We start from the raw sequence: 56,563 nt of genomic DNA on the forward strand, positions 1-56,563 counted from the left end.
CGGCGTGATCGATCCGTTCGGCGGCATCCAGACCTTGTGGCCGTTGTTCGGCATCTCCAACCAGATGCTGGCCGGGATCGCGTTGATGCTGGGTACGGTGGTGTTGTTCAAGATGAAGCGCGACCGCTACGCCTGGGTCACCATCGTGCCGGCGCTGTGGCTGTTGTTGTGCACCACGTACGCCGGGCTGATCAAGATCTTCGACAGCAACCCGGCGCAGGGCTTCCTGGCGCAGGCGCACAAGTTCCAGGCGGCCATCGCCAGCAACACCATCACCGCGCCGGCCAAGACAGTGCCGCAGATGCAGCAGATCGTCACCAATGCCTACGTCAACACCGGGCTGACCGTGCTGTTCCTGTTCGTGGTCGGCTCGATCCTGATCTATTCGATCAAGACGATCGTGGCAGCACGCCGCAACCCGCAGCGCACCGACCGCGAAACCCCGTACGTGGCGTTGCAGCCGCATCAGATGGCAGACCTGTAATGGGCACGCAACTCGTCCTGGCCAGTCACTATCAGGCGCATCGCCGCATCTGGCGGCGTCTGATCCAGACCGCGCGGCTGTGCTGCGGCATCCCCGACTACGACAACTACGTGCGCCACATGCTGGAAAAGCATCCCGATAAACCGGTGATGGACTACCCCGCCTTCTTCCGCGAGCGCCAGGATGCGCGCTATGGCGGCAAGAGCGGGTTTCGCTGCTGTTGATCGGTGACGGTTGACTGCCTGGCCGGTCGTCGGCCGATCAAGAGGTAGAACCGCAACAGGGCGCGATGCGAATCGCGCCCTGTTGCGTTGGCTCGACCGCAACTCGATAAAACGAATCACGTAATGGCGCATTCGCTCGTCGCAGCGCCTGTCGATGTGATGGCCAATCGATCCGCAGCAAAAACCCAATCGACGCGTGCAGGAACCTGTTCGCGGCAGCGAGCTGCTTTCACCAGGCGTCAGTCAACTGTCTAGTGCGGTGTCCTCGCCACTTGCGGGACCGTTGGCGGCATGGATGCCGCCAACGACTCCCATGGACGGGTTCACGGCGTATCCCGCAAGCGGCGAGGAAACCGCGCACTCGACGACCCAGCTTTTGAATGCGTCAAGATTGGGCGATGACGCGAATCGCGATCACTCGTACGGATCGCAACGTCCAATCCATCAATTGCAGGACACTACCCGCGCGTTGGCTGCGGGCCCTCTCACGTTGGTCGTTACGCATGTTTCGAAAAGACAACCGAACACCTTGCGGCGCGGTGTCCTCGCCGCTTGCGGGACGGGGCCACTGCGTACCCATGACACCGCCCCCCCCTCACCAAGCTGCCGCCTTACCCAGCCCGCTTTTGCGCCAACCGCGCGAACAGCGCAGGCAAATCGCGCATGTCGTCGAACACTTCAAGCACACCAATGCGGCGCAGGGTGTCGCCATGCCCCGGTGGAATGTGGCTTGCACCGGTAAACCCCAGCACCTGCATGCCGGCCGTCACGGCCGCGGTTGCACCGGTGGGGCTGTCTTCGATGACCACACAACGCTGCGGCGCGACTCCGGCGGTGCGTGCCGCCAGCAGATACACATCCGGTGCCGGCTTGGGCCGCTCCACCATGTCGGCACTGAAAATACGTCCCGCCGCACGCGCGGTGAGCCCGGCCCGTTCCACCGAGGCAATCACATTGTGGCGCCGGCTATTGGAGGCCACCGCCAACGGCAATGGAATCTGCTCCAACGCCTCGCGTACGCCTGCGATCGGCTGCACCTGCGATTGGATCAAGGCCTCGCTACGCGCCTGGATCTGCGCGAGCAGGGTCTCTGGCAACTGCAATGCAAAGCGCTCTTCCACCCGCCGCAGCACCTCGCGCGTGGTCTGCCCGAAGGTGGTTTCCAGCAGCTGTTCCAGCGGCTCGCTTGGCACGAAAGACGCCAGCGCCTCACGCATTACCCGGTCGGCCAGTATCTCGCTGTCGACAAGAACGCCATCACAGTCACTGATCAGTAGCTCGTACGCCATCGCACCCATCTGCTCACAAAGCGCCATTATGCCGGCCCGGGTGTGACCGTCGGCTGTGGGGCAGCAGGCTGTGGCGATGGACACTTCGCCGCTTGCAGCATGCGCACCATCAGGACAGGCGGCCCCGAGCATGCGGCCCGCCGTACCGTCATGTCACAAAAAGCCATGTCACGAAATCTTACCGCAAGCGATTTTTCCAGCTGCTAGGATCTGCCCCGCTGCGGCGGGACTTGCTGCAGCGTCATCAGGAATGCGATCAGGAGAAGGAGATTTCGATGCAACCGCGATTCCCCGCCCTGCTCGTTCTTGCGACCTCGTTTTTCGCGGTCTCATGCACCGCCTCGCCCGGTGCCAAGGAGCAAACCACCATGTCAGCTACGCTGCAGGACCACACCGTCGCCTTCCGCGACCCCGCCCTGACCGACATCGCCCAGGCCATTGCGCACGGTGATGTGGCCCGGATCAAGGCACTCGCCCCCACTGTCGATCTCGCCGCGCATGGCGATCAAAACGTCACCTTGCTCGAATGGGCAATCTGGAACGAACAACCGCGCGCGCTGGCCGCATTGCTCGATGCAGGCGCAGACCCGTCGCTCCCCGGCATGGACCAGGAGACGGTCGTGCACATGGCCGCCATGGCGCAAGACCCGCAGTATCTGCAGATCCTGTTGCAGCACAAGGCGCCGATCGATGTCGTCAGCGCGCGAGCGGGCTGGACGCCGCTGTTTCGCGCGGTGCAAAGCAAGCGCGATGCGCAGATCGATTTGCTGATCGAGGCCGGTGCAGATGTACAGCGCGTCGACCACACCGGCAACAGCCTGCTGCACCTTGCAGCGCAAAGTGGCGCAGCCAGCCCTGCAGTGCTCGCCCTGCTCAAGGCCGGTGTCGATCCCACCGTGCGTAATGCCCAGCAGAAGACCTTCCAGGCGTATTTCTTCACCACGCCGGACCGCCTGCTCAACCCCAGCGGCCAGCAGGTCAGGTCGGACGTACGCGCGTGGTTGAACGCCCACAACATTCCCGTGGAAAGCAGCCGCTAAGCGCGCTTTTCGCATGACGAACGCAAGGAGCCGCGCATGAGCCCGTCAGAATCCTCTTCTTCCACCCCGTTCGCAGAATCGATGCGCGGGCAACAACCGCATCCGGAAGACCGCCAGCTTCCAGCGATGCTGCAAGACCTTTACGCCACCGCCGCCCAACGACGCGAAGGCGGCGCCGAAACCTTTGCCGCCCTGCCCAATGGCTGGTCGCGCATGGACGACCGCGCGCTGCAGCAGGCAGGTATCGACCCTGCCCTGCTGCACGACGCCAAAAGCGGCTTCGATGCCGCGTTCTATCGCAATGATCAGGGGCAGGTGGTGCTGGGCTTCTGCGGCACCGACGAAGGCAAGGACTGGAAGCACAACATCGGCCAGGGCCTGGGCTTGGACGATGCGCAATACGCTTCGGCGATCCAGCTCGGTAGCCAGGCCAAACAGGCGTTCGGCGACCAGGTGGTGATCAGCGGGCATTCGCTGGGCGGCGGTCTGGCCGCGGCATCGGCAATGGTCAACGACATTCCGGCGGTGACCTATAACGCCGCCGGCGTCAACGACCGCACGCTGGAGCGCCAAGGTCTGGATGCATCGGCGGCCAAGGATTACGCCAACAGCGAATTGATCCGCGGCTACCACGTCAAGAACGAAATCCTGACCCATCTGCAGGAAGACAGCATCCCGCTCAAATGGGCCATGCCCAATGCGGCCGGTCATCAGATCGAACTGCCCGAACCGGACCCGTTGTCCTTCGGCCAGCGTCTGGTGCCGGGCATGATGCTCAAGCATCGGCTGGATCTGCACGGCATCGATTCGGTGATGAAGGCGCAGGACATGCAGTTGCAGGACCAGGCGCGCGGCACCGCATTGCAGCCCGGCAGCCAGCTATTCAACGACGCGGTGGTGCAGTTGGATGGGCAACGCGACCGCCTGGGGCTGCGCGACGACACCGCGTTTCTCAATACCGCTGCCAGCGTGGCCGCGCGTGCAGGCAACGATGGCTTGCAACGTATCGATCACCTGGTGCCCAACCGTGACGGCGACAGCCTGATCGCGGTGCAGGGGCGCATGGACGACCCGGCCCATCTGCGCAGCCATGTGCAGACGGCATCGGCAGCCAACGAGCCGGCGCAGACCAATGTCAGCCAGCTGCACCAGCACAATCAGCAACACACCCAGCAGCCGCCGCAGCAGCAGGAAGAGCAGCGCCGGGTGATTCAGCAGTAAGGCGCCAGTGGCCCGCGCAATGTCGCGGGCCACTCTTCGCCTGCACGCGGCTGGCAGCAGCGCGTCAAGGTCTTGCGCGGGATCGCTGTCGGCTTCGCGCAGTGCAGCGTGTCTTTGAGACTAGCGCGCGTATTCGAACCGCGGCGCGACATGGCCGCACCCGTGTCATCGGAGTCGTCAGCCAATCGCGCACGGTGCGCAGAAGCGGCATGCCAGGCGCGGCACATGGCGCAACGCCGAGCATCGCCCAGCCCAGCCGCACTGGCGATTGCACAGCGGTGTGATACCTCGCTCGGTCGCTTCATCGTGGCGTTGCAGATTGCGGCGCGAGTTATCCAGCGCCTGCCATCGCCCGCAAGGTAATGCCGACCAGATAGGCTAGATAGGTGCCGGTGGCGTAGCCCATCGTGCCCAGCAGCACACCGACCGGCGCCAGAGCCGGGTGAAATGCCGCGGCAACCACCGGCGCGGAGGCCGGGCCGCCGATATTGGATTGCGAGCCGATCGCAAAATAAAAGAACGGCACCCGCAACAACCGGCCAAGCCCCCATAACACGGCAATGTGCACGGCAATCCAGATCAGGCCGAGCAGGAACAACCATGGCCGGTCCAGCAGCGCCAGCAGATCCATCTGCATGCCGATGCATGCGATCAGGAAATACAGCAGCAAGGTGCCGATCCTGGACGCGCCCGCGCCCTCCAGCGTGCGCGCACGGGTAAAGCTCAGCAGCAGGCCCAGGCTGGTCGCCAGCACCACCACCCACACGAACGGCGTGTCCAGGCTGAACTGGCTGGCCCAATCCAACTGCGCCTTGCACCACGCGGCAAGGGGATTGGCCAGGGCATGCGCAAGGCCGACACCGCCGAATGCCACCGCCACGATCACCATCAAGTCGGCCAAGCTGGGAATGCGCGCATGCTCGGCCTGGAAGCGCGCCATGCGCTCCTGCAAGGCATCCAGCGCCCGGGTGTCGGCGCCGCTGCGTGCATCGATCTTGCGCGCGCGGCCGGCCAGGAAGATCAGCGCCGCCATCCACACATAGCCCACGCCGACATCGACCACCGCGAACTGCCCGAACGTGGTTGCGTCCACATCGAACACTTCGCGCATCGCCAGCATGTTGGCGCCACCGCCGATCCAGCTGCCCGCCAGCGCTGCCATGCCGGCCCAGGTATCGCCGGCCACGGTGGCCGGATGCAGCCAGCGCATCACCCAGAACGCCACCACCGCACCCAGCATGATGCTCAGCGATGCGCCCAGATACATCGCCACCAGCTTGGGGCCGAGCCGCAGGATCGCGCGCAGATCGATGCTCAAGGTCAGCAGGATCAATGCCGCAGGCAGCAACACGTCACGGGCGATCGGGTTGTACAACCGGGTGTTGGCACCATCGATCAAACCGACCGTGTTGTAGATGCCAGGCAGCAGATAACACAGCAACAAGACCGGCACCACCGCGTAGAAACGCCGCCAGAACCCCTGCTCCCGTGCAGACGTCCAGAACACCGCGCCCAGGGTGGCGGCGATCAGGCCGAACACGACGATATCGTTTCGAATCAGCGCAGCACCGGCAGCATTCACGACAGGCGGACATCCAGAGAAGTAGCCGCCAGAGCGCGGACCGGCCCCAGGTGGCCGATACCTCGAATCTAGCCGACCCGGACGTCTGCGCAAACCCCGCACAGCTGCGGACAGCCGCCACCGTGGGCAATGGTTTACTGCAGCAAACGACTGCGTTGCGTACGGCCTCAGCCGTAACGCCGCACCACCCGATCGCCGCCGCCGGTGTTGACCACCACGCCGCTGGGCTGACCGGTGGTCAGGCAGTGCAGTTTTGCCATCCATTCGGCAAAGTCCAGGGCGCCCTGCTCGCGCAAATACCGCAGCGGCGACCAGTGCGGGCGGGTTACCCACCAGCCGCCCTGTGCGGGGTGGATGCGTACGACATAACGAGACTCGTCCATCAGGCCTCCGGCCAGTGCGTCTAGCGGTCGAGCAAAGGCGCATGGGGCGTAGGGCCGCGATGCGCGAGGAATGGGAACGCCTTCTCCCGTCCGGTATGCCGGCGTGCCCTTACTCAAGGGGCCGCGGGAGAGTAGCCAATGGCCCCGCGTCCGGCATAGCCAGGATGTTCTTTTATGCATGCCAATGCCGTCGGGCTGACACTGGCAGGTCGGTAGGAAAATTCTTACGTGACACACATCACGTCCAGCGCTACATTCGGTCAGGACTGGTGAACGCCGCGTCATCAGCAACCGTCAGACGAGCGTGGACGGTGCGCAGTGGGTGATCAGTCGCTCTTGAAGACTGCCTCTGGGGAGGGGTTGCATGCATCTGCTTAGGAAATTCCAGTTTTCGGTCAAGACCGCCATGGTCATTGGCTATGTGTTGGTGATCAGGGAAGCGGTCGTGCTGTGGTCGTAAGGCTGTTGCACGGTTGAGCGTGTCGGCCAGGCATGTCGGTTGGCGGGCTGCAAAAAAGAGGTAACGCGCCTGGACCGGTGTCGGTGATCGGCACCGGTCACGTCAGCGTGCGTGCAGTGACGGTGCCTGCCGCTGACGGTGCGGCCGGCGCCGATCGTGTCAGGACCCAGGCTGCCAGAGATTTGCGTGCGTACCCGTCACGGCGTCTCAGTCCGCATCGACCCAGCCGCGCTGCTGCGCGGCGGCCAGATCCGTCGGCGTGTCGATATCCAATGCCAACGCCGGGGCGCTTACGCACCCCAGGCTCTGCATGTCCAGGCTGGCGAACAGGCCCCGCAAGCCGCTATCGGCCTGCAATGGCACATCCGCCCAGGCCGCATGCGTGACCACCGCGGGAATGCCGCGCACGCCGCTGTAGCCACTGGTTGCACACCCGGAGACGGCGCGATCGGCTTCTTCCAGCAGGGAGCGCAGATGCGGGGCATCCAGCGCAGGCTGATCGCACCCCAGGATCAGGCTGCGTCGCAATGCCGGGTCGCCCTGCACATGCCGGCGCAACGCGGCCAGGCTGGAGCCCATGCCCTCGGACCAATCGGGGTGCCGCAGTATTTCGACATCCAGATCCTGCAATACCTCGCTCAACGTATCAGCATCGGCACCCAGCACGACCACGCAGCGGCGTGGCGCAGTCAGTAACGCAATGCGAGCGGCGCGATGCAGCAACGGCTCGCCATCGCGCATCAGCAATTGCTTCGAGCGGCCAAGCCGGCGCCCTGCCCCGGCGCCCAGCACCAGTGCGGCGTGATCGCCACTCATGCGCCGTACGCTGCTGGCGTGGCGGCAGCAGCGTGCGGCGCTGGTTGCCAGACGGCGGGAGCGTGGCGCTTTCCGACGTTGTCACCACGTGCGGAATGGTGGGTGGCGAAGAAGCTAACGCGAACAGCATCACGCGATACGTCGACGTGGCGATCCGGAACAAGGGTCATGGCGACGTGCTGCTTGAATGGAAGACAGCTGCAGCCTAGAGCGCCGGCTGTGCGTGCAAGGTGACTACCCTTTGCGTGCGCTGTGGATGCATTGGCGAAGGCCTGCCCATGGCGATGCAGATGACAGCGTGCTGTCGGAGGCCTGCCACGATAGTGCTCGAAAGCAGCTGTGTGCGACCCGACCGGCTGCGATGCGCCTTGATGACTCACGCACGCGGCAGGAGCAGCCAGCGACTTATCGGCTTGCGGTCACGGCCTGTAGATCTACCACCGCTTGCGTGGCTTCGGCGATGATGCCGAGCGCGATGGTGTGCGGTGACGAGCGCCCCATGCGCCAGCCCGCCGGCAAACGCAGACGTGCGAGTGCGGCATCGCCATACCCAAGCGCCCGCAAGGCCTGTAAGCGACCTTCGCGCTTCTGCCGGCTGCCGAGGATGCCGATGCAGGCAACAGGGGACGCCAAGCCGCGCTGCGCAACCTGCATGTCGATCTCGGCATCGTGGGCCAGGCTATACAGCGCGGTGTCGGCATCCAGATGCAGGTCCTGCAGCGCATCGCCCAACGCACGTCGGTCGTAGTGCTCGGGCGCCAAGCCCGGCGGCGGTTCGCCCGGACCATGCGGCCGCAACACGCGCACGTCGATGCCCATCTGGCTGGCCAACGACACCAGCGCCAGCAGCGATGGGTCAGCGCCGACCAGCACCAGCCGCAACGGCGGACGATGGCTGCGCACGAATTCGCCCGCGCGCGCGTCCTGTGCATTTGCCAGGTAACGCACCGTGCCGGACGCACGATCCAAGGCCACATGAAATGCACGCCGATGCTGGCGCGCGTTACGCCAACGTGCGAGGTGCTCGCCCAGATCCGGCACCGGCCACACCAGCACGCCGATGCGCCCGCCGCAGCTGAGCTGGATGTCCAGCACCTGGCTGCCTTCGCCATAATCCAGCCAGCGCGGCTGACCATCGCGCAGCGCTGCCATGGCTTCATGTGCCACCGCCGCCTCGACGCAGCCGCCTGAGACATAGCCTGCCACGTTCCCATCGGCGCTGATGGCCATCTCGCTTCCCAACGGCCGTGGGGAGGAGCCTTGCACATCGATCAAGGTTGCCATCGCCACGCGCTGCCCTGCACGCTGCCATGCGCTCAACGTTGGCAACAAATCGTCGAGCAACGCGTAGCCCGGCCATGCCGGCCACGCCGGCGGCGCATGCGCGATCGGGGCAACCACCGCGCTCACGCGCGCAGCATCTCGGGCAGGTGCGGCAGCAATTTGTCCAGGGTCACCGGATAGTCGCGCACACGCACGCCGGTTGCGTTGTACACCGCATTTGCGATTGCTGCTGCCACGCCGCAGATGCCCAACTCACCCACGCCTTTGGCCTTCATCGGCGACGATAGCGGGTCGCTTTCTTCCAGGAACACCACGTCCTGATGCGGGATGTCCGCATGCACCGGCACTTCATAGCCGGCCAGGTCGTGGTTGACGAAAAAGCCCAGGCGTTTGTCCACTGCCAGCTCTTCCATCAGTGCCGCGCCGGCGCCCATGGTCATGCCGCCGATGACCTGGCTGCGTGCGGATTTGGGATTGAGGATGCGTCCTGCGGCGCATACGGCAAGCATGCGCCGGATGCGCACTTCGGCGGTGGCCACATCCACGCCTACCTCGATGAAATGCGCACCGAACGTGGAGAGTTGATGCGTCTTGCTGAGGTCGCCGAACTCGATCTTGTCTTCCACCACCAGCGCGCCACTGGCCACGGCATCGCCGAGCGCAATGCGCTTGCCACCGGCGCGCACATAGCCATCGGCAAATTTGGCCGCGGCCGGATCCAGGCCCAATTGCCTGGCCACCGCTTCACGCAACTTGACTGCGGCCGCATAGACGCCTGCGGTGGAACTGTTCGCGCCCCATTGCCCGCCGGAGCCTGCAGAGGCCGGAAAGCTCGAATCGCCCAGGCGCACATCCACCCAGTTAAGCGGGACCCCAAGCATTTCCGCAGCGGTCTGCGCAATGATGGTATAGGAGCCGGTCCCGATATCGGTCATATCGGTTTCCACCACCAAGCGCCCGCCCTGCTCCAGCCGCATACGCGCGCCGGAGGTCGTGACCGGCGCGTTGCGAAATGCCGCCGCCACGCCCATGCCGACCAGCCAACGACCGTCGCGCGTGCTGCCCGGCCTGGCCTTGCGCTTGGACCACTCGAATCGCTTTGCGCCATCTTCCAGGCACTTGACCAGCTGACGCTGCGAGAACGGGCGTTGCGGATTTTCCGGGTCCACCTGGGTGTCGTTGACGATGCGGAACTTGACCGGATCCATGTCGAGCTTTTCGGCCATCTCGTCCATGGCGATTTCCAACGCCATCAACCCCGGCGCCTCGCCCGGCGCGCGCATGGCGTTGCCTTCGGGTAGATCGAGCACGGCCAGACGGGTCGTAATCAGGCGGTTAGCACCAGCGTAGAGCAATTGCGTCTGTGCAGCGGCGTTTTCCGGGCTGCCGTCGGGCAAGTCACCCGACCAGCTTTCATGCGCAATCGCCGTGAGCTTGCCGTCACGCCCGGCCCCAAGCCGGATGCGTTGCACCGTGGCCGGGCGGTGGGTGGTGTTATTGGCGATCAGCGGCCGCGGCAACATCACCTTGACCGGACGTCCGACCTGACGCGCGGCCAGCGATGCCAGGACTACATCGGCACGCAGGAACAGCTTGCCGCCGAAACCGCCGCCGACGTACGGCGACATGATCCGTACGTTTTCGCGCGGGAGGCCCAGCGTCCTGGCCAGATCGCCGGCACCCCAATTGATCATCTGATTGGATGTCCACACGCTGAGCTTGTCGCCATCCCACATGGCAATCGATGCGTGCGGCTCCATCATCGCGTGCGAATGATCCGGTGTGGTGTATTGGGCATCCAGTTGCACCGGCGCTGTAGCGAAGGCAGCGTCGAAGTTGCCGACATTGCTGTTGGGCGCGTCGCCCTTCTTGGTCACCTTGGCGCCGGCACGGGCCTTTTCCAGATCGTAGGCGCCAACGTGCCGGCCGTAATCGACCTTGATCAACTGGCCGGCCGCACGCGCCTGCTCGAAGGTTTCCGCCACCACCACGGCAATGGCCTGGTGGTAATGCGCGATCTCGGGGCCGCCCAACAGCTTGGCGGTGTTGAACTTGCCCTTTTGCAACTTGCCTGCGTTCTGCGCGGTCACGATGCCCAGCACGCCCGGCGCCTTGCGCGCCGCGCTCAGATCGATGCTGCGAATGGTGCCCTTGGCGATGCCTGCGCCCACCACATGCCCGTAAGCGGGCTGGCCCGGCAAGTCGTGATGTTCGTAGGCATACGGTGCCTGCCCGGTGGTCTTGAGTGGCCCGTCGATACGGTCGACGGGCTTGCCGACGACAGTGAGCTGATCGATGGGATTGGTGCCGGCGGGAGTGTCGAATTTCATATCAGGCCCTCGTGTCGGCCAGGATCGCGGTCAAGGTGCGCTCGACCAGCGGCACCTTGAATGCGTTGTGTTCGGTGGGCTGTGCGCCGTCGAGCAACACGGACGCAATGGCGCGGGCACCCTCTTTCGCTCTGGCTTCGGCAGCTTCGCTGCGCCATGGCTTGTGCGCGACGCCGCCGACTGCGACGCGCGTACTGCCGTCGCGCTGAACGACGGCGGCCACCGACACCAGGGCGAACGCATACGAGGCACGGTCGCGCACCTTGCGGTACACGTGCGTGCCACCGAGCGGCTTGGGCAAGGTGACGGCGGTGATCAATTCGCCGCGCTCCAGCACGGTTTCCAGGTGCGGCGTCGTTCCCGGTGCACGATAGAACTCGGACAGGGCCACGGTGCGCGTCTGCCCATCCGGGCGCACCGTTTCCACCACGGCATCGAGCAGGCGCATGGCAATGGCCATATCGCTGGGATGGGTGGCAATGCACGCCTCGCTGGCACCGATAACTGCCAGTTGACGGTTATAGCCACCGATGGCCGCACAGCCACTGCCAGGCAGTCGCTTGTTGCACGGCTGATTGGTGTCGTAGAAATAGGGACACCGCGTCCGTTGCAGCAGGTTGCCTGCCGTGGTGGCGCGATTGCGCAGTTGTCCCGAGGCACCGGCCAGCAATGCGCGCGACAACACAGCGTAATCGCGGCGCACGCGCTGGTCGGCCGCCAGATCGGTGTTGCGCACCAGTGCGCCGATGCGCAGGCCGCCCTCAGGCGTGGCCTCGATGGTATCCAGGCTCAGGCCGTTGACATCGATCAGGTGCGACGGCGTTTCGATCTGCAGCTTCATCAGATCGAGCAGGTTGGTCCCGCCTGCGATGAACTTGGCACCGGGCTGGCGCGCGGCCTTGGCTGCCGCATCTGCTGGCGAGGTGGCCCGCTCGTAGCTAAAGGCCTTCATGCGCGGCCTCCGGCAACGTCGTTGATGGCTTCAACGATGTTGGAATACGCACCGCAGCGGCAAATATTGCCGCTCATGCGCTCCTGCAATTCGGGTGTGGTGAGCTTGGTCTTTCCGGTGAGGTCTTCGGTGACATGGCTGGGGATCCCGCGCCTCACCTCGTCCAGCACCGCCACTGCCGAACAGATCTGCCCGGGCGTGCAATACCCGCATTGGTAGCCATCGTGCTTGACGAACGCCGCCTGCATGGGATGCAGCTTGTCCGGCGTGCCCAACCCTTCGATCGTGGTGACCTTGGCGCCCTCGTGCATCACTGCCAGCGACAGGCATGCGTTCATGCGTTGCCCGTCGACGATGACCGTACAGGCGCCGCACTGGCCGTGATCGCAGCCCTTCTTGGTGCCGGTGAGATGCAGATGTTCGCGCAGCGCATCCAGCAAGGTGGTGCGGTTATCCAGCGTCAGAGCGACCGGCTTGCCGTTCACCTCGAAAGCGACCTGGCTGGATGCATTGGCAGGCTCGGTTGCCGGCCGCTGCGAGATCGCAGTGGCGGCGGTGGCGGCCATCGACTGGGTTGCGGCAACGCTGGCTGCCGATGCCGTTCCTGCGATCAATACCTCGCGACGGGTCATCTTGATGTCTCTCATGGCTGGCATCTCCAACAATGCTGGCTTTTACAGTTCTCAATCAATGTGCAGCGCTGCCGGTCACAAGCGCGTGAGTGCGCGGTGGCGCCTGCGGGCGTGAAGCGGTGTATTGCCCGATTCTAGTAGCCGCCTTTGCCCGCATTAGCGCTGGGTGCTGCATGCGCCTATGAAAGACGCTCATCACTGCGAGTAACCAGGCCCATGCGCCGATGACGTTGGAGACGGACGGGCCGGCCGAACAGTTCTTGGAATGTGCACGTGCAGCACGTTGGTTGGCCGCCGTGGGCTGCGAACGAACGAAACTCGAGAAGTATTGGTTGCGCTCGCCAGCAGCGTCATGCAGGCGGCGGCCCTTGCACACGTCGAACTACGGAATTCACGCGCCGGCGCTGCGGACGCATCGCCGGCGCTCGGTACCGCGGGCTGGATCAGAACTCCAGCGCGATCTTGCCGAGATGCCCACCGGCCTTCTGCAGCGCGAACGCTTCACCGATCTCATCCAGCGCAAAGCTGCGATCGATCACCGGCCGCAGCGGCAAGCTGTCGAGTGCGCGCACCAGGTCCTGTTGATGCCTGCGGCTGCCAACGACCAACCCCTGCAGGCGTTGCTGGCGCCCCATCATTTCGGCAGTCGGAACCGGCCCAGCGGCACCGGTCAACACACCGATCAAGGCGATATGCCCACCTACGCGCGCTGCACGGATCGATTGCGTCAGCGTGCCCGGGCCACCGACCTCGACCACATGGTCCACCCCACGCCCTTCGGTGATGTCCAGGACCTGCGCCGCCCATTCGGGATGCTGCCGATAGTTGATGAGGTGGTCGGCGCCGAGCGCTCGCACCTTCTCCAGTTTCTCGTCGGATGAGGAAGTGGCGATCACGCGCGCACCCATCGCCTTGGCAAATTGCAGCGCGAAAATCGACACGCCGCCGGTGCCTAGTACCAATACGCTGTCGCCGGCCTTGAGCCCGCCATTGACCGCAAGCGCGCGCCACGCGGTAACGCCGGCAGTGGTCAGCGTCGCAGCCTCGGCATGGCTGTAACCGCGGGGCGCATGGGTGAATGCCTGCGCGTCGGCGACGACCGCCGAGCGCGCATAGCCATCGACGCCATCGCCTGGGGTGGTGGCAAAACCGGCATGCAAGGGCTCGCCGTCCAGCCACTGCGGGAAGAAGGTGGACACCACATGATCGCCCACTGCGAACTCGTCGACCTCCGGCCCCACTGCTTCCACCACGCCGGCGCCATCGGACATCGGAATACGCCCGTCTGCGGTCGGCATCTGCCCGAGCACAACGCCCAGATCATGAAAATTGAGCGAACTGGCATGCAGGCGGACGCGGATCTGACCGCGTGCAGGCTGCCCCGGATCGGGCAGTGCAACCGACTGCAGCGATGCGATGGCGGCGGGATGGCGAAGACGAATGGCGTGCATGGGGAACTCCTGAGCGTGATTCAGTACCCGGGATAGCATGCTGCCCGTTACGCAAACGCAGTCGAGCTGGCTCTGATATCTGTCGCGGTGCGTGGTGAAGCGCTGCAGCGAGCGCTGCTGCAGCGGCCAACGCGCATAACGATGCGGGCAAGCGGGCTGTTGCATACAACGTGAGGCAGCAATCACAGATCTGTCATTGCACGTGTTGCCGCACCTAGGCACGCGCGCCACGACGCGTAGGCTCGCACGGCGGTTGCATCGCCCTGGTATCCAGACAGGTAGCCACAGTGACGTCAACAAGCAAGCGGCGGCGGCAACGTGCTCAGCGCATCGCGCTGCATTTCGTGCTGACTGTGTCCTGGATGTTGTTGCTGGGCTCGGAATATTGGTCCATCCACGAAGAACGCGCGACCGCGCTGCGTAGCGCACAGGCGCAGTCGTTGAATCTGGCCAATTCGCTGGCGCAGCATGCCAGCGACACCCTGTCCATTGCCGACGCAGTGCTGTCCGGGCTGGTGTCGCGGGTCGAACACGACCAGGGCTCCAGCGCGGCGCGTTCTGCGATGCATGAGTTTCTGGTGCGCGAAGCGCGCCGCTCCGATCGCCTGCATGGCATCTTCATCTATGCCGCGGACGGCAGTTGGGTGAGCTCGTCGCTGGACAGCACCCCCAGGACCCACAACAACGCCGACCGCGCCTATTTCAAATACCACCGCGACCATCGCGACGCCTTGTCGCTGGTCGGCCCGCCCGTGCAAAGCCGCTCGGACGGCTCCTGGGTGCTGACCTTGAGCCGCCGTCTCAACGCCCCCGGCGGCGAGTTCGCCGGCGTGGTGCTGGTCACCCTGCAGCTGAAGTATTTCCACAGCTACTACAGCACCTTCGAAGTTGGCCCGCACGGCACCATCGGCATGACCAACGACGATGGCATCGTGATGGTGCGCCGGCCAGACAAACAGGGCGTGATCGGCACCTCGATCGCGGGGACGTCGATCTACGTGACCATGCGCGCGCGCAAGCACGGCACCGCCACCTATCGCTCGCCGATCGACGGCGTGGAGCGCATCTCCAGCTTTGCACCGGCGCGCCCCTATCCGCTGACCGTGCTGACCGGCGTTTCGGTCGACGATGCGTTGGCGAACTGGCGGGAAGCCGCGCGCCAGCGCATCGTGGTGGCCGCGCTGGGTTGCACCCTGCTGCTGGGCGTGGGGATCTGGCTGGATTTGCAACTGCGCCGCATGCATCGCAACGAAGCAAAGCTGAGTACCGAAGCCTGGGTAGACGCGTTGACCGGCATCGCCAACCGGCGCGCCTTCGACCACCGATTATCGCGTGCGTTGCAGGACGCGGTTCGCCTGGAGGCGCCATTGTCGGTGCTGATGATCGACGTCGACCACTTCAAACTCTACAACGACACCTATGGCCACGTGAACGGCGATGCCTGCCTGCGTTTGATCGCAGGCGCCATTGCCGGCTGCTCGCGCCGCAGCGAAGACCTCGCCGCGCGCTACGGCGGCGAAGAGTTCGGCATGATCCTGCCGCATACCGATGCCGCCGGCGCGCTGCGCCTGGCCGACGCTGTGCGCAATGCGGTCGCCGAGCTCGGCCTGATGCACCTGTCCAGCCCCACCAGCGCGCATGTCACCGTCAGCATCGGCGCAGCCACCTTCGAGCCGGGCGAAGCGCCGCTGAGCCCCAACGCCATCGTGCACGATGCCGATTCGGCACTGTATCGCGCCAAGCAGAAGGGACGCAATCGCACATCGGCCTAGCGCTGCCGGGGTGCCGACAACCTGCGGTAGAGGTCACGCTGTTGTCACGAGGTGGATGTCGCGAGCCGGAAGCAACGCATGGACGGCGCACCCACTCCATGCGTTGCGCGCACGCCTGCGATGGAGGGGCGCTGCACGTACGACCCGCGCCTCCGAGCACGCGTGACACCCGCGTGGCTCTTGCCGCCGTTCTGCCGAAACCGGCCAATGCCTGCGCGGACTTCCCATAACGCGGAAGGCCCGCGCAATGCGGGCCTTCCTGGATGACGCAACGACGAGCTGTCCTCAGAACGGGATATCGTCGTCTGCGAAATCGTCCATCGGCGGTGCCGACTGCTGCTGGGCCGGCTGCTGACGGCGCGGCGCATAGTCCTGACCACCGCCACCGCCGCCGTATCCACCACCCTGCCCACCGCCGCCGCCCTGCTGACGCGGCGCCGAGCGCTGCGGGCGATCGCCGCCCATCCCGCCACCGCCGCCTTCACCACGGCCGCCGAGCATCTGCATCTCGTTGGCGACGATGTCGGTGCTGTACTTTTCCACGCCGTCCTGGCCGGTGTACTTGTCGTAGCGCAGTTCGCCTTCGACGTAGACCTGCGAACCCTTGCGCAGGTACTCGCCGGCGATTTCGCCCAGCTTTCCGAAAAACACCACGCGGTGCCACTCGGTGCGTTCCTGGTTATTGCCGTCGCGGTCCTTGCGCATGCTGGTGGTAGCCAGGCTCACGCGCGTGATTGCCATGCCGGCCTGGGTGTACTTGGTGTCGGGATCGTTGCCGAGGTTGCCGACGAGGATGACTTTGTTGATGCCGCGGGCCATAGGTGCTTCCGAGATGATGCGCTGGCGCCGGGAGCGCGCAACGATGAATGTCTGTGCGGCAATGTTACCGCACCTGCCGCTCGGCGGTCCTGGCAGGTTGCCGCGCGACGCTGCCGGGCAAGTGCCTTGCCAAGGGTCGGAAATCCAGCCCGTACAGACCTTTGCGGGTCACGGCCCAGCTGCGCTGGGCGGCAAATGTGAAGACGCCGGATGTGCCCGGCGGGACGGATCCGGCCGGGGCACCTATAATCGGCCCACATCACGAATGCCTGCGCATGACCATCGCCGAAGACCTCCCCACCGTGCTGGGCCTGCCCCAGATCCAGTCCCTCGCCGCGCCCGACATGACCGCGGTCGACGCACTGATCCGCCGCCGTCTGGCCTCGGACGTCGTGCTGATCAACCAGATTGCCGATCACATCATCTCTGCCGGCGGCAAACGCCTGCGCCCGATGCTGGTGATGCTGGCCGGCCACGCCGCTGGCGGCTCCGGCCCGGAGCACCACCAACTGGCGGCAATCATCGAATTCATCCACACCTCGACCCTGCTGCACGACGACGTGGTGGACGAATCGGACCTGCGCCGCGGACGCAGCACTGCCAACGCGCTATGGGGCAACGCCCCCAGCGTGCTGGTGGGCGACTTCCTGTATTCGCGCAGCTTCCAGCTGATGGTCGAACTGGACCGCATGGAAGTCATGCAGATCCTGGCCGACACCACCAACCGCATCGCCGAGGGCGAAGTGCTGCAGCTGCTGCACGTGCACAACCCCGACACCGACGAAGCGGCCTACCTGCGCGTGATCGAGCGCAAGACCGCGGTGCTGTTCGCCGCCGGCACGCGTCTGGGTGCGCTTGCCTCCGGCGCCAGCGCGCAGGTGCAGCAGCAGTTGTACGACTACGGCATGCAGCTGGGCTTTGCCTTCCAGATCGCCGACGACGTGCTCGACTACGCCGCCGAGGCCGCGGACCTGGGCAAGAACCTGGGCGACGACCTGGCCGAAGGCAAGGCCACCCTGCCGCTGATCCACGCGATGGCGCACTCGGATGCCACCACCCGTGAGCGCCTGCGACAGATCGTCGAGCAAGGCGATGCGGCGGCGATGCCGGAAGTGCTGGCCGCCATCCATGCCACCGGCGGCTTGGACTACAGCCGTCAACGCGCGGCCGAATACGCCGCTGCCGCCGAACAGGCGCTGGAAACCCTGCCGCACAGCCCTGCCGTGGCGGCGTTGCGCGGCCTGGCGCGCTACGCGGTCGAGCGCACGCACTGATCCGGCGCGCAGCGCGCGCCGGCCGGGATTTGAGATTGGAGATTAGGGATTCACAAAGGCGGCTTGATCGCGGTTTTGCGCGTCCCGACATCGGTTAGCCGAATGATTGATCAGCGCAACGCCCGAGCAAAAACTCGGGGGTTTGATTCGCTGAAGGACGGGACTTCGCTCTTGCGAATCCCCAATCCCAAATCACCAATCCCGGTTACTGCCCAAAGCGCTCGTCGAAGAAATCGCCGAGCATCCGATACGCCCGCTTGGCCGCACGCGGGTTGTACAGGCAGCCCGGCGGGCTGTTGGCGTCGGCCTCGGCAAAGCAATGCACCGCGCCGCTGAAATTGACGAATTGCCAATCCGCGCCGGCTGCATTCATTTCGGTTTCGAACGCGGCGATATCCGCCTTGCTCACGCTCTTGTCGTCGGCACCGTTGAGCACCAGCAGCGGTGTCTTGGCCGAGCCGGCGGCGGCCGGGCTGGGAGTCGCGATGCCACCATGCAGGCTCACCACGCCGGCCAGCTGCGCGCCTGAGCGCACCAGCTCCAGCACCGTGGTGCCGCCGAAGCAGAAGCCCACCGCACCGATGCGCGCTGCGTCCAGCGGCGCCTTGCCGGCCTGCGCCTTGAGCACCTCTACCGCTTTCAGCGCGCGTGCGCGCAACTCCGGCGGATCCTTCTTCAGGGCGCCGGCGAACTGCCCAGCCTCGCTGTCGTTGGCCGGGCGCTTGCCCTTGCCATACACGTCGGCCACCAGCACCACGTAATCGTCGCCGGCCAGCTGCTTGGCCTTGGTCACCGCCGAGTCGTTGACACCGCGCCAGTTGGGCACCATGACCAGCCCCGGGCGCTTGGCATCGCCGGCATCGTCGTACACCAGCACGCCGCTATAGGTGTCCTTGCCGATCTTCCATTCCAGCGGCTTGGCCTGCATCGCCGCTGCTGCGGGGAAGGCCAGCGAAGCCAGAACACCGATCAACCCAATGCCACGCCATGTCCGTTGCTTGTACATGTGCTTGCTCCCAGGATGGTGCGGCGAGTGTAGGCGCTGCTGCCGTGCAGGAGAGGTCATCGTCGCCGCTGCCGGCCACGGTGGCGGCAGGCAGTCAGTCCGATCGCACCTGCGCGTTCGCATGCGCTGCGCATGCGTGCTTTCGAGGCGATCGCGCCACCGCGGCGGCGCTGGCGTTGGCGCGGCGACCAACAGGCAACGAACATCCATCTGGTGGCGGAGAACAGCTCGCAGGCACAGCGGTGTGCGAGCGGCACATACCATTGCCGAGCATCGGCCATGCCCACCAGCCGATGAGTGCAGCCGGTGCGTTAGCCGCCTTCAGTGCACACCCAGTCCGTCAATCGCGCTGATTGCCGCCGGGTCGAACCCTGCCAGCTGCGCGAAGTGGCGGCCGCGCGCAACGTAGTCGCTGTAGGCGCCGAAGCTGGGCGCCCCCGGCGAGAGCAGCACCACACCGCCCTGCTGGCCCAGCGCAGCGCGCGCCAGTCCCATGGCGTGTTCGAGATCATTGGCCGCATGCAAACCGAAGTGCCCCGCCTCGGCCAGCGGCGCCAGCAATGCATGGATGCGTGGGCCGTTGGCGCCCATGGTCACGATTTCCAGCGGCGCCTGCCGCGCCATCTGCTGGGCGAAATCGTGCCAATCCAGCCCGCGATCATGGCCACCGACCAGTAGTGCCACGCGTCGCTGCGCAAAGCACGCCAGGGCAGCCAGCGATGCATGCGGCGTGGTGCTGATGGAATCGTTGACGTAGCTGATGCCGTCCACGCTGCCGAGCAACTGCAGGCGGTTGGGCAATGGACGAAAGCTCGCTGCCGCCGGCGCAAGTGCCGCCGCATCCAGGCCCAAGGCCTCTACCGCCGCCAGCACCGCGCACAGGTTGCGGCGGTTGTGCTCGCCCGGCAGCGGCACATCGGCGGTGTCGAAAATGGCCTGTTCGCCGCGATAGACCACGTCGCCACGCAGATGCCAGCCGGCGGAATGATTGAACCAACGCACCTGGCTATCCGGCAATTGCAGGCCGGCAAGCAGTGGGTCGGCAGCGTTGAGCAAGGCGATCCGCGGCCGGCCTTCGGTCACCAGCGACAGCTTATCGCGCACATAGCGCGCCTCATCGCCGTGCCAGTCCAGATGCTCGGGAAACAGATTCAACACCAGTGCCAGTTCCGGGCGCGCGCCGCTGCGCCCGACATCACCGGTCTGGTAGCTGGACAACTCGATCGCCCAATACGCCGGCGGCGGCTGCGGTGCCAGCACTTCCAGCAAGGGCTGGCCGATATTGCCGACCAACGCGGTGCGATGCCCGGCCGCGCGCAGCAGGTGCGCCAGCAGCGCCGTGGTGGTGCTCTTGCCCTTGGTGCCGGTGACGCAGATGACACCGGGCACGCTGCCGTCCGCCTGCGCGTGTTCGGCAAACCACAGCGCGGTGCCGCCGATGAAGCACGTGCCCTGCGCGGCGGCGACCAATGCCTCGGCGCGATACGGGCTGATGCCGGGCGACTTCACGACGATCTCGAATCGCCCCAGCGCCTGCGCGCTGGCAGCGGTTTCCACCTGCAAGGCCGCATCTTCCAGCGCATCAATCTCGCGCGCCTCTTCGGCGTTGCAGAACACCGTCAGCGCTTGCGTCGGCAGGCGCGTCCGCAGCGCACGGTACGCCGCGCGTCCTTCACGCCCCCAGCCCCACAACGCAACGGTCTTGCCTTCAAGCTGCGAAATTCGCACGCACGCGCTCCCACAGCGCCGGCGGAATCCGGTGCTCGCCATCGATGGCCATGAGTGGCTCGACCTGCAGATCATTTGGGTCGAGCTGCGGCTGGATGTCGCGGATGAAGCGCTTCACCAACGCGTCCTCCTTCCACTCCGCGCGGCTGGCCAGCACCGCCATCGCCGCGCGCGATTCACGGCCTTCGCCCACGCATTCGAACGGCTTGTGGTCCTGGAATTCCAGCAGCGCGTCGTAGCCGCCGGCCTGGGTCGCATCGTCGAGCAGATTACGCCCGAAGATGTTGACCAGCCGTGTCTTGGGCATGAACGGCGCCAGCGCCAGGAACACGAAATGGCACTTCGGGCACACGCCGCACCAGCGGTGCACCGGGCGTTCGCCCATGATGTGGAAGTTGCGGTTGCAGCTGGAAAAATGCGCGTCGTAGTGATCGGTCTTGGCGAACTGCCGCGCCACCGCCAACTCCGAAAGCGGCCGCAGCAACGAGTAATAGCGCAGATCGGCTGCCACGTGCCGCTGCACGTACTCGCCGAACGCCTGTTCGAAGGCCCAGCCCTTGGACCACTGGTGATTGACCTCGCCGGTGCCGGGAATCTGGCTGCCGTAACTGGCCGAGCGTTCGTTGGAGAACACCACCTGGTCAACACCAGTGAGCAGCGCTGCGAGCACCAGAATGGCCGAGTTCACCGCGGTCACCGGGATATGCCCGTTCCACGCGCCCTGGCGGTTGAGTTCGAACAATTCCGGTGCCAGCACGCGGCCGATGTTGAGTACCGGCAACCCGGTGCGCTCTGCGCAGGCACGGATGAGTTGCGAACCGCCGATCCAGCTCACGGTCTGCGCCAGGCCGGCCTGGCGCAGCGCCTCGATGCTGACCAGCGAATCCTTACCGCCGCCGATCGCCACCAGCGCATGCTCGCGCAACCCCACTGCCGGCGCGGCGGCAGTGGCCTGCGCCGCCACCGGAAAGTGGATCTTGCCGTGCAGATCCAAGCCATTGCGGTAGGCAAATTCGCCCAGGCCGTGCAGATACACGCTTTCCACCAGCGCGGCCGTCTCGGCATCGATGCCGTAGCTGTCGATGGCGATGTTCGGCGGCACCGCGGCCTTGAAATAACTGACCCCTGCAATGAGATGCAGCAGCCGCAGCGCCTGTTGCACGGCAGTTGCCCGCGCGCCCTCTAGCACGAACGGAGCGCCCGGCACCGCAACGGTCTCGACCAGCTCCGGGCCTTGATCGAAGGCATACACCAGCGTCGCCACGCCGGTCTGCGCGTCGAGTGCGCAACGCACGAAACGGAAGGTGGACATCTGATGTTTGTCGAAAGCGCTCATGGACTACCTGCAGAAACACGTACACGACGCAGATAACGTCGGCACAGGACATATTCAATCATGGAAAACGGCACCGCCGCCCAAAGCAACGGCAGGCAACCGATCACGAACAACAGCAGCATCACATCCGAGCGAATCACCGTTGCGTCGCCGGTGATGGCCAACGCGACCAGCAGATACAGCAGCAACGCCGGCAGATAGCCAAGCGCACTCAACACCACGGTGCGCAATGCCATGCCGCCGGCGCGCTGCGCGCGTGCCTGCCGGGCACGCCGACGTTGCCAGAACGCTGCGCTCCACGCGCCGAGGCCGGCAGCGACCAATGCGGGGATTGCCCACTTCAAGCTGTCGGTCCACGGGGTCGGTTGCCCGGCGATATCGATGGCGGTGGAAAACACCATCGCCACGCCACCGGCCAACGTGCTGAGTACGACGAACTCAGCCAGTGGACGCATCGATCACCTCTTCGCGCGGCAATTCGCGCTGATTGTAGGTGCTGGCCATCGTGTAGCCGTAGGCACCGGCATCGGCGACCAGCACCACATCGCCCGGTGCAGTGGCCGCTGGCAGCCGGCGACGCTTGCCGAACACGTCCGACGATTCGCAGATCGGCCCGACGATATCGAACATGCCATCGGCCGGCGCGTCGAGTTGGCTGAGGTTTTCGATGTCGTGCCAGGCGTCGTACAACGCCGGGCGAATCAAGGTGTTCATGCCCGCATCCAGGCCCACGCGGTGCACGCCGTCCTTCTCGATCACCTGGGTGACGCTGGCCAGCAAGACGCCGGCTTCGGCCACCAGATAGCGGCCCGGCTCGATCGCCAGGCGGTAGCCAGGATGCACCGCCTTGACCTCGGCCAGGCCCTTGGCCCACACCTCCAGATCGAACGGCTCGTCTTCGGCGCTGTACGGAATCGGCAGGCCGCCGCCGATGTCGATGGTCTCTACCGTGCCGATGCGACGCGCGAAGCCGGCCAACTCGTCGTACATCATCCGCCAGTGCTCGCCGGTCTCCACGCCACTGCCCAGATGCGCATGCACGCCGGTGATGGTGACCTCGAGCGTGCGCGCCACATCGACGAATTCATCAACGCGCGTGGACGACAGGCCGAACTTGGACGCCTTGCCGCCGGTGTTGACCTTCTCGTGATGGCCGTCGCCGTGCCCCAGGTCGATGCGCAGCCAGATCGTGCGGCCACGGAACACCTCGGGCCAGTTGCGCAGCGCTTCGACGTTGTCCACGGTCACCGTCACGCCCAGCGCGAAGGCCGCTTCGTATTCGGCCTTGGGCGCAAAGCTCGGCGTGAACAGCACGCGCCGCGGCGACAACTCCGGCAGCGCCTGGAAGACGCGGCGCAATTCGCCCTGCGAAACGCACTCCAGCCCGAAGCCGGCCTGTTCCAGCGCCATCAAGATGGCCGGATGCGCGTTGGCCTTGATCGCGTAATAGCGCTGATCCACCGCGGCAATCTGCGCCAGCGCATGCGCACGCGCACGCACCGTGGGCAGGTGGTACGCGTAACGCGGCGTCCCGGCCTTGGACAGCGACAGCAGATGCGCGCGCTCGGCATGCCACCACGGCGTGGGACGCGGACGTACCGAGCCGATGATCTGCCGCCAGCGCGGGCCGAACACCTCGCCCTCGCTGACCGGCATTGCACCGCTGTCGATCAGTTCGGCATGCAGGATCGGCAGCAAACCGTCGGCATCGGCTTCGTCGATGACGAAGGTCAGGTTCAAGTCGTTGGACGACTGCGAAATCATGTGCACGCGCTCCTGCCCGAACGTGGCCCACACGTCGGAGAGCTTGTGCAGCAGCGAACGCATGCCGCGCCCGACCAGGGTGATGGCCGCGCAAGGAACGATGATCTTGACCTTGCAGATCTGCGACAGATCGGCCGACAACGCCGCCAGCACGTCGGTGTTGACCAGGTTTTCCGAAGGATCCAGCGACACGGTGACGTTGGTCTCGGCCGAACCGATCAGATCCACCGACAGGCCATGCTTCTTGAACAGCGTGAACACGTCGGCCAGGAAGCCGACCTGCTGCCACATGCCGATACCTTCCATCGACACCAGCACGATGCCGTTGCGGCGGCTGATCGCCTTGACGCCCAACACCGGTTCGGCATTGCCGTCGATGCTGGTGCCCGGCAGATCGGGGCGCTCGGTGTCCAGGATCGCCATCGGCACGCCGGAATCGCGGCACGGCTTGATCGAGCGCGGATGCAGCACCTTGGCGCCGGTGGTGGCGATTTCCTGCGCTTCGTAATAGTCCAGCCGGGTCAGCAGCCGCGCGTCCGGCACTTCCTTCGGGTTGGCGCTGAACATGCCGGGCACATCGGTCCAGATTTCCACGCGGCTGGCGCCGAGCAGCGCACCGAAGTACGCCGCCGAGGTATCCGAACCGCCACGGCCCAGAATCGCGGTGCCGCCATCGGCATGACGCGAAATGAAGCCTTGCGTGATCAGCAAGCGTGTCGGTTGCGCGGCGAAACGCGTGCGCCAATCGGCATCGGACTGCCACTGGCACGACACCGACAGCCGCTTGGACCACTCGCTCTGATTCGGCTGCGGGGGCAGCGCCGACAGCCATTGGCGCGCATCCAGCCAGCCCATGTCCAGGCCGCTGGCATGCAGGTACGCCGCACCGATGGTGGACGACAGCAACTCGCCCTGCCCCAGCACCTCGGCCTGCCAGTCCAGCGTGCGCATTGCAGCGCGCGCGTCGCCCAGCAACGCATGCAGTGCGGCCAGTCGCTCGCCCAGCACCGCATCGGCGTCCAGTTCGAGCTCGGCCAGAAACTCACGATGGCGTTGGTCCAGTGCCGCCATGCGCTGTGCGCTATCGGCGGCGCCGTCGGCAATGGCGGTGAGCTCGTTGGTCACGCCCGACAATGCAGACACCACCACCAGCACGCGACCGCCGGTCTGGTTCGCCCGTTTGCCCGCCAGTTTTCCAATCGTGTCCCAGCGATGACGACGCGACACCGAAGTGCCGCCGAACTTGAGGACGATCCAACGATCGGTAGAGTGGGGAGCTGACATTGAGATAGGCGTTTAGGATGGGGGGGGGGGGGGGGGGGGGGAAGATGCCCGGGATGCCGAGCGGAACCTCTGATTCTACTGCCAATGCCGCTGACATGACCCCGCGTGCGATCACAGCGCTCCGGTCGCCACGTCCACTGCCGTATCGGTTTGCACTGCAACCATCGCCGCGCCCTCCTTCGATCGAGATGTCCCCACCATGAGCAAGCACCGCTATCTGCAACTGGATGTTTTCGCCGCCCGGGCCGGCAGCGGCAACCCGCTGGGCGTGGTCTTCAATGCAGAGACGTTGTCGTCTGCGCAGATGCAGCAGATCGCCGCGTGGCTGAATCTGTCCGAGACGGTCTTCTTCCTGCCGGTCAGCGTGCCCGATGCCGATTACCACATCCGCATCTTCACCCCACGTGCCGAGCTACCGTTTGCCGGCCACCCCAGCGTCGGTGCCGCGTGGGCGGCGGTGACCCACGGCGTGACCGCGTACAAGCCCGACGGCCGGCTGCGCCAGCAATGCGCGGCTGGCGTGCTGCCGGTGGACGTGTTCGAGCGGCACGGCGCCTTGCTGGTGCGGCTGCGCGCCCCGCGCGCACGCCCCATCGACACGGGCGACACGTACGCCGAGGCGCTGCGTGGCGCCTGCACTGGCCTGCGCGTCAGCGCGCAGCCGGCCGCACTCTGGAACAACGGCCCGAACTGGTGGTTGCTGGAATTGGCCGACGCGCAGGCGATACGGCAGGCAGTCCCGGAGCTTGCCGCCATTGCGCGCCTGACCCAGGCCAGCGCCGCCGTTGGCCTGGCCATCTACGCGCCCGTGCACGATGGCGATGCCGACTTGGCCGTCCGCGCGTTCTGCCCGGGCGATGGCATTGCGGAAGACCCGGTCACCGGCAGCGCCAATGCCTGTATTGCCGCCCGCCTGCATGGCGAGGGCCGCCTGCCCGGAGCGCAGTCGCGCTACGTCGCCAGTCAGGGCCGCGAGGTTGGCCGCGACGGCCGCGTCCAGGTGGAGGTGGACGCGGAAGGCGAAGTCTGGATTGGCGGAGCGACGCTGCAGGTGATCGACGGCCGCATCGATTGGTAAGCTGCCGCGCCTTTACTGCGGATCGACGCCCATGACCACTCGCCGTTTCCTGCAACTGGATGTGTTCTCCGCCCGCCCCGGCAGCGGCAATCCGCTGGCGGTGGTGCTGGATGCGCAGGGTCTGGACGATGCGGCGATGCAGGCCATCGCACGCTGGACCAAACTGCCGGAGACCACCTTCGTCTTTCCCGCCGAAAGCACGCACAGCAGCTACCGGCTGCGCATGTTTTCGCCGCAGAAGGAGGTGCCGTTTGCCGGCCATCCCAGTGTGGGCACTGCGCATGCCGTGCTCGAGGCCGGCCTGGCCGCACCACAGGATGGCGTCCTGGTGCAGGACGGCATCGCCGGCCGGTTGCCGCTGCGTGTGGAGCAGCGCGGCGGCAACCGCAGCATCGCGATCCGCACGCCACGCGCACGCGTGGCCGAGCAGGTGGATGCCAACGATCCGCGCCTGCGCGATGCCTTGCAGGGCTGGCCGCTGGGGACGCTGCCGCCTGCGCTGATGGACGGCGGCCGCACCTGGTGGGTGGTGGAACTGGCAAGCGAAGCCGCGCTGCGCGGCCTGCAGCCGGACTGGGACGCGATTGCCGGGTTGGCAGAATCCACCGGCAGCATGGGCGTGTTTGCGTATGCACGCGCCGGCGCACCGGGCGCCTACGATCTGGCAGTACGTGCCTTCGTCGGCAATGGCCGGCGCTTCGAAGATGCGGCGTCCGGCGCGGCCAATGCGGTCCTGGCCGCATGGCTGGACAGCCGTGACGCATTGCCCGGCACCGACCGTCGCTACACGGTCAGCCAGGGCCGCGAAATCGGCTTCGATGCCCTGTTGGAACTGCATATCGATGCCGACGGCGACGTGTGGTCGGGTGGCCAGGTGCAGACGGTGATTCGCGGCACGCTGGACTGGGCTTAGGGCGGCAGCAGCGCTGCTGCGCTGGATTCAACGCAGCGGGTGGCCTGCAGGTGCTGCCAATTTCTGATCACCGCCGGTGCACCGCGCATCGGCGCTTGTGTGAAACAGCAAGGCGCCTCGCATCGATCAGCGCCCACGCCTGGTTGACGCGCCATTGCTGCCGGCAATCGCTCCGCCAAACGCAAAAACGCTGCGGTTGCCCGCAGCGTTCTGTTTAGCCCGATGCCGGAACCACCAGCGGCACCGCATGCATCCGGCACTGATCAGTCGGGGCGCACGTCGACGCGCACACGGATTCGGTCGCCCGGGTTGTAATCGCTACGCGTGTGGTACATGCGGCCGGCGTATTCGTAGGTGACGTCGTAGCCATCCACGCGGTCGCGTTCACGGCGGTAGGACACCGGCTCGCAGACCCTCACGTTGCCCTGGTAGGTGCGGTGATTGGCTTCATAGATCGAACGGCCCGCCGCGACGCCCGCCATGGTGCCCACGGCGGTACCGACCAGACGACCATTGCCGCCGCCGACCTGGCTGCCGAGCACGGCACCCGCAATACCACCGATGACACTGGCCACGCCACGATTGGACACACCGGCTTGGGTATAGCCGCCGTCGCGGTAATACCCGTCGTTGCTCGTGTAATAACCGTCGGCGGGACGATCGTAGCAACGTTCGCTGGTGCGTTCGTTGTACGAGTCGGCAACGATGATCGGATCCACGCGCACGACGCGCGCATATTCGTAACGGCCATCCTCGTAGCCGCTGCGGCCGTAATCGCGGTAGCCGCTGTCATAGCGCTGCGCCGTGGCATTGCCCGCCACGGCCAGACCCATCACCAGAGCACCAAGCACGAGAGTTTTCATTGCGGCAGCTTCATAGGGAGGACACGCTGCCGATGCTCGTCCTGCGCCAGTGAAACCGCACTGAACCAAACCGGCCGTAAAAAGCCCTATTCAGGTTGCCGCCAGCTGCACGCGCCGGGCGCTTGCGCCGACGCGTCGTAGCGGTATTGGCGTTAGCTGGAAAACTCGGTTTCCAGGCTGATCGGCACCGCGCTCAGTGCCTTGGAGACCGGGCAATTCTTCTTGGCGGCGTCGGCCAGCTCGCGGAACTTGGCCTCGTCGATGCCGGGCACCACGGCCTTGAGCTTGAGGCGAATCTGCGACAACTGCGGGCCGCCTTCCATCGACAGATCCACATCGGCGCGCGTGTCCAGCGAGGCCGGCGGAAAACCGGCTTCGGTCAACTGCGCAGACAACGCCATGGTGAAACAGCCGGCATGCGCGGCGGCGATGAGTTCTTCCGGATTGGTGCCCTTCTCGTCGCCGAAGCGGCTGCTGAAGGCATAACGGGTGTTGTCCATCAAGCCGCTCTGCGGCGTGCTGAGCTGGCCCTTGCCGGTCTTGAGGTCGCCTTCCCAGTGGGCGGTGGCGTGACGTGAAATACCCATTGCGATCTCCTGCGCTGAAAGGAGCGCTCACGATAGGTGAGAGGGTGTTAGCTGGTGGTGCGGGGATTCGGGATTCGGGATTCGGGATTCGGGATTCGGGATTCGCAAGAGCAGATCGCGGGCACCTCGGGCAGCAAGCGACGTTTGTCTGCACGCATGATGTTGCGCATCGAACGCCACCGCGCGACCGACCACGGTGTACGTTCGGCGAGAAGCGGCTGCCTCTTCGCAGTCGACGCTTCATGGATCAAAGGCCACCGCGCGTTGGTTGCGCAGTGGGGGCGCCGCTCCTGGAGCGACTCACGATATGACGGCGCAGCCGCGCTTAGCCGAGCAGGGTTTCCAGCACGGCCATGCGTACGGCAACGCCATTGGCAACCTGACGCAGCACGCAGGATTGCGCGCCGTCGGCCACTTCATCGGTGATTTCAACGCCGCGGTTGATCGGGCCCGGGTGCAGCACCGCGGCGTCGCGGCCAGCACGCGCCAGACGCTCGCGGGTCAGACCATATTCGGCATGGTACTGCTCCAGCGAGGGCACCAGGCCTTCTTCCATGCGCTCGCGCTGCAGGCGCAGCATCATCAGCGCGTCGGCGCCTTCGAGCATGGCATCGAAATCCTGGCCGACCACGCAGCCCTCCAGTATGCCGTCGTCCGGCAGCAAGCTGGCCGGGCCGCAGACGCGGATCTCGCCAGCACCCAGCGTGCGCAAGGCATGCAGGTCCGAGCGCGCCACACGCGAATGCTTGACGTCGCCGACGATGACGACCTTGAGCTTGGAAAAATCGGTGCCCTTGGCCTGGCGCAGGGTGAGCATGTCGAGCAGGCCCTGGGTAGGATGCGCGCTGCGTCCGTCGCCGGCATTGATCAACGCGGTGCCCTCGCCCGCGGCGGCCGCCAGTGCTTCCACCGCGCCGTCGTCGGGGTGACGCACCACGAAGCCGCGCACGCCCATCGCTTCGAGATTCTTCAAGGTGTCGCGCGCGGTTTCGCCCTTGCGGGTGGATGAGGTGGATGCATCGAAATTGAGCACGTCCGCGCCCAGCCGCTGCGCCGCCAGATGGAAGGAGCTGCGCGTGCGCGTGGAGGGTTCGAAGAACAGCGTGCACACCGCCGTGCCCGCCAGCACGCTGCGCTTGCCCACGCGCCCCACCGCCGCATCGCGGATCTGGCCGGCGCGGTCGAGCAATTGCAGCAGCGTGGTGCGCGGCAGTCCTTCCAGGGTGAGCAGGTGGCGCAGGCGTCCGTCCGAATCGAGTTGCATGGTGGTCATCGCAGGTCGGGAGTCAAGGAAGAGAGGTGGCTTGGTCGGGCGCGGCCAACCAGCGTTCGACGATCACTGCGGCGGCCATCGCATCGAGTGCTTCGGCGTCGCGGCGGCGCTTGCGCCCATCCGCGCGCTCGCGCGCGAAACGCTGCGCAGCCTCGACCGAACTGGAGCGCTCGTCGATCAGGACAACCGGCAGCGCATAGCGCTCGCGCAGCTGGCGGCCGAACGCGTGTGCGCGCTTGCGGGCGGGTTGGTCTTTGTCGTCCAGCGTGAGCGGGTCGCCAACCACCAGGCCGTCCGGTCGCCACTGCTTGTACACGCGGTCCAACGCGACCCAGTCCGGGCCGTTGGCATGCACATTGATGACGGCCACCGCGCGCGCGCCGGCACCGAGCGCGGTTCCGACCGCCACGCCGATCCGGCGCGACCCCACGTCGAAGCCCAGCACCGTGCCATCGGGGCGAATCGCGCCCGCCTCAGGCATGCCCGGAATAATCCGTGAGCCGGAACAGGTCTACGCCGATACGCCCGGCAGCGGTCTGCCAGCGATCTTCCAGCGCGGTCGCAAACAGCACGTTGGCATCCGAGGGCGCGGTGAGCCAGCTGTTTTCGCCCAGCTCGAATTCCAGCTGGCCGGCACCCCAACCCGCGCAGCCCAGCGCGACCAGCGCATTGCGCGGGCCGTTGCCGGCCGCCATCGCCTCGAGGATGTCGCGCGAGGTGGTCAGGAACACGCCCTGCCCCACTTCCAGGCTGGAATCCCATTCGCGCGCATCGTCATGGATCACAAAACCGCGCTCAGGGTGCACCGGCCCGCCGCTGAGCACGACCTGCTCGCGCAGCGGCTCATCGTCGGTGTCGATGCCCATCTGCGACAACACTTCGCCCAGGGTGTATTCGGAAGGCCGGTTGACCAGCACGCCCATGGCGCCGTTCTCGTCGTGCTGACAGATCAGCGCGACGCTGCGCGAGAAGGTGGGGTCGGACAGCGCCGGAAGCGCAATCAGCAGTTGGTTGGCCAGAGGCGTGGGCAAAACAGACATGGCCGCATTCTAGCCGTTCGCTTCGCCGCGCGCAGAGCCGCTGCCATACTGGGCCTTGCCGGCGCCGGAAACGTGCGATGCCGCCGATGCGGCAGCCTTCGCGGCAGACCGCATGCGGCGCCTGACCGACACGTTCAGCTTGACCGCGATGCGTGCGAGTTGCAGCGCTGCAGCGGCGCAAACGGCCTCCCGGCCTCTGCGCTACTGCCGCTCGCCCGCCACGGCAGCGACCGGCGCGCGACTGGCAAGCCTCGCCCCACAACCACAGGCATCCACATGAGCGGTTACTGCAGCATCGCCCCAGGCCATCCGGTCCATGGCCACTACCACGATCACGAGTATGGCTTTCCGCAGCGCGACGAACGCGAGTTGTTCGAACGGCTGGTGCTGGAGATCAACCAGGCCGGACTGAGCTGGCAAACCATCCTGCGCAAGCGCGTCAATTTCCAGCGGGCTTACGACGGCTTCGACGTGGACGCTGTTGCGGCATATGGCGACCAGGACATCAGCAGGTTGATGGGCGATGCCGGCATCATCCGCAATCGCCTCAAGGTGCTGGCGGCCATCCACAATGCACAGGTCATCCAGGCGCTACGCGCCACGCACGGCAGCTTCGCGCAGTGGCTGGACGCCCACCACCCGCTCGACAAGCCGGCCTGGGTCAAGCTGTTCAAGAAGACCTTCCGCTTCACCGGCGGCGAAATCACCGGCGAGTTCCTGATGAGCCTGGGCTACCTGCCCGGCGCACACCATGCCCGGTGCCCGGTGTTTGCGCAGATCCGGGCACTGGCGCCGCCCTGGCTGCAGGCGCAGACGCCGGCGAAAACGCGCACGGTCCAGCGCGGCTAGACACCTCTTGCACGGCGCACGCGAAATGCTCGGGGTCATGGCTATTCGCATCGGCATTTCCGGTTGGCGTTACGCACGCTGGCGCGGCACGTTCTATCCGGCTGGCCTGGCCCAGCGGCGTGAGCTCGAATACGCCGCGGGATGCTTTCCCAGCGTGGAAATCAATGGCTCCTTTTATTCACTGCAGCGCCCGGACAGCTTCCAGCGCTGGCATGACGAAACGCCCGAGGACTTCGTCTTTTCGGTCAAGGGCCCGCGCTTCATCACCCACATGAAGCGCCTGCGCGATTGCGAGCAGGCGCTGGCCAACTTCTTCGCTTCGGGAATCTTGCGGCTGGGCGCCAAACTGGGCCCGGTCCTGTGGCAGCTACCGCCGACACTCCGGTTCGATGCCGAGCTGCTGGACGCATTTCTAGGCAGCCTGCCGCGCGACAGCGAGGCCGCGTTGGCGCGGGCGCGCAAGCGCGACACCGCGCTGATGCAGGGCCGCAGCGCCCTGGCAATCGATCGCAATCGGCCGATCCGTCACGCATTGGAAGTGCGTCACGACAGCTTCTGCGATCCAGCCTGCATGCGCCTGCTGCGGCGTCACAATGTCGCGGTGGTGGTCGCCGACACCGCAGGCAAATTCCCGTACATGGAGGACGTCAGCGCCGATTTTGTCTATGTGCGTCTGCATGGCGATGCGCAGTTGTACGCCAGCGGCTACAGCGATACCGCACTGGATCGCTGGGCAGCACGCATCGCCGCGTGGGCCAGCGGAGCCGAACCGGACGATGCAGCCCGGGTCGGCGCACGCGCCCGCAAGCGCGCAATGCGCGATGTGTACTGTTATTTCGACAACGACATGAAGGTGCATGCACCGTTCGATGCGCGCGGGTTGATGCAACGGCTGCAGTTGCCTACCGATTGCCCGGCACGCGAAACCACCTAGAACTGCTGACAAACGACGGCGCTTGTCGCCAGACGGGCCTGGCCGTTACACGGAAAGCGGCATGCATCGCTGGCACGCTGCGGTTCTGGCCGCGCCAGCCGCGCCCGCTGACCGTCTGCCCGCGACATCGTGCTAGCCGCTCCCGGACGCATGCGAGCGATCTTCGGCACGTATCACACGCCCATATAGCGGTGCGGGCGGTGATTGAACATCAGCACCAGACTCAGCATCAAGGCGCCGATGGCCGAATACAGCACCTTGTCCGGGGTCAGCACGAAGAAGGCGACCAGCATGAGCATCGCGTCGAAGCTCATTTGCACCTTGCCCGCGCTCCAGCCACGCTCGCGCTGCAGGTACACCGCCAGGATGCCGATGCCGCCCAGGCTGCCGCGGTGGCGAATGAAGAACAAGATTCCCAGGCCAGACAGCGCGCCGCCGGCGATTGCCGAAAATGCCGTACTCATGTGCGCGTAGTCGGCCCAGCGCGGCAGCAGGTTGGTCAGCACGCCGCACGCGCCGACTGCCGCGAAGGTCTTCAGGGTGAATTCCCACCCCATCCGGCGCACGCTCAGCCAATAGAACGGCAGATTGACCAGCACGAACACCAGGCCGAAATTCCAGTGCAGCGCGTAGTGCAACAGGAAGGCCACGCCGGCCATGCCGCCGATCATCAGTCCGCCCTTGGCAAAGATGGCCAGACCGAGGGATGCAACCAGGGTCGCCAGCACCATGCCTTGCGCATCCTCAGCCACCGAATGATGGAAGGCGTGGTCGTCGGCGGCAGTCCCGGCCGAATCCGGCGGAGGAGTGAGCGGGCCGGCGGTGACCACGGCACCATCGTCGGGCAAGGGTTCTTGCTCCGGTCGCAGATCGGAATCGGGAAGGCTCACGGGCTTGGGCACTGCAGTGGGGTGCGATATTAGACACTATCGACCTACCCGGTTACATCTGAAACCGGGACGACGCCTCGCCAGCTCGCTGCGTGACAGGGGCGCCTCGGCCGGCCGTCGACCGCCGCCTCCTCCGCAGCACCCGGGCATGCCGGGACGGCGCGGCAACGGTATGGCCGGGCTTCTCGATCGTCGGCAGATGCGCGGACGATTCGAGCCGGGCCGTCTTCTTCTTTGGCGCGCTCAGGCGATTCCTCCACGCGGCGGCCCGGGCCGCGTCGTCGGTACGATCCTGGCGCAACGCTGGTCGCCACGCCCGGCACGAAATGGCAGCGGCACGCAGACGGGCTGGCGTCGCCGCGGCGCCAGCAGGTCAGTTCCGTGCACGCCCGGGCAGGTATCCGCGTTTGTTATCCGTCGACACTGGCACCCGTGCACGCGGGCACCGAAGCGTGCTGCACTCAGCGCACTTCGGAAATTTCCACACCGTCCAGGCCCTGCGACAAGGTCTTGGCATCGCCACCCTGCGAGAGCTTGATGCGCAGGCGTACTTCGTTCTGCGAGTCGGCGTAGCGCAGCGCATCTTCGTAACTGATTTCGCCGGCCTGGTAGAGCTCGAACAGGCTCTGGTCGAAGGTGCGCATGCCCAGGTTGGTGGACTCCTTCATGATCTCCTTGAGCTTGTGGATCTCGCCATCGCGGATGTAGTCCTGCACCAGCGGCGTGCCCAGCATGATTTCCATCGCCACGCGTCGGCCGCGGCCGTCCGGGGTCGGAATCAGCTGCTGCGCGACCACGCCCTTGAGGTTGAGCGACAGGTCCATCAATAGCTGGTTGCGCCGATCCTCTGGGAAGAAGTTGATGATGCGGTCCATCGCCTGGTTGGCGTTGTTGGCGTGCAGCGTGCACAGCACCAGGTGGCCGGTTTCGGCGAAGGCGATCGCATGGTCCATGCCTTCGCGGGTGCGCACCTCGCCGATCATGATCACGTCCGGCGCCTGGCGCAGGGTGTTCTTCAGCGCATTTTCCCAGCTGTCGGTGTCGATGCCGACCTCGCGCTGGGTGATGATGCAGCCCTCGTGCTTGTGCACGAATTCGATCGGGTCTTCGATGGTGATGATGTGCCCGGTGGAATTCTGGTTGCGGTAGCCGATCATCGCCGCCAGCGAAGTCGATTTACCGGTTCCGGTGGCGCCGACAAAGATGATGATGCCGCGCTTGGTCATCGACAGCGTCTTGATCACCGGCGGCAAGCTCAGCTCGTCCACGGTGGGGATGCGCGTTTCGATCCGGCGCAGCACCATGCCCACCTGATTACGCTGATAGAAGCAGCTCACACGGAAACGCCCGACCCCGGATACGCCGATGGCGAAATTGCACTCGTGGGTCTTTTCGAATTCCTCGCGCTGCGACGGCGTCATCACGTTCAACACCAGGTCGCGGCTCTGCTGCGCAGTCAGCGGGGTCTGGGTAATCGGGCTGATCTTGCCGTGCACCTTGATCGCCGGCGGCATGCCCGAGGTGATGAACAGGTCCGAGGCCTTCTGATGCGCCATCAGCTTGAGGAAGGAGGTGAAGTCGATGGTGCTCATGGCGTGCTCCTCTGGAGCAGGGATTCGGGAGTGGAGATTCGGGATTGGCAAGAGCGGGTCCGGCACGGGAAATCGCAGTTGCGAATCCCCAATCCCGAATCCCGAATCCCGGCTACTCGAATATCCGCTTGTCCTTGGCGTACTCGCGCGCCTGGTTGCGCGTGATCAGGCTGCGCTTGACCAGGTCCTGCAGATGCTGGTCCAGCGTCTGCATGCCGTATTGCTGGCCGGTCTGGATCGAGGAATACATCTGCGCCACCTTGTCCTCGCGGATCAGGTTGCGGATGGCCGGGGTGCCGACCATGATTTCCCACGCCGCCGTGCGGCCGCCGCCGACCTTCTTCAGCAGTGCCTGCGAAATCACTGCGCGCAGCGATTCGGACAGCATCGAGCGCACCATCGGCTTTTCGCCGGCCGGGAACACGTCGATGATGCGGTCGATGGTCTTGGCCGCCGAGCTGGTGTGCAAGGTGCCGAACACCAGGTGGCCGGTTTCCGCGGCGGTGAGCGCCAGGCGAATGGTTTCCAGGTCGCGCAATTCGCCGACCAGGATGATGTCCGGGTCTTCGCGCAGTGCCGAGCGCAGCGCCTCGTTGAAACCGTGGGTATCGCGGTGCACTTCGCGCTGGTTAATCAGGCACTTCTGCGAGGTGTGCACGAATTCGATCGGGTCCTCGACGGTGAGGATGTGCCCGTACTCATTCTTGTTGATGTAGTCGATCATGCCTGCCAGCGTGGTCGACTTGCCCGAGCCGGTCGGGCCGGTGACCAGGATCAGGCCCTGCGGCTGGTCGATCAGCTGGCGGAAGATCGGCGGGCAGCCCAGGTCTTCCAGCGTCAGCACTTCGGACGGAATGGTACGGAACACCGCACCGGCGCCGCGGTTCTGGTTGAACGCATTGACGCGGAAACGCGCCAGCGACGGAATTTCGAACGAAAAGTCGACCTCGAGAAATTCCTCGTAATCGCGCCGCTGCTTGTCCGACATGATGTCGTACACCAGCGCGTGCACCTGCTTGTGGTCCAACGCCGGAATATTGATGCGACGGACATCGCCATCGACACGGATCATCGGCGGCAGCCCTGCAGACAGGTGCAGGTCCGATGCCTTGTTCTTGACAGAAAACGCCAATAGTTCAGCGATATCCATGCGCTGCTTTTCCCCTAGGCTGCGATTGGAAGGTACTCCCCGGCCGGCAGTATAGCGTTCTGGCTGCCGGCGGGAAGCAGCCCTGTCGCCGGTTCAGGTCGGCCGCAACGCGCCTGGCTGAAACCGTTGCCTTGCGCCCGGGTGCGGAACCGTCCAAGGCCGAACGGCTGCTGCTCGGTGGCTTCAAGGACTCGCTGGCGAGCGCAGCGCTGGCCCGAGCGTAGCCGGCCGCGCTGCCGTCAGTGCGTATCGCGCCGGGCCTTGATCGGATCTGGGGAAGGTCTCCCACCTTGCTTCCAGACACTCCTCTAAATACACGCAGCGCCGGCGCGCCGATACAGGCGCCCGGCAGCCCCCAACTGGATGGAAGCGTCTGCGGCCGGCACTATAGCGTTCCCGCCCTTCTTCGGAATGCCACGTGCCGGCTTCGTCGCTGCAGCAGATTCTCGATGCCATCCACGCCGCGGCGGCCGCACACGCGCGTGCCGACGTGCGGCTGCTGGCGGTCTCCAAGACCAAGCCGGCCGACGCCGTCGCCGCCCTGGCCGCGCAGGGCCAGCGCGCCTTCGGCGAAAATTACGTGCAGGAAGCCGATGCCAAGATTGCCCAGTTGCGTGCGTTGGGTTTGGAATGGCATCTGATCGGCCACCTGCAATCCAACAAGGCCGAACTGGCGAGCCAGTGCTTCGATTGGGTGCAGACGGTGGACCGCGCCAAATTGATTCCGCTGCTGGCACGCCATCGCCCTGCCGACCGCGCGCCGTTGAATGTGTTGATCCAGGTCAACATCGACGACGAGGACAGCAAGCATGGATGCGCACCCGAAGCGATCGACAGCCTGGCCGAAGCGATCGCCCTGCAACCGCGTTTGCAGCTACGCGGACTGATGGCCATCCCTGCCCCGTTTCCGGATCAGGCACGACGCCAGGCCGCGTTCATGCGCATGCAGGCGCTGTTCGAGCAGCTGCAAGCCCGTCATCGGCAGGTGGACACCTTGTCGATGGGCATGAGCTCGGATTTCGCCGAAGCGATCGCGGCCGGCGCCACCATGGTGCGGGTGGGCACGGCGTTGTTCGGTGCGCGCGATCAGGCGCCGGCCGCCTCTGCCTGATCGCCTCGCCTCCCACATCGATTCGTCTTATGAAGGTGCCGCAATGAACACACCTGCCTCGTCATCGCCCTCGTCTTCCGCTGCCACGTCCATCGCTTTCGTCGGCGGCGGCAACATGGCGCGCAGCCTGATTGCCGGGCTGATCCGGCAGGGCACGCCGGCTGCCAGCATCCGCGTGGCCGAGCCGGTGGCCGAGCTGCGCGACGCCTTGGCGCGCGACTTCGGCGTGCAGGTGGTCGAGGATGCGCGCGCCGCTGTCGATGCGGCCACGACCTGGGTCTTGGCGGTCAAGCCGCAGGTCTTGCCAATGGTGTGCGCGCAACTGGCAGATCTGGCGCAGGCACAACAACCGCTGCTGGTTTCCATCGCTGCCGGCATCACCGCCACGCAGCTGCAGCGCTGGTCGGGCGGCGATATCGCGGTGGTTCGTGCCATGCCCAACACACCCGCCCTGCTCGGCGCCGGTGTCACCGGGCTGTACGCCAACGCGCGCGTGTCGGCGGCGCAACGCCAACAGGCGACCCAACTGCTGGACAGCGCCGGCGTTACCGTCTGGATCGACGACGAAGTGCAGATGGATGCGGTGACCGCGGTCTCCGGCAGCGGACCGGCCTATGTGTTTCTCTTGGCAGAAGCGATGGAAGCTGCCGCGCAAGCGCAGGGCCTGCCCGCCGCAACCGCGCGCACCTTGGTGCTGCAAACGCTGCTCGGTGCCGCACGCATGCTCACCGAATCGGGCGAACCACCGGAGGTCCTGCGTCGCCGCGTGACCTCGCCCAACGGCACGACCCACGCCGCCATCGAGACGTTCCAGGCCGGCGGCTTTGAAGCCCTCACCGCCCAGGCCATTGCCGCAGCGACCGAACGCGGCCGCAGCCTGTCCGCGGCCAATGACTGATTGAAACGCGGCGGGTCTGCATGTCGCGTATCGCGCGGTGCCTTCGCGTGGCGCGCATGGCACGCCGAAAACGATTCGAACATCTGCGCAAACCGCCGCGCCAGCGCCTGATCACCGGAAGGTGGATGCAGGGCAATACAAGGCCGAAGGCTGCATAGCGCCCAATAACCGCTCCATTTGCCGCACATGGAACGTGCGTTCACGTTTGCAATCGATGGCAGCCATCTTGTCGGCGCGTGGCCCCGTTACATGCATCCCCCAAAAGGCTGGCCTTATCGGCTCGTTGCATCGTCGCCCCGGATGCGTGTTGCGGCGTTTGCTCGCGCAAACGATCTGCTGCTGTGCGTCAGACATGCAGCCAACGCGCGCATGGCACGGGCAAGCCGATGCGTTTTGTGCGCTTTTTCTGCCGCTGGTGAACGAATCCCCGTCGAAAGATGCTTTTTTCGTGCTGTTTCATCGTTTGCCTATTGGCGGCGCGCAGCAGTTGCCCTACATTTCGCGTTGCCGACTGGGTCGGCAGACCCAACACCACCAACGAATACGGAACACATCACTCATGGCAAAAACCGCCGCTAAGAAGGCTGCCCCCAAGAAGGCAGTGAAAAAGGTCGCCGCGACCAAGACCGCAAAGCCGGCCAAGGCCGCTGCTGCCAAGTCCGCTGCGCCCAAGCCGATCAAGGAAGCACTGAGCAAGACCGGCCTGGTCGCGCACATTGCCGAAAGCACCCAGTTGGCCCCGAAGGACGTCCGCGCCGTGCTGGCTTCGCTGGAAGCCACCGCACACGCCTCGCTGAGCAAGAAGGGCGTCGGCAGCTTCACCATCCCGGGCATGCTCAAGCTGACCACCGTGCACGTGCCGGCCAAGCCGAAGCGCAAGGGCATCAACCCGTTCACCAAGGAAGAGCAGATGTTCGCCGCCAAGCCTGCGACCACCAAGCTCAAGTCACGTCCACTGAAGAAGTTGAAGGACGCGGCGCTCTAATCGAGCACGCATCCTGTATCACGAAGACGGCCTGCGGGCCGTCTTTTTTTTGCGCTCGCTCCGCAGAGAGCAGCACATACCGCTCATCGGCACTGCCCTACCCTGCATGCTGGTTCGCCATCTGCAGGTGCCTGTGACCGGTCCGTCGAACACCCCGCCATCGTCGCCACGCCGAGTTGCCACCCGTAGCCCGGCACGTCGCCTGCGCAGCATTGTTGTCTCCATTGCGCTGTTGTGCGTGCTGGCGGTGGCCGCGCGCTGGGCCTGGCAGCTGCCGATCGCCCATCAGCTCCGTACCAGCTGGGAGCTGTCGCAAATGCCGCCGCCTGCGCAGTTGCATGTGCCGGTGGAAGGCGTGCGTGCGCGACAGATTGCCGACACCTTTGGTGCACCGCGTGGCCGCGACCGTACGCATGCGGGCGTGGATATCTTCGCGCCACGCGGTACACCGGTGGTGGCGGCAACGCGCGGCGTGGTCAGCGCCATCCGCGACCAGGGCCTGGGCGGAAAACAGGTCTGGCTGCTGGGTCCAGCGATGGAACGGCATTACTACGCGCATCTTGACGATTGGGCTGCCGGCCTCGCAGTAGGCGATGTGGTCGAGCCCGGCACCCTGCTCGGCAAGGTCGGCAGCACCGGCAATGCGCGCGGCACGCCGCCACACCTGCACTATGGTGTCTATGGACGCAACGGTGCGTACGATCCGCTGCCACTCCTGCGCAAACCTGCCGCTCGGCCAGCAAACTGAGCACGTTGGAACACTGCGTCATGGGCCACCCTATCGAGACGGTTGCGTCCTACGCCTATGGTGAGCACAGCCCAGAACGACGCGACCCATATGTCCCGCAAACGCTATCGCATCACGGTCACGCCGATCGAAAACGACGGCCGCCCTTGTGACGACCGCTGCACCATCGAATTCGAACAACGCTCGCGCGCCGACTGGATGCGGCTGCTCGAAGAACTGCACCTGCGCCGCGACCTGAGCAGCGACGAATGCGCGGCACTGACCGTAGGCTCGCAGTTGCTGGAAGACCTGGCGGCCCGCCCACGCGCCCAGCCCAGCGATGCGCTGGACGCATTGCGTCCCAAACTGCAGCTGCTGCTGGAACGCCTGCAGCGCGTGCACCCCGCCACCGGCGCCTGAAGACGCATCGCCGCACGTACCCGCTACACTGCGCACCTCGGGGATGGGGACGCGCCATGCGCTGGATGGGAATGCTCGTTGTCGCAGCCGCACTTTCCGGTTGCAGCTGTCATCGCACTGGCGATCCGCAGGCAAACGTCGCCTCGGCGACGCACGCTGCGAGCGCATCGCGTCCGCTCGATAACGCCGCTACCGGCACCGCGACCGCATCACCTGCCCCTGCGGCTGATCCCACCGATGCCATTGCGTTGGCCAACTACGCCCAAGCAAGCGCCACCGTTCAACGCTACCTCGGCGCGTTGCCGGGAGCTGCGCGCGCGCAGGCCGATGCCTTATGGACCGGCGGTCGCCCTCCCCCGGTACCGGACGATGCGGCCTTGCGTGCCATCCCCAATATCCAGTCGATGCGCATCAACAACGATCCGCCCTTTGCACTGGATCAGGCGCAGCCGCCACAGCGTATCGAAGTACCGGTGCAGTTGACGGTACGCACCACCACCGGCACGCAACGCCTGGTCGGGGCATACCGGCTGCAACCCCGGGCCGGCAGCGATGGCTGGGAAATCTATTCGGCCACGCTGCAGCCGGTGTTGCGCTAACCCGTGGTTCACCGGCGCCGACTAAGGTGATGTCACCTGTTGCCGGAGTCACCCGATGAAACTGCGTTCGCTTGCCGGTTCCATGCTCGCCCTCGCCTTGGCAATGCCCATCACCAGCGCCTGGGCTGCGCCGCAGATCCAGGGAAAACAAATCAGCGTGCAGGCCAGCGACCTGCAGCACTATCTGGGTGGTCGCTTCCCGCAGACACATGACACGCTGGGCGGGCTGATCGCGATGACGGTCAGCAACCCGGCGCTATCGTTGCCGCCAGGCGATCGGCTCAAGATGGCCTTCGATCTTGCCGTGGCGACCGCAGGCGGCGCTCCTGCACCGGTCGGCAATGTGACCTTGACCAGCGCACTGCGCTACGACGTGGCCAAACAGGGCTTTTATCTGGATCAACCCAGCATCGACGACTTCCGCCCCGCCCATGCAGGCGCAAAGCTCGACCACAGCACGCGGCAGCTGCTCAATACCTGGCTGGCCGACTATGCGCGCAAGGAGCCGATCTATCGGATCGACCCGGCCATTGCATCCGTGATGGGTGCGGTGCAGGTGGAATCGGTCGGCATCCAGAACGGGCGGGTTGCGGTCAACTTCAACCAGAACATCGAGCAACTGGTGCCCGCGGCAGCGCTGTCCGGGAAGTAGGTCCGCGTGGTATTGGCGTGGATGGCGACAATCCACGCAAGGCTACACATCAAGGCCCGACGCATCTGCGCCGGGCCTTGGTGTTTCGAGCTGACACTGGCCAGTGAAGAACCTATGCAGCCAAGGCCTTGGCCACGGCTGCGGCGAATGCAGGAATGTCGTCCGGCTTGCGGCTGGTAATCAGTTGGCCGTCGACCACCACTTCGGCATCCTGCCAGCGCGCACCGGCATTGATCAGGTCCGTCTTGACCGATGGCCATGAAGTGACCTTGCGGTCGCGGACCAAGTCGCTTTCGAGCAGCAACCACGGCCCGTGACAGATCGCCGCCACCGGTTTTTGTGCGTTCGAAAACGCGCGAATGAACGCGATTGCCTGCTCATCGGTGCGCAGTGTGTCGGGATTGAGCACACCGCCAGGCAACACCAGTGCGTCGTAGGATTCCGCCGTTGCCTGATCTAGCTGCCGATCGACCGTTACCGAATCGCCCCACTCTGTGTGATTCCAGCCGCGAATTTGCGCGCCGTCGCCGGGCGCGATCACCTCGACCTTGGCACCCCAGCCTTCCAGCAGGCGCTTGGGTTCGGTCAGTTCGGATTGCTCGAAGCCATCGGTGGCCAGCACGGCGACGGTTTTGCCAGAGAGCGAATAAGACATGGGAGGCTCCTTGAAAAGAAGCCCAGACCCTAGGAATCACGCCGTTGCGCATCCGTGAACCGATGTGTGCGCGGCGTCAGTACGCGCCACATGGCTGCGTGCTCAGCGCTTGGGTTGCAGCATCGTTCCGGTGCAATTCTTCGAGCCGCACCGGCATTCCCAAATTTTCTTCAGGCGTGGCGTATGACGCTCGGCAAGGGTGATGCCGTAGTTATAGGTGAGCTCTTCGCCGGGTTTGATGTCGCGCTTGGCCTCGATGAAGATCTTGTCCTTGCGGCGGTCGTCGCCCTCGGCTTCTTCGATCACCGCCTCGCAATTGGGATCGCAGCTGTGGTTGATCCAGCGCGCGACATTGCCTTCGTAGTTGGCATCCAGCACGTAGTCGTCGCTGAGCGTGAACAAAAAGGTATGCCCGCTTTCCACGTCGCCGGTGTCGTCGGCATCCACTTCGGCATGCGTGCGCAGCCGCCCCTTGTATTGAATGATGCGCTCGCCCTTGCGGAGCGGGGCGAGGGCGAACATGCCATTGCCGTGGATACGAGACTTGCGGGCGGCAACTTTGCGCGACATGTAAGGGTCCAGTGATGGGGCCGCTCATTGTGACTGCAGCGCGCCACTGCGCCAAGCACAAGCGCAGCGTGCGCCGCAACGGGCCACACTTGCCGGCGGCTGAACCGCGCCGTTGGCCCTGCCCTGCCGGAAAGAGTACAATTTCGGTCCGCTTTCGGATTCCGCCTTCACCATGTTGCGCGTCACCAAACTCACCGATTACGCCACCGTGGTGCTGACCGTCCTGGCGGCACGCTGCGATCAGGTGCTCAGCGCAAGCGAATTGGCCGAACAGGCCGGTCTGGAAGCACCGACTGTCAGCAAGATTCTCAAGCCGTTGTCGCAGGCAGGCCTGGTCGAAGGCTTGCGCGGCGTGCACGGCGGCTACCGGCTTGCGCGCGCCGCCAGCGACATCACCCTGGTGGAGATCGTCGAAGCGATGGAAGGTCCGTTGGCGATCACCGAATGCAGCCAGGACCACAGCCAGTGCGGTATCGCGCAGCGCTGCGGCGTGCGGTCGAACTGGCGCCTGATCAACGACGTGGTCGGCGATGCCTTGCGCCGCGTCACGCTCGCGCAGATGTTGCAGCCCCTCTCTCTCCCTGGCGACAGCCGTCGGCGTTCGATCGCCGCACGCGTCGCGACCACCTGACCTGTAGGCAGCCCAATGGCCACCGAACTTGCTCCTCCGCAGAATGCGCAGATCCTCGAACGGCTGGGTCGACGTTACGACGCCGGCTTCATCACCGAAATCGAATCGGACTCATTGCCGCCCGGCCTGGACGAAGACGTCATCCGTGCGTTGTCGGCCAAGAAAGACGAGCCGCAATGGATGACCGACTGGCGTCTTGAGGCCTATCGCCATTGGCTGAAGATGCCGATGCCGGAGTGGGCGAAACTGCAGATCTCGCCGATCGATTTCCAGGCGTTGAGCTATTACTCCGCACCCAAGGGCCCGAAGTACGCCTCGCTGGACGAGGTGCCCAAGGAATTGCTGGACACCTACGACAAGCTGGGCGTGCCGCTGCACGAGCGCGCCAAGCTGGCCGGCGTCGCAGTCGATGCGGTGTTCGATTCGGTCTCGGTCGGCACCACCTTCCGCAAGGAGCTGGCCGAAAAAGGCGTGATCTTCTGTTCGATGTCCGAGGCCATCAAGGAACACCCGGAGATCGTCAGGCAGTATCTTGGCAGCGTGGTGCCGGTGGGCGATAACTACTTCGCCGCGCTCAACTCGGCCGTATTCTCCGACGGCAGTTTCGTGTTCATCCCTGCGGGTGTGCGTTGCCCGATGGAATTGAGCACCTACTTCCGCATCAATGCCGGCCATACCGGCCAGTTCGAGCGCACCTTGATCGTGTGCGAAGACAAGGCCTACGTCTCGTATCTGGAAGGCTGCACGGCGCCCATGCGCGACGAGAACCAGCTGCATGCGGCGGTCGTCGAGCTGGTGACGCTGGAAGATGCAGAAATCAAGTATTCCACCGTGCAGAACTGGTACCCGGGCGACGAGGAGGGCCGGGGCGGCATCTACAACTTCGTCACCAAGCGCGCCGAATGCCGTGGCGCGCGCAGCAAGGTGACCTGGACCCAGGTCGAAACGGGCTCGGCGATCACCTGGAAGTATCCGTCGTGCGTGCTGATTGGCGACGATTCGGTGGGCGAATTCCATTCGGTCGCGCTGACCCACCACCGTCAGCAGGCCGACACCGGCACCAAGATGATCCACATCGGCAAGCGCACCAAAAGCAAGATCGTCAGCAAGGGCATCAGTGCCGGCCGCGGCCAAAATACCTATCGCGGCCAAGTCAAGGTGGACCGCAATGCCGATGGCGCACGCAACTACACGCAGTGCGATTCGCTGTTGATCGGCAAGCAGTGCGGCGCCCACACCTTTCCCTATATCGAGGTGAAGAACCCGGGTGCCACCGTCGAACACGAGGCCACCACCTCCAAGATCAGCGACGACCAACTCTTCTATTGCCGCGCGCGTGGCATCAGCCAGGAAGATGCGGTGTCGTTGATCGTCGACGGCTTCTGCAAGCAGGTGTTCCGCGAGCTGCCGATGGAGTTCGCAGTGGAAGCCAAGAAGCTGCTGGAAGTCTCGTTGGAAGGCAGCGTCGGCTGACACATCTTTCCTTCTCCCCTCGGGAGAAGATGGCGCGCAGCGCCGGATGAGGGTACGAGCGAAGCCAAGTGCACTCAAACAGCACGATGCTTCGCACCAACCCTCACCCCAACCCCTCTCCCGGCGGGAGAGGGGCTCAATCACTGGATAAGACCATGCTCAACATTCAAAACCTCCACGCCAGCATCGCCGGCAAAGACATCCTCAAAGGCCTGTCGCTGGACATCCAGCCCGGCCAGGTGCACGCCATCATGGGTCCCAATGGCGCGGGTAAATCCACGCTGGGCAATGTGCTGGCCGGTCGCGATGGCTATGAGGTCGGCGCAGGCAGCGTGCAGTTCGACGGCAAGGATCTTCTCGACCTTCCGCCGGAAGAGCGCGCCGCCGCCGGCCTGTTCCTGGCCTTCCAGTACCCGGTGGAAATTCCCGGCGTCAACAACACCTATTTCCTGCGCGCCGCGCTCAATGCGCAGCGCAAGGCGCGCGGCGAAGACGAGCTGGATTCGATGCAGTTCCTCAAGCTGGTGCGGCAGAAGCTGGCCGTGCTGCATCTGAAGGACGAGCTGCTGCATCGCGGTGTCAATGAAGGGTTCTCCGGCGGCGAAAAGAAGCGCAACGAGATCTTCCAGCTGGCAGTGCTCGAGCCCAAGCTCGCCATCCTGGACGAGACCGATTCGGGCCTGGATATCGATGCGCTCAAGAGCGTGGCCGACGGCGTCAACGCGCTGCGTTCGCCCGAGCGTTCGTTCCTGGTCATCACCCACTATCAGCGCCTGCTCGACTACATCAAGCCGGACGTGGTGCATGTGCTGGCCGAGGGCCGCATCGTGCAGAGCGGTGGCCCGGAACTGGCGCTGGAGCTGGAAAAGCACGGCTACCACTTCCTGAAGGACCGCGTCGTGCCTGAGGTTGCCGCCTGATGAGCGCCCTGCTCGATTCCCTGGCGCGCGGTTTCTGCGGCAGTGACGCACGCCGCGCCGAGCTCGATGCCGCCCTGCAGACCGGCCTGCCCGGCCCGCGTGCCGAGGCCTGGAAATACACCTCGTTGCGGCAGCTGGAACGGCGCAGCTTTCAGCCTGCCCCGCTGGTGCCCACGCTGGTGGATGCCGCCGCGCTGGACGACATTCCGTCGCCACGCCTGGTCTTCGTCAATGGCCGCCCATCCGAGGCGCTCAGCGATCTGTCCACGTTGCCGGAAGGCGTGCAGTTGGACACCCTGTCTGCATCGTTGGCTGCAAGCGACGAGGCGCAGCAGTTGCTGGGCCGCCGCTTCGACGGCAGCGATGAAGTCTTTGCGCGTCTGAATGCTGCGCTTGCCGACGAAGGCGTGCTGGTGCGCGTGCAAGCCGGCGCGCAGATCGAGCTGCCGCTGCATCTGGTGTTCGTCGGCGTGGCCGGCGAGCAGGATCTGTCTTGGCATCACCGCCATCTGATCGAATTGCGTGCCGGCGCCGCATTGCAGGTGGTCGAGCATCATCTGCACGTGGGCGATGCCGCGCATCTGGCCAACAGCGTGATGCATGTGCATCTGGCCCAGGGTGCAGCACTGTCGCACGCGCGCGTGCAAGCCGGCAGCGCACATGCGACGTCGCTGCTGCGCACCGAGGCGGTGCTGGCACGCGACGCCCGCTACCAGCGTGTGGACCTGGAGTTGGGTGCCGGGCTGTCGCGGCACGAGCTCAACGTGCGGCTGGAAGGCAACAACGCCCAGCTCACCGCCAATGGCGTGCTGCTCGGCAACGGCCGCCGGCATGTGGACACGCGCCTGGGCATCGAGCACATCGCGCGCGACACCGCCTGCGAGCTGGTGTGGCGCGGTGTGGGCGCGGACCGCAGCCGCGTGGTATTCCATGGGGGCATCCGCATCCGCGCAGGTGCCGACGGCACCGATGCACGGTTGTCCAACAAGAATCTGCTGCTGTCGTCCAACGCCGAAATCGACACCCAGCCGGTGCTGGTGATCGATGCCGACGAGGTACAGGCCGCGCATGGTGCCACGGTGGGCCAGCTCGACGACAACGCCTTGTTCTACTTGCGCTCGCGCGGCTTGCCGCAGGAAGAAGCGCAGCGCCTGCTGAGCGCCGCGTTCTGTCATGAGCCCTTGCGCGTGCTGCCAGCCGCCCTGAGTGCCGTGCTGGCACTGCAATTGGACCGTGCATTGAATTCGGCAGGCGTGGCATGAACATGCCGGCCATTCCGCCCAGCGCAGCGCCCGATTGGGACCGTGTGCGCCTGGATTTCCCGCTGCTGATGCGGCAGGTGCATGGCAAGCCGCTGATCTATTTCGACAACGCCAACACCGGCCAGAAGCCGCTGCAGGTGATTGCCGCCACCGACGAGTTCTACCGGCGCCAGAATGCCAACGTGAGCCGTGCCGTGCATGCGCTCGGCAGCGAGGCGACGGACGCGTTCGAGGGCGCGCGCAGCAAGCTGGCGCGCTTTCTCAACGTCCGCGCCGATGAGCTGGTGCTGTGCAGCGGCACCACCTTTGCAATCAATCTGGTGGCGTATTCGTGGGCATTGCCGCGGCTGGGCGCCGGCGATGTGATCCTGATTTCGCGCATGGAACACCATGCCAACATCGTGCCGTGGCAGTTGGTGGCCCAGCGCACCGGCGCCACCATTCGCGTGGCCGAAATCACGCCCGATGGCGCGCTGGATCTGGATGCCTTGCGCAAGGCGATGACCCCGGACGTCAAGCTGCTGGCAATCACCCACGTGTCCAACGTGCTCGGCACGGTCAACCCGGTACGCGAGATCTGCCGCGAAGCGCGCAAGCGCGGCATCGTCACCATGGTGGACGGCTCGCAGGCGGCACCGCATCGACGCATCGACGTGGCCAGCATCGGCTGCGATTTCTACGCCATCACCGGGCACAAGATGTGCGGCCCTACCGGCACCGGCGCACTGTGGGCTCGTCGCGAGCATCTGCAGGCGATGCCGCCATTTCTGGGCGGCGGCGAGATGATCAAGGAAGTCAGCTTCGAAAACACGGTCTTCAACGATGCGCCGCACAAGTTCGAAGCCGGCACGCCCAACATCGCCGGTTTCGTCGGCCTGGGTGCAGCGGTGGATTACCTGGAGTCGCTCGGGCTGGCGCACGTGGAAGCACGCGAAGCCGAACTGCTCGCCCATTTCACTGAAGAGCTGCAACGCATCGATGGCCTGCGCATCTTCGGCACCACGCCCGACAAGGCCGCGGTGGTGTCGTTCCTGATCGAAGGTGCGCACTCGCACGACCTGGCCACCCTGCTCGACCTGGAAGGCGTCGCGGTGCGCTCGGGCCAACACTGCGCGCATCCGCTGCTGCAGTACTACGGTGTCGCCGCCACCTGCCGCGCGTCGCTGGCGTTCTACAACACGCACGACGAAATCGAGCGCTTTGTCGCCGCGTTGGTGAAGGTGCGTCGACTGTTGGGCTGATGGGAATCGGGAATCGGGAATCGGGAATGGAGAATCGGAAGAGCGGTTCTCCCGAACGCTGGTAACGCCGGTAACGCTCGATGCATGGAACATGGCTCATCGAGCAGCACGTGCTTTTCCCCATTCCTCATTCCTCATTCCCGATTCCTCATTCCCGATTCCTCATTCCCGATTCCTCATTCCCGATTCCCGATTCCCGATTAAACTGCCTCCATGCAGACCACCACTTTCCGCACCGCCACCGTCGCTGACATCGACGCCCTTGTCCTGCTGGTGACCTCGGCCTATCGCGGCGATAGCAGCCGCGTGGGCTGGACCACCGAGGCCGATATTCTCGAGGGTGCGCGTATCGATCCGGCCGTGCTGCGCGACGATCTCCTGCGCGAACGCAGCCTGGTGCTGGTGGTCGAACAGGATGAGCGGCTGGTGGCCTGTGCGCATATCGCCGATGACCACGGCGCCGGGTACTTCGGGATGTTCGCGGTGGATCCTTCGTTGCAGGGCAGCGGGCTCGGCAAGACGCTGTTGGCCGAAGCCGAGCGCCTGGCACATAGCCAGTGGCAGCTGCCGGTCATGCGCATGACCGTCATCGATGTGCGCGATGAACTCATCGCGTTCTACGAACGCCGCGGGTATCGCCGCACCGGCATCGTCAAACCCTTCCCGTACGGCGACGAGCGCTTCGGCATTCCGCTGCGCCAGGATCTGCGTTTTGAAGTGCTGGAAAAGCAGTTGGGCGGGCCAACCCCGTGAGCGACACCTGGACCTTCGTCTGTGCCAGCGATGCGCTGCTGCCCGGTGAAATGCAGACCGTCTGGGACGAGGTCACCGACACGCCGATCGTGGTGTTCAACCTCGATGGCGCCTTGTATGCGCTGGAAGACCGCTGCAGCCACGAAGACTACGAATTGTCGCCCGGCAGCTTCGATCCGGTTGCCGGCACCATCGAATGCCAGTTGCATAGCGCGCGCTTCGATGTCCGCGACGGCCGCCCCTTGTGCGCGCCTGCCTACACGGCCGTGCCCAAGTTCCCGGTCAAGCGCGAACACGACGGTATCTGGACCCGCGACGATCGCTGACGCGGTGCATTGCGGCGGCCAGCGCTCCAGGGCGCTAGGGCGCCACGCGTTGCAGCGTCTGCCATCGATCGGTAAATATTGCAAAGAAGAATGATTTGCATTTAAGATCGCATCCTTAAGGCCTTCTTAACAACTGGCCTGTCTGCGACCCCATGCAACCAGTCCTGCTCGACACCCGCCCCGCTCGTTCGCTGCGCCTGCGCGCCCTCGCGCAGCGCTTCAGCTTGCCTGGCTTCGGCGACTGTCGGCGCAGCGCATCGGATTAGCCGGCGCAGCGTCCACGCATTCCATCCCGCATCCGCCGAGCCATCGCCAGGTGGGAGCCTCGCCTCCTCTTTGAGACCTTCCATGACGCCTAGCATTTCCCCGCTCGCTTCGGCCGTGTTGCTGACGCTGTCCGCCCCCGCTTTCGCCCAGCCTGACGATGTGTCGGCGCCTCCAGGGGCGGTGGATCTGGATGCGATCCGGGTGCAGCAGGAACGTGCGCAGAAGCCGTCTTCGCCCAAGTACACAGAAGCGCTGCGCGACACGCCGCAGACCATTACCGTGGTCACCAAGCAGACCATGGACCAGCAGAATCTGCTGTCGCTGCGCGATGTGCTCAGCACCCTGCCCGGCATCACCTTCGGTGCGGGCGAAGGCGGCGGCGGCTATGGCGACAGCATCAACCTGCGCGGCTTCACCGCCAGCAGCGACATCACCACCGACGGCGTGCGCGACAGCGCGCAGTACAGCCGCAGCGACACCTTCAACCTCGAATCCGTCGAGCTCATCAACGGTGCCAACTCGGCCATGTCCGGCGCCGGCTCGGTCGGTGGCAACATCAATCTGGTCACCAAGACTGCCGGCCAGGGCAACTTCACCAACGTCATGATCGGCGGCGGCAGCGACCGTTACGGCCGCCTCACTGCCGACAGCAATTACGATTTCGAAAACGGCACTGCCGTGCGCTTGAATGCGATGGGCCACACCCAGGACGTGCCGGGCCGCGATGAAGAATTCCGTCACCGCTGGGGGTTTGCGCCGTCGGTGGCGTTCGGCCTGGGCTCGGACACGCGTTTCACGCTGAGCTATCTGCACCAGCACGACAACAACCTGCCGCAGTACGGCGTGCCCTTCGCGCTCAGCCCGTTCAACGATGGCCCGCTGCCGGGCGTGGACCGCGAAACCTACTACGGTTATCGCAATGTGGCGCGTCAGGAGATCGACGTGGACATGCTCACCGGCGTGCTGGAAATGGACTTCGACGACAACGTCAAACTGCGCAGCCTGGCGCGCTTGCAGCGCGTGGATCAGCGCACCACCGCCACTGCTCCGGAGGGCACCTGGTGCCTGCCCGACAACACCAACGCCTACACCGGCCGCGCGTGCGTGGGCCAGCCGCCGTCCACCTGGAACCCCAACAGCGGGCCGCGCGGACTGGTGCGCGATACCGAAAACTTCATCGCGCACAGCCAGACCGACCTGACCGCCACGCTGCACACCGGTGCAATCGAACATCGCGTCGTCGCCGGCGTCGCCTTCAGCAAGGAAGACTTCGAGCTGGATAGCGGTTCGCTGTTCCGCAATGCCGACGGCTCCACCACCGGCATCACCTACCCGCTGCAGTCGTTCGACAACCCGTACAACATCTGGACCGGCCCGCAGAACTATTTCCGCACCGGCCGCAGCAAGGGCAGCCTGACCAACCAGGCGGTGTACCTGTTCGACACGCTGCAGTTCAACGAGCAATGGATGCTCAACCTGGGCGGCCGCTACGAGCATAACGAAGGTGACACCACCACCTACACCGTCAACGCTACCGGCGGCATCACCGGCGTGACTGCGGGCTTCCCCGCCGGCAGCAAGGACGATCTGTTTTCCTATCGCGCCGGCCTGGTGTTCAAGCCGGTCGACAACGCCAGCCTGTACCTGTCCTATGCAAATGCGAAGACGCCTTCCAAGGCCTCGGTCAACGGCTCGTGCACGCCGATTGCCACCTCCACCGTGGGTGCCAACTGCAATGTCGAACCGGAAAGCGCGGTCAATATCGAACTGGGCGGCAAGTGGGATGCGCTGGACGAGCGCCTGGCGCTGACCGCTGCGGTGTTCCGCAACGAACGCGAGAACTACAAGGTCAACAGCGGCGACCCGCTGGTCCCCGAGCAGGTGCTGGACGGCAAGGCGCGCGTGGACGGCATTGCGCTGGGCGCGGCCGGCTACCTGACCGAGCGCTGGTCCATCTTCGCCAACTACACCTTCCTGGACAGCGAAGTGCTGCAGAGCGTGTCCAACCGCACCGCCAGCCTGACAGGCGACCCCATCGCCGGGCGCGAGCTGGTGCAGACCCCGCGCAACGCCGGCAATCTGTGGACCACCTACCAGCTCAACCAGTGGACCTTCGGTTACGGCGTCAACTATCAGGGCAGCTTCTACCCGAACAACACCTCGACCGCGGTCTACCGCAAGACCGACGCCTATTGGGTGCATCGCGCCATGGTCGGCCTGCGCGTCAACACGTGGCTCAGCCTGCAGTTGAACGTCAACAACCTGTTCGACAAGGTCTATTACACCAGCATCCGCAACAACCTCACTGTCAATGCCGCAGGAACCGTCACGGCGGGTAGCGGTTGGGCATTGCCGGGGGACGGCCGCTCGGCAGTGTTGAACGCCACCTTCAGCTTCTAACCCTCAGGCACGCCGTGCGCGCTGCGCGGGCGACGTGGAGACCACCGCATGTTGCTGCCCATTCCCGATGTGCTCAATCACGCGCAGCTCAGCCAGCTGCGCGCACAGCTGGACGCGGCCGACTGGGCAGACGGCCGCATCACCGCCGGCCACCAGTCGGCACAGGCCAAGGACAACGCACAGTTGCCCGAAGACAGCGCCGTTGCACGCGAGGCCGGCGCGCTGGTGCTGGAGGCACTGGCGCGCAGCAGCACGTTCTTTTCCGCAGTGCTGCCGCGCAGGATCTATCCGCCGCTGTTCAATCGCTACAGCGGCGGGCAGTCGTTCGGCTATCACGTCGACAATGCGATCCGCTACGACCGCAGTCGCGGCGGCGCAGATCCCGTGCGCACCGATGTCTCCGCTACCTTGTTTCTCAGCGACCCGGACAGCTACGACGGCGGCGAGTTGGTCATCGAAGACACCTACGGCACGCAGTCGGTCAAGCTGCCGGCCGGACATCTGGTGATCTATCCGGGCACGAGTCTGCACAGGGTCATGCCGGTCACGCGTGGCGCGCGCGTGGCTTGCTTTTTCTGGACTCAAAGCATGCTGCGTGACGCTGCGCAGCGCCGCCTGTTGTTCGAACTGGATGTCTCGATCCGCCGCCTCACCCAGGACACGCCCGGGCATCCCTCATTGATCCAGCTCACTGGCGTGTATCACAACCTGTTGCGGCAATGGGCCGATGTCTGAGCCGGCGCTGGACATCACGCAGCTGAGCGCGTTGCTGCGCACGCAGCCGGAACAGGCACGTGCGCTCTTGCACAAAGCCGCTGCGAACCATGACGTAAGTGCACAAGTGCTGCTCGCGCAGATGTACGCCGAAGGACGCGGCATTGCCGCAGATCCGGCTGCAGCGATGCTGTGGTACGAAGTGGCCGCCAACGCAGGGTGTGCGGAGGCGATGAACCAGCTGGGCCGCTGCCATGAGCTCGGGTTCGGCACGGCCAGCAACGATGTGCTGGCCGTGCTGTGGTATCGCCACGCCGCCGAACAGGGCCTGGTCTGGGGCATGTACAACCTGGCGCACATGTACGCCTCCGGGCGCGGCGTAGCGCAGGACCACACGCAGGCATTGGCGCTGTACCGCCGCGCGGCCGAAGCCGGTCATGCCAAGTCGATGAACTTCCTGGCGCGCTATCTCGACCAGGGCCTGGCCTGCGCTGCAGATCCCCTGGCCGCATGTGTGTGGTACCGGCGCTCTGCCGAAGCGGGCGATTTCCGCGGTCAGGCCGGCTACGCCACCCTGCTCGCCGACAGCGGCGAGTTCGATGACGCAGAACAGTGGATGCGCCGCGCCATCGCAGGTGGCCACGCCGGTTTTCTGCAACAGCTCGCCCCGCTGCTGGCCGGCGCGCGCCATCCGCGCCTGCGCGCCTTGCTGCACGAGGTGGCTGCACGGCAGCGGCAGTTGCAGCCTCGCGTTTCTGACGTTATGGCCTGAGCGCAGCATGTCCACCTCAGACCACGCTCACCTCGCCAGCGCGCAGCAACGTCGCGGTTTCTGGCTGCGCATGCTGCATCAGTGGCACTGGATCAGCTCGGCGTTGTGCCTGATCGGCATGCTGCTGTTTACGGTCACCGGGCTGACCTTGAATCACGCCGCGCGCATCGAAGCCAGCCCATCGGCCGAGCAACGCACGCTGACGCTGCCGCCTGCTCTGCTGCACACGCTGGGCAAGCGGCAGGACGGCAATGCACCGCTGCCACCCCGTGTGGCGCAATGGTTGGGGCGCCAGCTCGACATCAGCATCGGCGCGCGCAACGCAGAATGGTCGGCCGACGAGGTGTATGTCGCACTGCCCCGTCCAGGCGGCGATGCGTGGCTGAGCCTGGACCGTACGACGGGTGCAATCGAATACGAGCGCACATCGCGTGGCTGGGTGGCCTATCTCAACGATCTGCATAAAGACCGCAACGCCGGGCCGGCCTGGGGCTGGTTTATCGATGTCTTTGCGATCGCCTGCCTGGTGTTCTGCATCACCGGCCTGTTTCTTCTTCACTTGCATGCACGGCAGCGGCACATGACCTGGCCGCTGGTCGGCCTGGGCCTGCTGATTCCGCTGTTGCTTGCACTGCTGTTGGTCCACTGAATCCTTCTACCGGAGACGATCATGCGCGCCACATTGACCATCGCCTTAAGCGGCCTGCTCGCCATGCCGGCATATGCGGCCACGCTCGACATCAACGTCGAAATCCCTAAGCTCAACGTCGCCGAATACCACCGCCCGTATGTCGCGATCTGGCTGGAAGGCGCAGACCAGAAGGTCGCCGCCAATCTGGCGGTCTGGTATCAATCCAGGGACACCGCCGAAGGCCACGGCACCAAATGGCTGCCGGATCTGCGCCAGTGGTGGCGCAAGAGCGGCCGCACCCTGAGCGTGCCGGTCGACGGCGTCACCGGCCCCACCCGGCCGGCCGGCGCGCATGCGCTGTCGTTTTCCGACACCAAGGGCGCATTGAAGTCGCTGCCGGCTGGGCAATACACGCTGGTGGTGGAAGCCGCACGCGAAGTTGGCGGCCGCGAGCTGGTCAAGGTGCCTTTCACCTGGCCGGCGACCTCCGCGCAGACAGCCAAAGCCAGCGGCAGCAGCGAGCTCGGTGCGATCAGCCTGGTTGCAAAGCCCTGAACGCTGCGCTGGCGTTGGCGGTGCTCTCCAGCACGTCACTGTTTCCGCAGGTCACACCTGCCGCATGGCGGCAATGCGTGTTGCTTCACACCCGGCGCTTTCCATGCATGCAGACAGCGTTGCAGTCTCGCGCTGATCCCACATGCGTCCCATCGTTGTCATCGTCTTTCAAGGAGTCGTCATGAAACGCTCGCTCGTCCTGATTAGCCTGCTTGCCAGCCTGCCACTCAGCGCACTTGCTCATAAGGCCTGGTTGCTGCCGTCGCAGACCGTCATCGCTGGCGATGCGCCGTGGATCACCGTGGATGCTGCAGTGTCCAACGATCTGTTCTACTTCAACCACGTGCCGCTGCGACTGGATAACCTGAGCATCACCGCCCCCGATGGCAGTGCGCTCACGCCGGAGAACCCGGCGACCGGCAAGTACCGCAGCGTGTTCGACCTGCAGCTCACCCAGCCCGGCACCTACAAGCTGAGCATCGTCAACGCCGGCCTGTTCGCCAGCTGGAAGGAAGACGGCAAGCCCAAGCGTTGGCGTGGCGACGAGACCCGCTTCGCCACCGAGGTGCCGAAAAATGCCAAGGATTTACAGGTCTCGCAGTCCTTCAATCGGGTGGAAACCTTCGTCACCCGCGGTGCGCCGACCACCACGGTCTTCAAGCCCGCCGGCAAGGGCATCGAGTTGATTCCGGTGACCCATCCCAACGATCTGGTTGCCGGCGAACCCGCGCAGTTCACCCTGCAGCTGGACGGCAAACCGGCCGCCGGGCTGGAGATCGACATCATGCGCGGCGGCACCCGTTACCGGAATGCGCAAAACGAGATCAAGCTCAAGACCGATGCCAAGGGTGGCTTCAGCGTGACCTGGCCGGAAGCCGGCATGTATTGGCTGGAAACCACCAGCGAAGACACAACGACCTCGCTGCCGCAGGCCAAGCAACGTCGCCTGGGCTATGTCGCCACGCTGGAAGTGCTGCCGCAGTAATCTGCCGGCACGCGGCAGGAGCGCACGCAACGTGCATCCTGCCGCCCCATCTTCATAAGACCCGTCCATGCCCGCATCGTCTTCCGCCGACCACGCCATTGCCACGCTCGGCGGCCGCAGCATGGGCACCACCTGGAGCGTGAAGCTGGTGGCGCCGCGCGGACGCGATCTGCACCCCTTGCATGCGTGCATCCAGGCCGCGCTGGATCGCGTGGTCGCGCAGATGAGTACCTGGGAGGTCGATTCGGATATCAGCCGTTACAACCGCGCACCGGCGGGCAGCTGGCATCACCTGCCCGACGAATTCCACGCAGTGCTGAGCGCAGCATTGGAGATCGCACAGGCCAGCGAGGGTGCCTTCGACCCCACCGTCGGTCCGATGGTCGAGCTATGGGGCTTCGGCGCCGCCGGCGCGCGCCGGCGTGTGCCGGAAGCGCAGGCGATCGCATTGGCGAGCCTGCGTTGCGGCTGGCAACGCCTGCAGCTGGATGGCAAGCGTGTGCTGCAGCCAGGCGCAGTGGCACTGGATCTGTCCGGCATCGCCAAGGGCTTCGGTGTGGACTGTGTGCATCGCGCATTGCTGCAGTCGGGTATCGACAGTGCATTGATCGAGGTCGGCGGCGAATTGTTCGGCTACGGACGCAAGCCCGATACCAGCGTGTGGCGCGTGCTGGTCGAATCCGCCCCCGACGAAGACGCCGGCAGCGCACTACCAC

General features: G+C 65.3%; 56 protein-coding genes (2 of these 56 cut by a window edge). 31 read left to right on the forward strand and 25 right to left on the reverse strand.

What is annotated here, in order from left to right:
- Window positions 1-484 carry the final stretch of a carbon starvation CstA family protein gene (locus HLH45_RS18715; protein ID WP_008572442.1) on the forward strand. 1,589 nt of this gene lie to the left of the window's left edge, so only the last 484 of its 2,073 coding nucleotides appear in the window; its start codon lies off the left edge, out of view; its stop codon occupies window positions 482-484.
- On the forward strand, window positions 484-708 hold the full coding sequence (locus tag HLH45_RS18720; protein ID WP_003488133.1) for a YbdD/YjiX family protein: 225 nt from the start codon (window positions 484-486) through the stop codon (window positions 706-708). Before HLH45_RS18715 ends, HLH45_RS18720 begins: the two co-directional genes overlap by 1 nt.
- A 611-nt stretch (window positions 709-1,319) precedes the next feature.
- Here HLH45_RS18720 and HLH45_RS18725 read toward each other — a convergent pair.
- Window positions 1,320-2,024: an HAD family hydrolase gene (locus tag HLH45_RS18725; protein WP_008572438.1), complete on the reverse strand. Its 705-nt coding sequence runs from the start codon at window positions 2,022-2,024 to the stop codon at window positions 1,320-1,322.
- A 203-nt stretch (window positions 2,025-2,227) separates the two neighbouring features.
- Here HLH45_RS18725 and HLH45_RS18730 point away from each other — a divergent pair, with 203 nt between their 5' ends.
- Both HLH45_RS18730 and HLH45_RS18735 read left to right on the forward strand, forming a co-directional pair.
- Window positions 2,228-3,037 carry an ankyrin repeat domain-containing protein gene (locus HLH45_RS18730; protein WP_008572436.1) on the forward strand — a complete coding sequence of 270 codons (810 nt, stop codon included), beginning with the start codon at window positions 2,228-2,230 and terminating at the stop codon, window positions 3,035-3,037.
- Between the two features lie 36 nt (window positions 3,038-3,073).
- On the forward strand, window positions 3,074-4,258 hold the full coding sequence (locus HLH45_RS18735) for a Tle-like phospholipase domain-containing protein (protein WP_033478649.1): 1,185 nt from the start codon (window positions 3,074-3,076) through the stop codon (window positions 4,256-4,258).
- A gap of 331 nt (window positions 4,259-4,589) precedes the next feature.
- Here the strand turns inward: HLH45_RS18735 and HLH45_RS18740 are convergent, their stop codons facing one another.
- The 8 genes from HLH45_RS18740 to HLH45_RS18775 form a co-directional block, all read right to left on the reverse strand.
- Complete coding sequence (locus HLH45_RS18740; protein ID WP_008572432.1) at window positions 4,590-5,840, reverse strand: DUF819 family protein; 1,251 nt, start codon at window positions 5,838-5,840, stop codon at window positions 4,590-4,592.
- Window positions 5,841-6,007: 167 nt separating this feature from the next.
- Entirely contained in the window at window positions 6,008-6,223 is a 216-nt protein-coding gene (locus tag HLH45_RS18745) for a hypothetical protein (RefSeq protein WP_008572430.1), read from the reverse strand.
- 667 nt (window positions 6,224-6,890) lie between these two features.
- A complete protein-coding gene (locus HLH45_RS18750) occupies window positions 6,891-7,499 on the reverse strand; it encodes a nucleotidyltransferase family protein (protein ID WP_008572425.1) in 609 nt (202 codons plus the stop codon).
- A 405-nt stretch (window positions 7,500-7,904) separates the two neighbouring features.
- Window positions 7,905-8,909: an XdhC family protein gene (locus HLH45_RS18755; protein ID WP_008572422.1), complete on the reverse strand. Its 1,005-nt coding sequence runs from the start codon at window positions 8,907-8,909 to the stop codon at window positions 7,905-7,907.
- The gene (paoC, locus tag HLH45_RS18760; RefSeq protein ID WP_008572420.1) at window positions 8,906-11,113 is read right to left on the reverse strand and encodes an aldehyde oxidoreductase molybdenum-binding subunit PaoC; all 2,208 of its coding nucleotides are present in this window, start codon (window positions 11,111-11,113) and stop codon (window positions 8,906-8,908) included. Before paoC ends, HLH45_RS18755 begins: the two co-directional genes overlap by 4 nt.
- Before the next feature lies 1 nt (window position 11,114).
- Window positions 11,115-12,065, reverse strand: a complete 951-nt coding sequence (locus tag HLH45_RS18765) for an FAD binding domain-containing protein (RefSeq protein ID WP_008572418.1) — start codon at window positions 12,063-12,065, stop codon at window positions 11,115-11,117.
- A complete protein-coding gene (paoA, locus tag HLH45_RS18770; protein ID WP_008572416.1) occupies window positions 12,062-12,721 on the reverse strand; it encodes an aldehyde dehydrogenase iron-sulfur subunit PaoA in 660 nt (219 codons plus the stop codon). Before paoA ends, HLH45_RS18765 begins: the two co-directional genes overlap by 4 nt.
- Window positions 12,722-13,140: 419 nt before the next feature.
- On the reverse strand, window positions 13,141-14,148 hold the full coding sequence (locus HLH45_RS18775) for a zinc-dependent alcohol dehydrogenase family protein (protein ID WP_014090655.1): 1,008 nt from the start codon (window positions 14,146-14,148) through the stop codon (window positions 13,141-13,143).
- A gap of 287 nt (window positions 14,149-14,435) precedes the next feature.
- Here HLH45_RS18775 and HLH45_RS18780 point away from each other — a divergent pair, with 287 nt between their 5' ends.
- Window positions 14,436-15,920 (forward strand): GGDEF domain-containing protein, encoded by a 1,485-nt coding sequence (locus HLH45_RS18780; RefSeq protein WP_011348097.1) that lies wholly within the window; start codon window positions 14,436-14,438, stop codon window positions 15,918-15,920.
- Between the two features lie 285 nt (window positions 15,921-16,205).
- On the opposite strand, the gene HLH45_RS18785 is transcribed toward HLH45_RS18780, so the two are convergent.
- A complete protein-coding gene (locus HLH45_RS18785) occupies window positions 16,206-16,739 on the reverse strand; it encodes a single-stranded DNA-binding protein (RefSeq protein WP_008572410.1) in 534 nt (177 codons plus the stop codon).
- A 275-nt stretch (window positions 16,740-17,014) separates the two neighbouring features.
- Here HLH45_RS18785 and HLH45_RS18790 point away from each other — a divergent pair, with 275 nt between their 5' ends.
- A complete protein-coding gene (locus HLH45_RS18790) occupies window positions 17,015-18,013 on the forward strand; it encodes a polyprenyl synthetase family protein (protein WP_008572409.1) in 999 nt (332 codons plus the stop codon).
- Between the two features lie 205 nt (window positions 18,014-18,218).
- Here the strand turns inward: HLH45_RS18790 and HLH45_RS18795 are convergent, their stop codons facing one another.
- The 5 genes from HLH45_RS18795 to HLH45_RS18815 all read right to left on the reverse strand — a co-directional run bounded on the left by HLH45_RS18795 (window position 18,219) and on the right by HLH45_RS18815 (window position 25,131).
- Window positions 18,219-19,019: a dienelactone hydrolase family protein gene (locus HLH45_RS18795; protein ID WP_008572408.1), complete on the reverse strand. Its 801-nt coding sequence runs from the start codon at window positions 19,017-19,019 to the stop codon at window positions 18,219-18,221.
- Between the two features lie 321 nt (window positions 19,020-19,340).
- A complete protein-coding gene (gene murD / locus HLH45_RS18800; RefSeq protein WP_011348101.1) occupies window positions 19,341-20,747 on the reverse strand; it encodes a UDP-N-acetylmuramoyl-L-alanine--D-glutamate ligase in 1,407 nt (468 codons plus the stop codon).
- On the reverse strand, window positions 20,728-22,083 hold the full coding sequence (gene murL / locus HLH45_RS18805) for a UDP-N-acetyl-alpha-D-muramoyl-L-alanyl-L-glutamate epimerase (protein WP_008572404.1): 1,356 nt from the start codon (window positions 22,081-22,083) through the stop codon (window positions 20,728-20,730). The genes murD and murL overlap by 20 nt, the downstream gene beginning before the upstream one ends.
- Complete coding sequence (locus tag HLH45_RS18810) at window positions 22,080-22,538, reverse strand: hypothetical protein (protein WP_008572403.1); 459 nt, start codon at window positions 22,536-22,538, stop codon at window positions 22,080-22,082. Before HLH45_RS18810 ends, murL begins: the two co-directional genes overlap by 4 nt.
- Window positions 22,522-25,131: a bifunctional aspartate kinase/diaminopimelate decarboxylase gene (locus HLH45_RS18815; protein ID WP_046931898.1), complete on the reverse strand. Its 2,610-nt coding sequence runs from the start codon at window positions 25,129-25,131 to the stop codon at window positions 22,522-22,524. The genes HLH45_RS18810 and HLH45_RS18815 overlap by 17 nt, the downstream gene beginning before the upstream one ends.
- Window positions 25,132-25,330: 199 nt before the next feature.
- On the opposite strand from HLH45_RS18815, the gene HLH45_RS18820 reads away from it, so the two are divergent.
- The gene (locus tag HLH45_RS18820; protein WP_008571818.1) at window positions 25,331-26,209 is read left to right on the forward strand and encodes a PhzF family protein; all 879 of its coding nucleotides are present in this window, start codon (window positions 25,331-25,333) and stop codon (window positions 26,207-26,209) included.
- A gap of 31 nt (window positions 26,210-26,240) precedes the next feature.
- Window positions 26,241-27,122: a PhzF family protein gene (locus HLH45_RS18825; protein WP_008571819.1), complete on the forward strand. Its 882-nt coding sequence runs from the start codon at window positions 26,241-26,243 to the stop codon at window positions 27,120-27,122.
- A gap of 263 nt (window positions 27,123-27,385) precedes the next feature.
- On the opposite strand, the gene HLH45_RS18830 is transcribed toward HLH45_RS18825, so the two are convergent.
- The 5 genes from HLH45_RS18830 to HLH45_RS18850 form a co-directional block, all read right to left on the reverse strand.
- Complete coding sequence (locus HLH45_RS18830) at window positions 27,386-27,985, reverse strand: glycine zipper 2TM domain-containing protein (protein WP_008571821.1); 600 nt, start codon at window positions 27,983-27,985, stop codon at window positions 27,386-27,388.
- Window positions 27,986-28,137: 152 nt separating this feature from the next.
- Window positions 28,138-28,572, reverse strand: coding sequence for an OsmC family protein (locus tag HLH45_RS18835; protein ID WP_005913281.1), 435 nt, complete (start codon window positions 28,570-28,572; stop codon window positions 28,138-28,140).
- Between the two features lie 325 nt (window positions 28,573-28,897).
- Window positions 28,898-29,845: an aspartate carbamoyltransferase catalytic subunit gene (locus HLH45_RS18840; protein ID WP_008571822.1), complete on the reverse strand. Its 948-nt coding sequence runs from the start codon at window positions 29,843-29,845 to the stop codon at window positions 28,898-28,900.
- A 13-nt stretch (window positions 29,846-29,858) separates the two neighbouring features.
- Window positions 29,859-30,326 carry a Holliday junction resolvase RuvX gene (ruvX, locus tag HLH45_RS18845; protein ID WP_008571823.1) on the reverse strand — a complete coding sequence of 156 codons (468 nt, stop codon included), beginning with the start codon at window positions 30,324-30,326 and terminating at the stop codon, window positions 29,859-29,861.
- Window positions 30,319-30,885, reverse strand: a complete 567-nt coding sequence (locus HLH45_RS18850) for a YqgE/AlgH family protein (protein ID WP_003489930.1) — start codon at window positions 30,883-30,885, stop codon at window positions 30,319-30,321. The genes ruvX and HLH45_RS18850 overlap by 8 nt, the downstream gene beginning before the upstream one ends.
- A gap of 276 nt (window positions 30,886-31,161) precedes the next feature.
- Between HLH45_RS18850 and HLH45_RS18855 the strand changes: the two genes are divergently transcribed.
- Both HLH45_RS18855 and HLH45_RS18860 read left to right on the forward strand, forming a co-directional pair.
- Complete coding sequence (locus HLH45_RS18855; protein WP_008571824.1) at window positions 31,162-31,734, forward strand: DNA-3-methyladenine glycosylase I; 573 nt, start codon at window positions 31,162-31,164, stop codon at window positions 31,732-31,734.
- Between the two features lie 7 nt (window positions 31,735-31,741).
- Entirely contained in the window at window positions 31,742-32,668 is a 927-nt protein-coding gene (locus HLH45_RS18860) for a DUF72 domain-containing protein (protein WP_031423562.1), read from the forward strand.
- Window positions 32,669-32,841: 173 nt separating this feature from the next.
- Here the strand turns inward: HLH45_RS18860 and HLH45_RS18865 are convergent, their stop codons facing one another.
- The 3 genes from HLH45_RS18865 to HLH45_RS18875 form a co-directional block, all read right to left on the reverse strand.
- Window positions 32,842-33,516, reverse strand: coding sequence for a YitT family protein (locus HLH45_RS18865; RefSeq protein WP_008571826.1), 675 nt, complete (start codon window positions 33,514-33,516; stop codon window positions 32,842-32,844).
- A 503-nt stretch (window positions 33,517-34,019) separates the two neighbouring features.
- On the reverse strand, window positions 34,020-35,150 hold the full coding sequence (locus tag HLH45_RS18870) for a PilT/PilU family type 4a pilus ATPase (RefSeq protein ID WP_008571827.1): 1,131 nt from the start codon (window positions 35,148-35,150) through the stop codon (window positions 34,020-34,022).
- 112 nt (window positions 35,151-35,262) lie between these two features.
- Complete coding sequence (locus tag HLH45_RS18875; protein WP_003489919.1) at window positions 35,263-36,300, reverse strand: type IV pilus twitching motility protein PilT; 1,038 nt, start codon at window positions 36,298-36,300, stop codon at window positions 35,263-35,265.
- 418 nt (window positions 36,301-36,718) lie between these two features.
- Here HLH45_RS18875 and HLH45_RS18880 point away from each other — a divergent pair, with 418 nt between their 5' ends.
- The 7 genes from HLH45_RS18880 (at window position 36,719) to HLH45_RS18910 (ending at window position 41,692) form a co-directional block, all read left to right on the forward strand.
- A complete protein-coding gene (locus HLH45_RS18880; RefSeq protein ID WP_008571828.1) occupies window positions 36,719-37,411 on the forward strand; it encodes a YggS family pyridoxal phosphate-dependent enzyme in 693 nt (230 codons plus the stop codon).
- A gap of 43 nt (window positions 37,412-37,454) precedes the next feature.
- Entirely contained in the window at window positions 37,455-38,309 is an 855-nt protein-coding gene (gene proC / locus HLH45_RS18885) for a pyrroline-5-carboxylate reductase (protein WP_033478563.1), read from the forward strand.
- A 559-nt stretch (window positions 38,310-38,868) separates the two neighbouring features.
- The gene (locus HLH45_RS18890; RefSeq protein ID WP_008571830.1) at window positions 38,869-39,294 is read left to right on the forward strand and encodes an HU family DNA-binding protein; all 426 of its coding nucleotides are present in this window, start codon (window positions 38,869-38,871) and stop codon (window positions 39,292-39,294) included.
- 106 nt (window positions 39,295-39,400) lie between these two features.
- The gene (locus tag HLH45_RS18895; protein ID WP_014090668.1) at window positions 39,401-40,042 is read left to right on the forward strand and encodes a M23 family metallopeptidase; all 642 of its coding nucleotides are present in this window, start codon (window positions 39,401-39,403) and stop codon (window positions 40,040-40,042) included.
- Between the two features lie 57 nt (window positions 40,043-40,099).
- Window positions 40,100-40,441, forward strand: coding sequence for a DUF3861 family protein (locus HLH45_RS18900; RefSeq protein WP_003489901.1), 342 nt, complete (start codon window positions 40,100-40,102; stop codon window positions 40,439-40,441).
- Window positions 40,442-40,497: 56 nt separating this feature from the next.
- Entirely contained in the window at window positions 40,498-41,040 is a 543-nt protein-coding gene (locus HLH45_RS22020; protein ID WP_011348113.1) for a hypothetical protein, read from the forward strand.
- A gap of 55 nt (window positions 41,041-41,095) precedes the next feature.
- On the forward strand, window positions 41,096-41,692 hold the full coding sequence (locus tag HLH45_RS18910) for a DUF1439 domain-containing protein (RefSeq protein WP_008571834.1): 597 nt from the start codon (window positions 41,096-41,098) through the stop codon (window positions 41,690-41,692).
- 112 nt (window positions 41,693-41,804) lie between these two features.
- Here HLH45_RS18910 and HLH45_RS18915 read toward each other — a convergent pair whose 3' ends face one another.
- Both HLH45_RS18915 and HLH45_RS18920 read right to left on the reverse strand, forming a co-directional pair.
- Window positions 41,805-42,347, reverse strand: coding sequence for a type 1 glutamine amidotransferase domain-containing protein (locus HLH45_RS18915; RefSeq protein WP_008571835.1), 543 nt, complete (start codon window positions 42,345-42,347; stop codon window positions 41,805-41,807).
- Window positions 42,348-42,449: 102 nt separating this feature from the next.
- Entirely contained in the window at window positions 42,450-42,917 is a 468-nt protein-coding gene (locus HLH45_RS18920) for an SET domain-containing protein (protein WP_003487757.1), read from the reverse strand.
- Window positions 42,918-43,089: 172 nt separating this feature from the next.
- Between HLH45_RS18920 and HLH45_RS18925 the strand changes: the two genes are divergently transcribed.
- From HLH45_RS18925 to HLH45_RS18990, 14 genes are all read left to right on the forward strand, one after another.
- Window positions 43,090-43,548 (forward strand): SUF system Fe-S cluster assembly regulator, encoded by a 459-nt coding sequence (locus HLH45_RS18925; protein ID WP_011348117.1) that lies wholly within the window; start codon window positions 43,090-43,092, stop codon window positions 43,546-43,548.
- A 15-nt stretch (window positions 43,549-43,563) separates the two neighbouring features.
- Window positions 43,564-45,021, forward strand: a complete 1,458-nt coding sequence (gene sufB, locus HLH45_RS18930; protein ID WP_008571839.1) for a Fe-S cluster assembly protein SufB — start codon at window positions 43,564-43,566, stop codon at window positions 45,019-45,021.
- A 155-nt stretch (window positions 45,022-45,176) separates the two neighbouring features.
- Window positions 45,177-45,941: a Fe-S cluster assembly ATPase SufC gene (sufC, locus tag HLH45_RS18935; RefSeq protein WP_008571840.1), complete on the forward strand. Its 765-nt coding sequence runs from the start codon at window positions 45,177-45,179 to the stop codon at window positions 45,939-45,941.
- On the forward strand, window positions 45,941-47,203 hold the full coding sequence (gene sufD / locus HLH45_RS18940) for a Fe-S cluster assembly protein SufD (protein ID WP_005913315.1): 1,263 nt from the start codon (window positions 45,941-45,943) through the stop codon (window positions 47,201-47,203). The genes sufC and sufD overlap by 1 nt, the downstream gene beginning before the upstream one ends.
- Complete coding sequence (locus HLH45_RS18945) at window positions 47,200-48,444, forward strand: cysteine desulfurase (RefSeq protein ID WP_005913317.1); 1,245 nt, start codon at window positions 47,200-47,202, stop codon at window positions 48,442-48,444. The genes sufD and HLH45_RS18945 overlap by 4 nt, the downstream gene beginning before the upstream one ends.
- A 213-nt stretch (window positions 48,445-48,657) precedes the next feature.
- Window positions 48,658-49,197, forward strand: a complete 540-nt coding sequence (locus HLH45_RS18950) for a GNAT family N-acetyltransferase (protein WP_008571841.1) — start codon at window positions 48,658-48,660, stop codon at window positions 49,195-49,197.
- Window positions 49,194-49,523, forward strand: coding sequence for a non-heme iron oxygenase ferredoxin subunit (locus HLH45_RS18955; protein WP_008571843.1), 330 nt, complete (start codon window positions 49,194-49,196; stop codon window positions 49,521-49,523). Before HLH45_RS18950 ends, HLH45_RS18955 begins: the two co-directional genes overlap by 4 nt.
- 348 nt (window positions 49,524-49,871) lie before the next feature.
- Window positions 49,872-52,190: a TonB-dependent receptor gene (locus HLH45_RS18960; protein ID WP_008571845.1), complete on the forward strand. Its 2,319-nt coding sequence runs from the start codon at window positions 49,872-49,874 to the stop codon at window positions 52,188-52,190.
- A 48-nt stretch (window positions 52,191-52,238) separates the two neighbouring features.
- Window positions 52,239-52,925 carry a Fe2+-dependent dioxygenase gene (locus tag HLH45_RS18965; protein ID WP_008571846.1) on the forward strand — a complete coding sequence of 229 codons (687 nt, stop codon included), beginning with the start codon at window positions 52,239-52,241 and terminating at the stop codon, window positions 52,923-52,925.
- The gene (locus HLH45_RS18970) at window positions 52,918-53,676 is read left to right on the forward strand and encodes a tetratricopeptide repeat protein (RefSeq protein WP_008571847.1); all 759 of its coding nucleotides are present in this window, start codon (window positions 52,918-52,920) and stop codon (window positions 53,674-53,676) included. The genes HLH45_RS18965 and HLH45_RS18970 overlap by 8 nt, the downstream gene beginning before the upstream one ends.
- Before the next feature lie 7 nt (window positions 53,677-53,683).
- Complete coding sequence (locus tag HLH45_RS18975) at window positions 53,684-54,325, forward strand: PepSY-associated TM helix domain-containing protein (RefSeq protein WP_008571848.1); 642 nt, start codon at window positions 53,684-53,686, stop codon at window positions 54,323-54,325.
- A 21-nt stretch (window positions 54,326-54,346) separates the two neighbouring features.
- Window positions 54,347-54,862 (forward strand): DUF2271 domain-containing protein, encoded by a 516-nt coding sequence (locus HLH45_RS18980; protein WP_008571849.1) that lies wholly within the window; start codon window positions 54,347-54,349, stop codon window positions 54,860-54,862.
- Window positions 54,863-55,043: 181 nt separating this feature from the next.
- A complete protein-coding gene (locus HLH45_RS18985) occupies window positions 55,044-55,847 on the forward strand; it encodes a DUF4198 domain-containing protein (protein ID WP_033478564.1) in 804 nt (267 codons plus the stop codon).
- A gap of 67 nt (window positions 55,848-55,914) precedes the next feature.
- Window positions 55,915-56,563: the 5' portion of an FAD:protein FMN transferase gene (locus tag HLH45_RS18990; protein WP_005913324.1), read on the forward strand. 326 nt of this gene lie beyond the right edge of the window; only the first 649 of its 975 coding nucleotides appear in the window; the start codon lies at window positions 55,915-55,917; its stop codon lies beyond the right edge, outside the window.

The organism is Xanthomonas euvesicatoria, from assembly GCF_013112235.1.
Taxonomy (GTDB): Bacteria; Pseudomonadota; Gammaproteobacteria; order Xanthomonadales; family Xanthomonadaceae; genus Xanthomonas; species Xanthomonas euvesicatoria.

Excerpts from the sequence above, each read along its gene's own strand:
- HLH45_RS18985 (WP_033478564.1), top strand. The coding sequence starts at position 55,044 with ATGAAACGCTCGCTCGTCCTGATTAGCCTGCTTGCCAGCCTGCCACTC.
- HLH45_RS18855 (WP_008571824.1), top strand. The coding sequence starts at position 31,162 with ATGAGCGGTTACTGCAGCATCGCCCCAGGCCATCCGGTCCATGGCCAC.
- murL (WP_008572404.1), bottom strand. The coding sequence starts at position 22,083 with ATGAGCGCTTTCGACAAACATCAGATGTCCACCTTCCGTTTCGTGCGT.
- paoA (WP_008572416.1), bottom strand. The coding sequence starts at position 12,721 with ATGCCAGCCATGAGAGACATCAAGATGACCCGTCGCGAGGTATTGATC.
- HLH45_RS18815 (WP_046931898.1), bottom strand. The coding sequence starts at position 25,131 with ATGTCAGCTCCCCACTCTACCGATCGTTGGATCGTCCTCAAGTTCGGC.
- HLH45_RS18850 (WP_003489930.1), bottom strand. The coding sequence starts at position 30,885 with ATGTCTGTTTTGCCCACGCCTCTGGCCAACCAACTGCTGATTGCGCTT.
- HLH45_RS18945 (WP_005913317.1), top strand. The coding sequence starts at position 47,200 with ATGAACATGCCGGCCATTCCGCCCAGCGCAGCGCCCGATTGGGACCGT.
- HLH45_RS18810 (WP_008572403.1), bottom strand. The coding sequence starts at position 22,538 with ATGCGTCCACTGGCTGAGTTCGTCGTACTCAGCACGTTGGCCGGTGGC.
- HLH45_RS18895 (WP_014090668.1), top strand. The coding sequence starts at position 39,401 with ATGCTGGTTCGCCATCTGCAGGTGCCTGTGACCGGTCCGTCGAACACC.
- HLH45_RS18820 (WP_008571818.1), top strand. The coding sequence starts at position 25,331 with ATGAGCAAGCACCGCTATCTGCAACTGGATGTTTTCGCCGCCCGGGCC.
- HLH45_RS18750 (WP_008572425.1), bottom strand. The coding sequence starts at position 7,499 with ATGAGTGGCGATCACGCCGCACTGGTGCTGGGCGCCGGGGCAGGGCGC.
- HLH45_RS18920 (WP_003487757.1), bottom strand. The coding sequence starts at position 42,917 with ATGTCGCGCAAAGTTGCCGCCCGCAAGTCTCGTATCCACGGCAATGGC.
- HLH45_RS18950 (WP_008571841.1), top strand. The coding sequence starts at position 48,658 with ATGCAGACCACCACTTTCCGCACCGCCACCGTCGCTGACATCGACGCC.
- HLH45_RS18980 (WP_008571849.1), top strand. The coding sequence starts at position 54,347 with ATGCGCGCCACATTGACCATCGCCTTAAGCGGCCTGCTCGCCATGCCG.
- HLH45_RS22020 (WP_011348113.1), top strand. The coding sequence starts at position 40,498 with ATGCGCTGGATGGGAATGCTCGTTGTCGCAGCCGCACTTTCCGGTTGC.
- HLH45_RS18875 (WP_003489919.1), bottom strand. The coding sequence starts at position 36,300 with ATGGATATCGCTGAACTATTGGCGTTTTCTGTCAAGAACAAGGCATCG.
- HLH45_RS18725 (WP_008572438.1), bottom strand. The coding sequence starts at position 2,024 with ATGGCGCTTTGTGAGCAGATGGGTGCGATGGCGTACGAGCTACTGATC.
- HLH45_RS18835 (WP_005913281.1), bottom strand. The coding sequence starts at position 28,572 with ATGGGTATTTCACGTCACGCCACCGCCCACTGGGAAGGCGACCTCAAG.
- proC (WP_033478563.1), top strand. The coding sequence starts at position 37,455 with ATGAACACACCTGCCTCGTCATCGCCCTCGTCTTCCGCTGCCACGTCC.
- sufD (WP_005913315.1), top strand. The coding sequence starts at position 45,941 with ATGAGCGCCCTGCTCGATTCCCTGGCGCGCGGTTTCTGCGGCAGTGAC.
- sufB (WP_008571839.1), top strand. The coding sequence starts at position 43,564 with ATGGCCACCGAACTTGCTCCTCCGCAGAATGCGCAGATCCTCGAACGG.
- HLH45_RS18960 (WP_008571845.1), top strand. The coding sequence starts at position 49,872 with ATGACGCCTAGCATTTCCCCGCTCGCTTCGGCCGTGTTGCTGACGCTG.
- HLH45_RS18890 (WP_008571830.1), top strand. The coding sequence starts at position 38,869 with ATGGCAAAAACCGCCGCTAAGAAGGCTGCCCCCAAGAAGGCAGTGAAA.
- paoC (WP_008572420.1), bottom strand. The coding sequence starts at position 11,113 with ATGAAATTCGACACTCCCGCCGGCACCAATCCCATCGATCAGCTCACT.
- HLH45_RS18795 (WP_008572408.1), bottom strand. The coding sequence starts at position 19,019 with ATGTACAAGCAACGGACATGGCGTGGCATTGGGTTGATCGGTGTTCTG.
- HLH45_RS18965 (WP_008571846.1), top strand. The coding sequence starts at position 52,239 with ATGTTGCTGCCCATTCCCGATGTGCTCAATCACGCGCAGCTCAGCCAG.
- HLH45_RS18975 (WP_008571848.1), top strand. The coding sequence starts at position 53,684 with ATGTCCACCTCAGACCACGCTCACCTCGCCAGCGCGCAGCAACGTCGC.
- HLH45_RS18870 (WP_008571827.1), bottom strand. The coding sequence starts at position 35,150 with ATGAGCACCATCGACTTCACCTCCTTCCTCAAGCTGATGGCGCATCAG.
- HLH45_RS18790 (WP_008572409.1), top strand. The coding sequence starts at position 17,015 with ATGACCATCGCCGAAGACCTCCCCACCGTGCTGGGCCTGCCCCAGATC.
- sufC (WP_008571840.1), top strand. The coding sequence starts at position 45,177 with ATGCTCAACATTCAAAACCTCCACGCCAGCATCGCCGGCAAAGACATC.
- HLH45_RS18830 (WP_008571821.1), bottom strand. The coding sequence starts at position 27,985 with ATGAAAACTCTCGTGCTTGGTGCTCTGGTGATGGGTCTGGCCGTGGCG.
- HLH45_RS18765 (WP_008572418.1), bottom strand. The coding sequence starts at position 12,065 with ATGAAGGCCTTTAGCTACGAGCGGGCCACCTCGCCAGCAGATGCGGCA.
- HLH45_RS18915 (WP_008571835.1), bottom strand. The coding sequence starts at position 42,347 with ATGTCTTATTCGCTCTCTGGCAAAACCGTCGCCGTGCTGGCCACCGAT.
- HLH45_RS18840 (WP_008571822.1), bottom strand. The coding sequence starts at position 29,845 with ATGACCACCATGCAACTCGATTCGGACGGACGCCTGCGCCACCTGCTC.
- HLH45_RS18785 (WP_008572410.1), bottom strand. The coding sequence starts at position 16,739 with ATGGCCCGCGGCATCAACAAAGTCATCCTCGTCGGCAACCTCGGCAAC.
- HLH45_RS18900 (WP_003489901.1), top strand. The coding sequence starts at position 40,100 with ATGGTGAGCACAGCCCAGAACGACGCGACCCATATGTCCCGCAAACGC.
- ruvX (WP_008571823.1), bottom strand. The coding sequence starts at position 30,326 with ATGCCTGAGGCGGGCGCGATTCGCCCCGATGGCACGGTGCTGGGCTTC.
- HLH45_RS18910 (WP_008571834.1), top strand. The coding sequence starts at position 41,096 with ATGAAACTGCGTTCGCTTGCCGGTTCCATGCTCGCCCTCGCCTTGGCA.
- HLH45_RS18925 (WP_011348117.1), top strand. The coding sequence starts at position 43,090 with ATGTTGCGCGTCACCAAACTCACCGATTACGCCACCGTGGTGCTGACC.
- HLH45_RS18970 (WP_008571847.1), top strand. The coding sequence starts at position 52,918 with ATGTCTGAGCCGGCGCTGGACATCACGCAGCTGAGCGCGTTGCTGCGC.
- HLH45_RS18720 (WP_003488133.1), top strand. The coding sequence starts at position 484 with ATGGGCACGCAACTCGTCCTGGCCAGTCACTATCAGGCGCATCGCCGC.
- HLH45_RS18825 (WP_008571819.1), top strand. The coding sequence starts at position 26,241 with ATGACCACTCGCCGTTTCCTGCAACTGGATGTGTTCTCCGCCCGCCCC.
- HLH45_RS18735 (WP_033478649.1), top strand. The coding sequence starts at position 3,074 with ATGAGCCCGTCAGAATCCTCTTCTTCCACCCCGTTCGCAGAATCGATG.
- HLH45_RS18745 (WP_008572430.1), bottom strand. The coding sequence starts at position 6,223 with ATGGACGAGTCTCGTTATGTCGTACGCATCCACCCCGCACAGGGCGGC.
- HLH45_RS18775 (WP_014090655.1), bottom strand. The coding sequence starts at position 14,148 with ATGCACGCCATTCGTCTTCGCCATCCCGCCGCCATCGCATCGCTGCAG.